We start from the raw sequence: 57051 nt of genomic DNA, 5'->3' as shown, positions 1-57051 counted from the left end.
ACGTTGTAGCGGATCACGCTGTTGGCCAGCACGGTTCCCCGGGAGTCCAGGATGCTGCCTCTCTCGGCAGGCAGGACGGTCCGCTTCATCCGGCTGTTCAGTGCTGCTTCGGCCATTCCACCGACGTCCAGCCCCTGGACCAGGAAGAGCTTGCCGCCCACCACCAGCAGGAGTGTCAGCATTATTCCCAGTCCCAGCCGGAGCCGCTTTTTGGCGCTGGGTACCTTGCCGCTGCTTGCTTTGCCGGTCCTCTGCGCCACCGTGATATTTCCTTGCTGCTCGACCTTGTTGCCTGTCAGACCTGCCGCGTTACTGTCCGGGGACCTTCTGCTCGGGTGCCGGTACTGACCCTCCGTGGAGCTCTGCCGGCGGCAGGGCCGGCGCCGACGACGGTGTCTGGGCAGGCGCGGACGACGGCGATGCCTGGCCAGGCGTGGCGCCGGCGGCGGGCTTGGCGTCTGTGGGGGCGGAAGCAGCCGCAGGTGCCTGGGCGGGCTTCCGGGCTTCCAGCGGATCCTGCTTGCTTGGCGGCGGAACCACGGTTACCTGGCCTGCGACAGCAGGCGCCGGGATAACGGCGCCGGCAGCACCGTCCTTCACAGCCGGCGTGGCCTTGCCGGTGACGGTGAGGGTGGACAGGTCAATCTGGCCTTTGACGGTGGAAGGAACCATGCCCAGCTTCGTCGCCTGCGCTGCAAGGTTTTGGGGTGCTTCGAAGTTCTGGACCTGCTGGGTGAGGTCCTGGTTCTGCTTGGTCAGGGTGCTCTGCCGGGCGCGCAGTTCCACCAATTGGTACTGCGCCGTGGATACGGAAATGTTCAGGACAAGAACAGCGATCAGGGCCACGGCAAGCATGGCGAAGCAGAGCACCACGAAGGGGGCGCGGCGTTTGCGGGGAACGGTCCGGACTACGGACAGCGGGGTGCGGTTCCGGCGGGGACCGGCCGGCGAACCCGCAGGAAGCTGCTTGGCCGCCGAACCGGAAACGACGGGAAAGTTCTTGACGGCAGCGGTGCTCACTAAGCTCTCCTGGTTCGGATACGTTCCACCGCGCGCAGCCTTGCTGAGGCAGCGCGGGGGTTTTCGGCGATTTCGACGGCGGTTGGCACCTCGGTGCCTTTGGTCAGGGTCTTCAGTTCGGGTTTGTGCTCTTCCAGCTCCACGGGAAAGCCGAGGGGAGCGGAGGATTTGGATCGGGCCTGGAAAACTCCCTTGACGATCTTGTCCTCCAGGGAGTGATAGGACATGACCACTATTCGGCCGCCCAGGGCCGTGGCGTCAACGGCCGCGGGGACCGCCCGCTCCAGCACGTCAAGCTCCTCGTTGACTTCGATCCGCAGGGCCTGGAACGTCCGTTTGGCAGGGTGGCCGCCGGACTTTGCCGCTCCGGCCGGGACGACTGCGCGGATCTGTTCCACGAGCTCGCCGGTAGTGGTGAAAGGTCGGGAGGCCCGGGAGGCAACGATCCTGTTTGCTATGCGTCCGGCGAACTTCTCCTCGCCCCATTTCCGGATGATCCGGACGAGTTCCTCTTCGCTGTAGTTGTTGACGACGTCGGCCGCAGTCTGTCCGCGGCTGGTATCCATCCGCATGTCCAGGGGTGCGTCGAATGAATACGCAAAACCCCGTTCGCGCTCATCCAGCTGGAGGGAGGAAACGCCCAGGTCCATGAGGATGCCGTGTACTTCGGTCACGCCAAGGTCAGCGATGACTTCTTCGATTTCGTCATAGACCGCGTGGACCAGGTCTGTCCGCGCCTGGAACGGAGCCAACCGCTCCCCTGCCAGGGCAAGGGCTTCTTCATCGCGGTCGATGCCGATCAGGTGGAGGTCCGGGAACCGCTGCAGCATGGCTTCGGAGTGGCCCCCCATGCCCAGCGTCGCGTCGATGGCCACCGGGGTTTCGCCGCGGCTCCTCGCCGCTTCAAAACCCGGCGCCAACAAATTGATGCACCGGTCGCGAAGGACCGGCACATGGCGTTCAGACGTTGGCTTCTGTTGATCGTGCATGCCCCGTCCTCTCTCGCCGTCGCTGTCACTGGTATGGTTCTTGGCCCAGATCCCCATCCGCGCCTATCGTCGTGCCCGCCTGGCTCCGGGGAAGTGAGCCAGGTTGGCCAGCCGATGGGCCGGCTGGAGATCTCAGCCAAGACATCTGCCCGCGGTCCTGTTCCGGTCAGAGAATGCCCGGAATGGGATCATCGGTTTCGGAGAAGGCGGTTTCCTTCTCCGCGAGGTATTCATTCCAGGCCTGGGCGTCCCAGATCTCGGCGCGGGTTCCGGCGCCGATGACGGCCAGTTCCCTCCCGAGCCCTGCGTACTCCCGGAGCGCCGGCGGAATAGTCACGCGCCCCTGCTTGTCAGGTACCTCGTCCGAGGCTCCAGAAAGAAAGACGCGGATGTAGTCCCGCGCCTGTTTTGAGGAGATTGGTGCCTCCCGCATTTGCTCGTGAACCCGGGCAAATTCCTTCTCGCTGAAGACGTAGATGCAACGCTCCTGGCCTCTGGTGAGTACCAGTCCGCTGGCAAGTTCCTCGCGGAACTTCGCGGGGAGAATGATCCGGCCCTTCTCATCCAGACGTGGCGAATGCGTGCCCAGAAACACTGGCCCACCGCCTGTCCGATGTCAGGAACTGCACATCCCCTATGTTGCAACCACCCTCTTATGTCCTCCACATTACTCCACTTTCCACCACAGTCAACGTGAAAAGCGCGGGGAAGCGCTCAATTCCTGGGAAAGGCACCCCTAAAACACGCGGAATTGCGTTGGTGGTGGGAAGTGGAGGACTTTCGGCAATTCCCGCAGTGCGGACGCGCAAGGCGCCTGTGCCCCCAACGTATCCGCGGACATCGCGAAAGATGGAGGCCGCTTAAATGCGAAAAGACCCGCCGAAGCGGGTCTTTTTGGCAATAACCCCACGTTGTGGAGCAAAGTGGTGCGTACTGCGCTTTTGGTGTCAGCGGACGCCGTAGCCTTTAGGGCTCTCCCCGGCGCCTCTCGTCCCAGCGCTCCTCAAGGTTGCTCATGAAGGAACTCCGTTGCTTGCCGCCCTTACCGGTGCCGGGCTTGGCGGTTTTCGTTGCTGACGAATTGCTGCGCATCGTGGCGAAATAGACGCCGCCGCCCATAACAACAAATCCCAGGACACCGACAAAAATGTTTTGGAGGGTGACTCCCACAAGCAGCAGGAAGACGCCGGCCAGCGCGCACAGGACGCCAATCACGACGTGTCTGGTAGACCACGAACGCCCGGGGTCCGATCCCATGGAATTCGCGAACTTTGGATCATCCTCGTGAAGCTGCTTCTCCAGCTGCTCAAGCAGCTTCTGTTCGTGCTCCGACAGCGGCATCACGACCTCCTTTGTAGGCCAACGTCCGGGCTGATCCCAGCCATTTCTTCTGCTCGGATAACGTCTGGTATGCCCTGGTGGTTCCCGTACCCGCCTGCTGTAGCGGTAAACGGCAACCCGGGCATGCAAACGGTGAGCGGAAGCATGTCCAGGAGAGCCAGGCAGTAAGTCCAGTCACTCCAAAACTTCGTATCTATAAGGATAGTTTGTTCAGGGCCGTTCTGAAAGACGGCAATGACTTTCCCGGCAGCCGCCAAACGGCTTATTTGCAGGCTTATTCGGAACCGCTGCCGGGCTCAAGCAGCCGGGCAGGAAGGACCGATTTTCCACCGAATTTGCGGGCTACCTGGTCTACGGCCTGCTCCGCGGCGCGCCAGTTTTCGTCCCTGCGGTCGATACTCAGCTGCAGCGAGGTCCGCGCGGCCTCTTCAAGCTGCTCAGCCCGCACTCCCACCAGCCTGACAGTCATGGGCCTGTCCACGGAGTCCAGGAGCTGAAGCGCCACGGCATAGATGAGCTGCGCGCTGTCCACGGGAGTCTGGACGGTACGGCTGCGGGTGATGGTGGAGAAGTCCGCGAACCTCAGCTTCAAGGCGACGGTCCGGGCCACCATCCCCGAACTGCGCAACCGCTCCGCCGTACGGTGCGAAAGCCGCAGCAGTTCCCGGTGGAGGAGGGCGTCGTCGGCGGTGTCCACAGCAAAGGTTTCTTCCGCGCCGATGCTCTTTTCGACACGGACGGGTGTGACGGGACGCGGGTCCAATCCCCAAGCGAGTTGGTGGACATGAACCCCGCCCGCGCCAAGCATCTTCTTGAGGGACGAGACCGGCGTGGCTGCCAGGTCTGCGACCGTTTTGATGCCCATCCTCGCCAGGACGTCGGTGGTCTTCGCGCCAACCCCCCACAATGCGCCGACGGGCAGACTGTGGAGGTACGGAACCGTCTCGTCAGGTCCGATCAGGAGCAACCCGTCCGGTTTGCAGCGGGTGGAGGCAATTTTTGCCACAAACTTTGTCTCAGCAACCCCCACCGAGGCGGTAATGCCGAGCTCCGCAGCCACCCTGCGCCGAATCAGTTCTCCGATGGTCCGGGGCGGACCCAGCCTGCGTATCGCACCGCTGACGTCCAGGAACGCCTCGTCCACGCTGAGCGGCTCCACGAGTTCGGTGACGGACTCGAAGATCGTCATCAGCTGGGCGGAAACCTCGTAATACTCCTTGTGCCGGGGCTCGATGACTACCGCCTGGGGGCACATGCGCATGGCCACTGCCATTGGCATCGCGGATTTGACGCCGAAGGCCCTGGCTTCGTAGGACGCGGAGAGGACTACTGAGCGCTCCGCCGGATAACCCACGATGACCGGCCTGCCACGCAGTTCGGGCCGCGTGCGCAGTTCCACGGAGACGAAAAAAGCATCCATATCCACGTGCATGATGCAGTTGCGCCTCCGGGGCAGGAGGCCTGCTCCGGCCGGCTCGATCGTCCCAACAGGTGCCACGGCTGCAATCCTATCGCCTTGTACTGACTAAACTGGTGGCTGAATCCGGCATCTACACCAGGAGGAATGTCCCTGTGACGGTCATTGGAAAACCTAAGCCAGCAGCCCTGGCCGCTTTTGCTGCCGGTGCAGCCTTGGCGCTCGCTGCCTGCAGCCCAACGCCCTCAGGAACACCGGACCCCACAGCCTCCGCCTCTGCACCGGAAACGGTGCAGTCCACTGTGACAGCCGCGGCCAGCCCCTCCGCCTCGCCCAACACCTCCGCTACCGTAGGGGCCGTCGTCGAAGGTTTCCCCCAGCAGCTCCTGCCGCTCATGCCGGGCGCGGGCGTGGTGTCCAGCAGCTTCGACAAGGCATCGACGCCGGCCACCGCAGCCTTGGTTGCCACCATCACTTCGCCCACTGCGGCCGTCCTGGACTTTTACACCAAAGAACTTGAGGCGCGCGGGTTCAAGGCAGTGCCGGGCGAGGCCGTGGGGGCGGTAGCTTCCAAGGACTTTGTCCGCGGAGACAGTGAGACCGTCAACATCTCCGCCGTGGAGGCCGGCGGCGTTGTCACCTTCACCATCGGTGCCAACGTGGCAGCTGAGTCAGCCAAGTGACGGCAACTGAGCAGATAAGGGATGAACAGGCCGCCTTCGTAGCGGCGGTCGCCGGTGAGCTGACCGACTTCCTCACATCCCGGCAATCCATCATGTCCGCCATCTCCCCTGACATCGAACCCCTCACGGGTTCCATCTCCAACCTGGTGACCGGGGGGAAACGGCTCCGGGCGCTGATGTGCTACTGGGGTTGGCGGGCCGCCGGCGGTGAACCGTCCGCCCGGCAGATCGTGACAGCCGGTGCCGCGCTGGAGCTGTTCCAGGCTGCCGCGCTAATCCACGATGACATCATCGACCGCTCGGACACCAGGCGGGGCGGACCCAGCGTCCACCGCCGGTTCAGCCAACTGCACGGAACCCAAGGCTGGGCCCTGGACAGCGAGCGGTTTGGGCAGGCAGCTGCAATCCTCACCGGCGACCTCTGCCTCTCGTTCAGCGAAGAAGCGTTTACGGACATCGGCGAGCGGGCTGCTGCCGGCAGCCGAGCCCGGCTGATCTTCAACCTCATGCGCGCAGAGGTCATGGCCGGCCAGTACCTGGACATCCTGGAGGAAGTAGCCGGACCCGTGCGGGACCGGGCGGGAGCCGTCAGCAGGGCCCAGTCCATCATCAGGTTCAAGTCGGCCAAGTATTCAACCGAGCACCCGCTCGCGCTGGGCGGCGCACTCGCCGGTGCTTCCAACGAACTTCTCCGCGGGTACTCTGCATTCGCGTTGCCCCTTGGCGAAGCCTTCCAGCTTCGTGACGACGTGCTGGGTGTCTTCGGCGATCCGCTCACCACCGGCAAGCCGGCCGGAGACGACCTGCGCGAAGGCAAGCGGACCGTGCTGGTAGCGCTTGCCCTGGACCAGGCATCGGAGTCCGAATCGGCGTATATCGACGCACGCCTGGGCAGCCCCGACCTCACGGAGGAGGACATTTTCGAAATCCGGCGGATCATCGAAGAATCGGGGGCTTTGCAGGCCACCGAAGTCCTCATCAACGAATTCGGCGCGGCAGCCTACGATGCTCTCGAGGCACTTCCCCTGGACCAACTGCCGAAAACCGCCCTGCAGAGGCTGGCCGAAGCAACCGTCAGCCGCGCCTCCTGATTCGATCGGCGGAAAAGCCGGCACCTACCAGGCCAAAGTCTGGGCCCTGCGCCTGATTTCTGTTTTCCTGCCCTCCCGCAAGGCGTCAATGGGACGTCCGCGCAGTGACTCATCAGGCCTGAACAGCCAGATGATGAGGTCCTCGTCCGAGTAACCTGCGTCCGCCAGCACAACAATGGTGCCTTTAAGGCTGTCCACCACCTGGCCGTCCTGAATGAATTCAGCCGGGACCGAACGGATTTTCCGTTCTCCCACCCGCAAAGCCGCCAAAGCATGCTCGTCAATAAGGCTGTGGACTTTGGTAATCGAGACATCCAACAATTGGGCGACGTCGGGCAGGGGCAACCATTCGCCCACGAGGTTTTCTACATTACTCACGGATCAAGGTTGCCACGGTGGATACCGTCGCGCCTAGTCGGTTCATCGCTTGCCCGCAGCTGACCTGCGGACACTCCACAAAGTCCTGCTTACGGCAAATGCCGAAATTCTTGTGCTACGGACAAATTCGTGAGAGATTCACATAGATCACATTCGTAACAGGAATAACACCTGTAACAGTAGTATCGGAATGACAGCGGCATCCCCGCCCGCGCCCGCAGTTGAGAAGAGGATTCTTTCCATGACGATGTCCCGCTCGCCCAAGCAGCCCCCAAAACCGAGCCTGCCCACAATCGCTGCCACTACGGCAGCGCTGCCTGCGGTCGTATTGTCATCCCTGGCCCTCGCCCAGCCCGCTGCCGCGGAGCCGCCCGCCCGCGTTGTTCCGGCCACCCTCGCCGCGGCCATGAAGGCCCAGGCAGCGCAGGCGGCACAGGCGACGGCGGCCGTCATCCCGGCGTCGTCCGTCTCCACCACCATCCCCTCGGCCTTCAAGCCGGCCCAGCCCTCCGTGCCGGCCGAGTACACCATCGCCCGGGGTGACACCATCAGCGCTGTCGCCGGCAGGTTCGGGCTGAACACGGGCGACATCCTGAAGCTCAACAACCTGCAGGCGAACACACTTATCTACCCGGGACAGAAGATCAAGCTTTCCGGTACCCCGGCGCCCGCAGCTCCCGCTCCGGCCCCTGCACCGGCTGCCGCACCGTCGACGGCCAGCGGCGGTGCCAGTTACACCGTGAAGCCGGGCGACACGCTGGGGGCCATCGCCGCCAAGCACAAGGTAAGCCTGTCGGACGTCTTTTCGTGGAACAACCTCAACATGCGCTCCATCATCTACCCGGGGCAAAAGATCAAGGTTGGCGGCGGCGGCTCAGCTCCCGCACCGGCGGCCCCCGCTCCTGCACCGGCGGCACCTGCCCCGGCTCTGGCAAACACCTCGGCTGCTGCCCCGGCATCCGGCTCGTACACCGTCAAGGCCGGTGACACGCTTTCTGCCATTGCCTCCCGCCACGGTGTCAAGCTTTCGGACCTCCTCTCCGCGAACCAGATGAACCTGCGTACGGTGATTTACCCGGGCAACAAGCTGGCCATCCCGGGGGCCGGCCAGCAGGCACCCCAGCCACCAGCCTCTGTTACGCCCCTCGTGCCCAGTTCCTTCCTTGGCTTTACCTACCCCGCCGCCGTGGTGAGCTCAGCGAACGAAAACAAGGCACTCCTGAACGCTTCGCCGGTGCCGTCACGCGATCAGATGCGCGGCATTGTCGCGAACACGGCGCGGGCCATGGGCGTGGAGCCGTCTCTCGCCCTCGCTTTCGCCCACCAGGAGTCCGGCTTCGACCAGCGTGCGGTATCCCCTGCGAATGCCATCGGAACCATGCAGGTCATCCCCAGCTCGGGCCAGTGGGCATCGGACCTGGTGGGCCGGAAGCTGAACCTTTTGGATCCCTACGACAATGCGACGGCAGGTGTGGCGATCATCCGCCAGCTCCTCGCCACCAGCAAGGACAGGGATTCAGCCATCGCCGGCTACTACCAGGGGCAGTATTCGGTGAGCAAATACGGCATGTACGAGGACACCAAGGCCTACGTCGCCGCCATTAAGGCACACCAGAAGAACTTCGGCTAGCAACCCCGGCTGCTCCCGCAACGCGGGGGCGGCCAGCGGAAGGCGGCACGGGTCCGGACCGATATCGGTTCGGACCCGTTTCATTGCTGGATTACGATCGTAGGGTGCAGGAACACGTGTCAGACCCTCTGGTAGGAACCCTGGTGGACAACCGGTACGCCGTCAGGTCCAGGCTGGCGCGGGGCGGCATGTCCACCGTTTATGTGGCCACCGACCAGCGGCTGGAACGGGACGTGGCCCTGAAGGTACTGCACCCCCACCTCTCCGCGGACGAAAACTTCCTTGACAGGCTCAGCCGGGAAGCCAAGGCCGCAGCCAGGCTTTCCCACCCGCACGTCGTGGGAGTTCTGGACCAAGGCACCGACGCCAACACCGCGTATCTGGTGATGGAGTACATCAAGGGTCATACACTGCGGGACGTCCTCAAGGCCAAGGGCGCGCTTCCGCCCCGGCTCGCGCTGGCGCTCATTGATCCGGTGGTGGAAGGCCTGGGCGCCGCCCACGCAGCCGGGTTCATCCACCGGGACGTGAAACCTGAAAACGTCCTGATAGCCGAAGACGGCAGGATCAAGATCGGGGATTTTGGCCTGGCCCGGGCAGTCACCACCTCCACCAGCACCGGAACGCTGCTCGGAACGGTGGCCTACCTCTCCCCCGAACTCGTTCTCGGCAAACCCGCCGATGCCCGGAGCGATGTGTACTCCGCGGGCATCATGCTCTACGAGATGCTCACGGGCCAGCAGCCGTTTACGGGCGAGGGCCCCATTCAGGTGGCCTACCAGCACGTCAACGGGACGGTGGGTCCACCCTCGGCACTGGTGCCGGGCCTGGCGGCCGAAGTGGATGAACTCGTTCAGTGGTGTACTGCCAACGATCCGGAGAACCGTCCCATCGACGGCAACGCCCTGTTACAGGAGCTGCGCCATATCAGGACCAACCTCAGTGACCGCGAACTGGACCTGCAGCCGCCTGGCGCCCTGGCTGCAGGCAGCCCGGGTCCCGCCGGGAACCACAACCACACCGAAGTTATAGCCCGTACCAACAATCCAACGAGCGTTATGCCCTTTGGCCGGCCGTCGTTACCGCCGTACCGCCCGTTGCAGCAAGTGGAGGAGCAGGGGCCGGGCCAGGTCACCGGTCAGGCAGCCAGCTCTCCTGCTCCCGGTCTTCGGCATGAACTCACTCCCCCTGGGACGGACGATGACGCACCATGGGCGGCGGCGCCTGCGGCGATCAGTAAGCGGGCCCAGCGCAAGGCTGATAAGGAAGAGGAAAAAGCCCGCGCACGGGCTGCGGCCACTCCGGCACGCAACCTGCGCGAGGGCAGCCCGCGCCGGCGGGGGGTCTTGTGGGTGGTTGTCCTGCTCATCGCCGCGCTGCTGGCAACAGGAGCAGGCTGGTTCTTCGGCATGGGGCCCGGTTCGGCTGCGGCCATTCCTGCCGTGGCGAACAAGACGGTGGCACAGGCCCAGGAACTCCTCAGCCAGGCGGGGTTCCGGTCCACCACCAGGGACGTTTTCGACGACGCCGTGCCGAGCGGGCTGGTGGTGGGCACCGAACCCCCGGCCGGGTCGGAAATCCGGAAGTTCCAGCCTGTTTCGGTCTTTGTCTCGAAGGGCCCGCAACTGTTTCCTCTGCCCGGGCTGACCGGGGCAACCATCGAGGAAGCAAAAACCGGGTTGAACAGTGCCGGGATGGCATTGGGAACGGTCACGGAGCAGTTTGACGAGGCTGCGCCGGCGGGAGTTGTCCTGTCCCAGGATCCGGCCGCCGGTACCCCGCTACGGCACGGCACTCCGGTCAACCTGGTGGTGTCCAAAGGTCCGGAGCCAATCCCGGTACCCAACGTTGTGGGCCTGGACGAGGATGATGCCAAGGACGCCATCGAGGCGGCCGGCCTGGAGGCGGAGGTAGCGCGGGAAGAGGTCTTCGACAGGAATATCCCGGAGGGCGCCGTTGTGAGCCAGTCTCCGGCAAACGGCACCCTCACCCGGGGCGGGACGGTGACCCTGACCATCTCAAAGGGACCGAGAATGGTGGAGGTGCCCAGCTACATCGGCCGGCAGGCGGCTGAAGCGAAGCGTGCCCTCGAAAGCCTGGGCTTCCAGGTTCAGGTAGATAATATCCTGGGCGGCTTCTTTGGCACTGTGCGGGACCAGGACCCCGTGGATACCGAAGTACCCGAAGGATCAGTCATCACACTGACTGTGGTGTAGGCGGATCCGCTCCGCCCACACCCGTCGTGCCGGTTCCCGATCGTGCCAGTCAGGACAAGCGCCTGCGCGCTTCAGGGATGGGCCCGGCTCAGCGCTTGGCCAGTGCCCCAGCCACCAGGAAGGCCATCTCCAGCGACTGCATGTGGTTCAGCCGCGGATCACATACTGACTCATAACGGTCCAGGAAGGCGTCCTGGTCGATGGGGTCCGCGCCGCCGAGGCACTCCGCGACGTCGTCGCCGGTCATTTCCACATGCAGGCCGCCAGGGACGGTCCCCAGGGCGTGGTGCACTTCGAAGAAGCCGCGTACTTCGTCAATGACGTCGTCGAAATTGCGGGTCTTGTACCCGTTGGGGGACGTAACCGTGTTCCCGTGCATGGGATCGGTGACCCAGAGCACCTGTGCGCCTGAGGCCGTGACCTTCTCGACGACGGCGGGCAGTTTCTCCCGGATGTTCCCGGCGCCCATGCGGGTGATGAAGGTCAGGCGGCCGGGCTCGCGCTCCGGGTCCAGCTTGTCGATCAGGCGGAGGGCGTCGTCGCCGGTGGTGGACGGGCCCAGCTTGACGCCGATGGGGTTCCGCACGCGGGACAGGAAGTCGACGTGTGCGTGGTCCAGTTCGCGGGTCCGTTCCCCGATCCAAAGGAAGTGCGCGGACGTGTCGTAGGGGAACCCGGTGCGGGAGTCGATGCGGGTGAGGGCACGCTCGTAGTCCAGGAGGAGAGCCTCGTGGCTGGCGAAGAACTCGACGCGCTTGAGCGCCTCGAAGTCCGCTCCGCAGGAATCCATGAACATGATGGCACGGTCGATGTCCCGCGCCAGGGACTCGTAGCGTGCGTGGGCCGGGTTCTCGGTGAAACCCTTGTTCCACTGGTGTACGGAGCGCAGGTCCGCGAATCCGCCCTGGGTGAAGGCGCGGATGAGGTTAAGCGTGGAGGCGGAGGTGTGGTAGGCGCGGAGCATGCGGGCGGCGTCGTGGCCGCGGGATTCCGGGGTGAAGTCGTAGCCGTTGACAATGTCGCCGCGGTAGGCGGGAAGTGTAACGCCGTCGCGGGTCTCATCGTTGGACGAACGGGGCTTGGCGAACTGGCCCGCCATGCGGCCCATCTTGATGACGGGCATTGCGGCGCCGTACGTCAGGACCACTGCCATCTGCAGGATGGTCTTGACCCTCGCGCTGATTTTGTCCGCTGTGGCGGCTTCGAACGTTTCGGCGCAGTCGCCGCCCTGGAGCAGGAATGCCTTGCCCTGGGCAGCAGCGGCCAGCCGCTCGCGGAGCACGTCCACCTCGCCGGCGAACACCAGCGGAGGAAGCACGGACAGTTCCTTGACGGAGGCATCGAAAACGTCCCGGTCCTGCCAGCTGGGCTGCTGGGAGATGGGAAGGTCCCGCCAGTCGTCGAGTCCGGGATAGTTGGCCGCGCCGCTCTGTGCGGTGCTGGACAGCGAAAAGGCAGGTTTTGCAGATAGCTCAGTCACCCTCTAAGACTAACGGTCCCGCAGGTGCTCCGAACACCGCCGCGTCACGCATCCCAGGCCCGGCGTCATAGACACCACCGGCCGCGGACGGGTGCCGGCCGCGGCCCCTGGCAGAAGGGCTCAGGCGCTGGCGGCAGCTCCGCCGTCGTCCTGCTGTTTCTCGCTGCCGGCGCCCGGCTGCCCGGCCTCGGCACTTGGACCGGCCGCGTCAGCATCGAAGCTGCCGCGGGCACTTTCGATGGGCGCCGGCGCGGCGGGGGGTGCTGCGGCAGCGACCGGGTCCAACGGCTTGCCGGCGAGCCGGAGCTTCACCACCGCCGCGTATTCATCCACGTATTCCTGTCCGGAGAGACGCATCAGCTCGAACATGATCTCGTCCGTAACCTGCCGCTGGATCAGCCGGTCCCCAGCCTGGTCGTGATACCTGCTGAAATCCAGCGGTTCACCAAAAATCATGCCGATCCGGCGGATGTTCGGCAGGCGTTTGCCGATGGGCTGGACCTTGTCCGTTCCAATCATTGCCACTGGAACCACCGGCACGCCCGCCTTGAGCGCAAGCCTGGCCACGCCCACCTTGCCCCGGTACAGCCGCGAATCAGGGCTGCGGGTGCCCTCCGGGTAGATACCGAGCAGCCCGCCATGCGAGAGGACGTCCATTCCGGCGCTCAGCGACGCCTCCGACGCCGCGCCGCCGGACCGGTCCATGGGGAGCTGGTTGGTGAGGCGGAAGAACATTGCCGTCAGCCTCCCCTTAACCCCCGTGCCGGTGAAGTACTCCGACTTGGCCAGGAACACCACGGGGCGGCGGACCATCAGCGGCATAAAGATCGAGTCGGAAAAGGAGAGGTGGTTGGACGCGATAATCGCCGGACCATCGGCCGGAATGTTATCCAGGCCCTTTACCCAGGGGCGGAAAAGCAGCTTCAGGACCGGACCCAGAAAGATCCTTTTCATCACCCAATAGAACACGTGCAAAACCTCTCCGAAAGGCAGCCGCCAAGCCCCGCGTCGGGCCTGACCGGCAGTTCAGTGCAACCATACTCTAGTGAGATTTGCCCGGAACAGTGACACGATGGAGTCATGAGCGAAAGCAGCATCCCGTCCCGTCCTGCCGCTTTCAGCTATCCGGGCCATGGGGAAAACGCCCGCGTCGGAGTGGCAATCTGCCACGGTTTCACCGGCAGCCCGCTGAGTGTTCTGCCTTGGGCGGAACACCTTGCCTCCCAGGGGTACGCAGTAACCGTTCCGCTTCTGCCCGGGCACGGGACGGACTGGCGCCAGCTTGCCCGGACACGCTGGAGCGAATGGTATGGCAGCTTTGAAACCGCCTACCTGGAGCTTGCGGAGCGGACTGAGACCTGCTTTGTGGCAGGGCTGTCCATGGGCGGAGCGATCGCGCTCCTGACTGCGTCCAGGCACCAGGTGGCGGGGGTCTCGGTAGTGAACCCGGGGCTGAGCTTCTATGACCGGCGGGTACGTGTCATTGGCGTGCTCAAATACTTCCAGAAGACCACCCTCCCCATCCAGGAGGAGCAAGCCACGGCGGTGGTCACCGAAGACGGCGACTATTCCCGCACTCCCCTCGCCGCCGTGCACGAGCTGAAAAAGCTCTTTGGAGCCGCCACACGGGGCCTGCCCCGGGTCACTGCCCCGGTGCAGGTGTTCAAGTCCAGCACCGACGCGGTAGTTCCGCCCACTTCGCTGGCAGTACTGCGGAAACGCCTCGGCACGCACCTGGTGGAGGTCGTCAGCCTTGCAAGCAGCGGCCATGTGGCTACGCTGGACGTGGACGCACCGGAGATCTTCGCCAAATCCAGTGCCTTCTTTTACGCCCACTCCAGCCAGAACACCTCAGTGGAGACCCCATGACCTCCAGTCCGGACCACAGCCCCTACAGCTGCGTATTTAACGGCGAGGGGCCCCGGATCGGCGTGGTCCTGTCCCACGGATTCACCGGAAGCCCCCATGGCCTGCGGACGTGGGCGCAGGCCTTCTCCGCTGCCGGTTTCGCTGTCCGCATGCCGCTGCTGCCGGGTCACGGAACCAGTTGGCAGGAGCTGGCCAGGACCACGTGGCAGCAGTGGCACGGCGCACTTGACGACGCCTACCTTGAACTCGACACGGACTGCGACTACGTTTTTTCCGCCGGCCTCAGCATGGGAGGGGCGCTGGCGCTGCGTATCGCAGCCACGCGGCCGGTGGCAGGAGTCGTGCTGGTGAACCCGGCACTGGTGATCGATGATCCCCGCGCGCCGCTCGCCGGAATCCTGAAACTGGTCATGAAGAGCACGCCGGCCATTGCCAACGACATCCTCAAGGAAGGCATGGACGAGGGCGCATACAACCGCACCCCGGTGGCCGCCGCCCATGAACTCAACAAAATGTTCAAGGACACCATCCGGATCCTGCCGAGGGTCACCGCACCTGTGCAGGTTTACCGTTCCACCATTGATCACGTGGTGTCCGACGCCAGCATCGTGGCACTTCGCCGCGGCCTCACCCACGCTCCCCTGGAGCTGGTCCGGCTGGAGAACAGCTACCACGTGGCTACCATGGACAACGACGCCGACCAGATCTTTGCGGGTTCGGTGGAGTTCATCCGCAGCGTTGTTCCCGCTGCCGGCCCTGCAGCCGCAGCTGGTGCACGCCCCAGCCAGGAGGCCCTCCGTGAACAGGCCTGACGCCGGCCCGCCGGACCAGGGGGCCAATCATGACGACGCCGTTTGGCGTGACCTCGTGGCCCGCCTTGAAGCTGACTCCCCCACCGGCCCTGCAGCCACCGAACCGGCCGGCACTCCGGAAGGGCAGGAGGGCACTCCCGCCGCAGCGGGCAGGTCCGCCACTTTCCGTGACTTTGACCCCTTGGGACTTGCCGGGGCAGCCCCCACCGAGCTGTCCGCCGCCGAGCGGCAGGACCCAGCCGGTGGCAGCGACGGCAACGGCGCTGCAGCTGCCGGCCCCCGCGATTATGACGTGGACGCGGACGACGGCGAGTTCATTCCCGAGGAACCGCCGAGCCTGGCCGGAACGGACCCGTTGACCATGCTGGCCTGGCTGGCTGCTGTGGGCGGGCCCATAGCCCTGCTGCTGTCAGTCATGTTCTGGCGGTCGGCGCCAGTGCTCGCCGTTCTAGGCATTGTGGCGGTGTTTGTGCTGGGTACGGTCTACCTGATCATGAAGCTTCCGCAGGAAAAAGACGAGAACGACGACGGCGCCCGCGTTTAGTGCCTGGCCGCTAATACCCTAAGCACGTAACCTGCTGCTCACGCGGGAGAGGTCCGCCGCCCCGATCAGCCCTGCATTCGGTCCCAGTGCCGCCAACTGAATGCCGGCGGCAGGGCGGAAGCCACGGCCGGTGAGGTTGCGGGAAAATGCTTTGCGGGCGGGTTCCACCAGCAGGTCCCCGGCGGAACAAAGGCCGCCGCCAATAACGAACAGGCCGGGATCCAGTGCGGCCGCCAGGTTGGCCAGGCCGAGACCCAGCCACCCACCTACTTCATCGATCAGTTCACGGGAAGCGGCATCACCTGCCAGGGCGAGCTCTGTGACGACTGCCCCGGTGATGATGTCGGGATTGCCACCCATGGCTGCCAGCAGGTCCTGGGCCACCGGGGAGTTCGCCCGCGCCAGGATGCGGGCTTCGCGCCCCAGCGCATTTCCGGATGCATACTGCTCCCAGCACCCCCGGTTGCCGCACTCGCAGCGGTGCCCGCCCGGCATGATGATCTGATGGCCGAACTCGCCGGCCACGCCGAACCTGCCCCGTTCCACCCGCCCGTCCATCACCATGGCGCCGCCGATTCCCGTGCCCAGGGTGATGCACACCAGCCGGTCCTCGCCCTGGCCGGCGCCAAAGCGCCACTCCGCCCAGGCAGCGGCATCGGCGTCGTTCGTGAGCAGGACGGGACGGCGCAGGAGGCGCTGCAGGTTTTCCCGCAGAGGTTCGTTCCGCCAGGCGAGGTGCGGGCTGAAGAGCACAGTGCCGCCGTCGAGGTCCATCCATCCCGCAGCGCCGATCCCCACGGACCAGATCCGGTGCCCCCGGCCAAGTTCCGCCACGAGTTCAACGATGACCTGTTCCACTGCCCGCGGGTCCGTGCCCGGCGTTGAGCGGCGCGCCTCGTTGAGAATCCTGCCCTCGGCATCCACGACGCCGGCAGCCACCTTGGTTCCGCCGATGTCGATGCCGATGGCCAGGCCTTTTCGCCCAAGGCGCAGGTGTTCCCGGAAGCCTTCACCGTGACGCAGCCTGGTCGGGCCGGTAGCCGGGCGCCGCCTCCAGGGAACTGGTCGTCGGAGCGGTCCGGCCTGTTCGCCGGGTGGCGGTACATACATAGTCAACAATTCTAGGCTTGCGGTTGCGGAGACAGAGGAGGCAGCCCCGCATGTCCCGCCGGCACCATTGACGCCCAAGTTACTGGTCAGTAGTTTTGTTTACTGCACGGCCCGTTACAGGCGTACTAGTCTTTAGGCATACCCTGCGCGGGTCTTCGGATATCAAAGGAGCTATAGTGCGCGAATTCAGTGTTCCGCCTCTTGTTGTTGTCCCACGGGAAACCAACATCACTGACCTGGTGTTGCGGCAGGCCGCAAAGCCCAGCAACCCTGCACTGTTTTCGCGGCTCGACTCCGCCGGCGCCTGGCAGGACATCTCAGCTACGGACTTCCTGGCCGACGTCTCGGCCCTGGCCAAGGGGCTGATGGCAAGCGGCGTGGCGCCGGGTGACCGGGTAGGAATCATGTCCCGCACCCGCTACGAGTGGGCCCTGGTGGATTTTGCCATCTGGTTTGCGGGAGCAGTATCCGTTCCAATCTATGAAACTTCATCCCCCTCCCAGGTGGCCTGGAACCTCGGGGATTCCGGTGCGGTGGCAGCCTTCGGCGAGGCGGCGCACCATGAGGACGTGATCCGCCAGGCCGTGACCGCCGAAGGGCTCACAACACTCCAGCACGTGTGGCAACTGGAAGGCCAGGGCCTGGATGCCCTGCGCGAAGCCGGCCGCGGGGTCAGCGACGCAGACCTTGAGGCACGGCGCGCTACCGCCAGCCTGGACGACGTCGCCACGATCATCTACACCTCCGGCACCACTGGCCGTCCCAAAGGCTGCGAGCTCACGCACGGAAACTTCGTTGAACTCTCGGACAACGCCCTTGCAATCATCGGCGAAATCGTCCATGAAAACGCGAAGACCATTATGTTCCTGCCGCTGGCCCATGTTTTCGCACGCTTTATCTCCGTCCTGGCGATGGCTGCCGGAACAACAGTGGCCCACACGCCCGACATCAAGAACCTGCTCGCGGACCTGCAAAGCTACGAGCCCACCTTCATCCTTGCCGTGCCGCGCGTCTTCGAAAAGGTCTACAACTCGGCATTGACCAAGGCAGAGGACGGCGGCAAGGGCGCCATATTCCATAGGGCCGCGGACACCGCCATCGCCTTCTCCAAAGCGCGCCAGAGCGGGCGGGTGGGCCTTGGCCTCAAGCTCCGCCACGCCCTTTTCGACAAACTGGTGTACAGCAAGCTGCGCGCGGCCATGGGCGGGCACGTTGCGCACGCCGTCTCCGGAGGCGGCCCCCTGGGTGAACGCCTGGGCCACTTCTTCCAGGGCATCGGCCTGCAGGTCCTCGAGGGCTACGGCCTGACCGAAACCACGGCCCCCATTTCCGTCAACACCCCGTCCCTGATCAAGATCGGATCCGTCGGCAAGCCACTGCCCGGAAATGCCGTCAGGATTGCCGAGGACGGGGAAATCCTCGCCAAGGGCGTCTGCGTGATGCGCGGCTACTACAAGCGGGAGGACCTGACCTCGGAGACCTTCGCCGACGGATGGTTCCGCACCGGGGACATCGGCCGCCTCGACGACGACGGCTTCGTGTGGATCACCGGCCGCAAGAAGGAAATCATCGTCACCGCCGGCGGCAAGAACGTCATCCCGGCACTGCTGGAGGACCAGATCCGCGCCGATGCCCTGGTGTCCCAGGTGCTGGTGGTCGGCGACAACAGGCCCTTCATCGGAGCCCTTGTCACCCTGGACCAGGAAGCCCTGCCCGGCTGGCTGCAGCGCCACAACCTTCCGGCCAACACCTCCCTCGAGGAGGCGGCCAACAACTCCGTCGTGAAGGCCGCCGTCCAGGACCTGATCACCGCAGCAAACGCCTCGGTGTCCCAGGCCGAGGCCATCAAGTCCTTCCGGATCGTTCCCGCCGACTTCACCGAAGCCTCCGGACACCTGACACCCTCAATGAAGGTCAAGCGCGCCCAGGTGATGAAGGACTTCGAAACGGTCATCGAAGAGATGTACGCGGCCCCACGCCAATAACTCCCACGTGCTGGGCCGGCAGGCCGCAATCCTCTGCGTGCTATTCCCCGCGCCCGGCTGAGGCCGCTTCGCGGCGAGCCTGGGCGCGGGGCCCCTTTTACGCACGCTGCCGGACCGTGGCCCGCCTGCATGCGGGCCCCCGGTCCAGCGGCGGCCGGCTTCGCTGGAAAGAGAAGAGAGGGTCCCCGCCCGGGGACCCTCTCCTTTTCAATCAGTTACCCGGTTACTGCTCAATCACCAGCAGCAGGTCTCCGCCCTGGACCTGCTCAACCGAGGAAATGGCGAGCCGCCCAACCTTGCCGGCTACCGGCGTCGTGATGGACGCTTCCATCTTCATGGCTTCGATGGTGGCTACGGTGTCGCCCACGTTCACGGCGTCGCCGGGCTTGACCGTCACCGTGACGGCACCGGCGAAGGGGGCCGCGACGTGGCCGGGCTGGGCGGGGTCGGCTTTCTCGGCGGCCTTGACGTTGCTGACCACCGAACGGTCCCGGACCACTACAGGCCGGGACTGGCCGTTTAGGGTGCACATCACTGTGCGCATGCCCTTTTCGTCAGGCTCGGATACAGCTTCGAGGGACGCGATCAGCCGCACACCCTTTTCCAGCTGGATCTCGTGCTCCTGGCCGCGCTGGAGCCCGTAGAGGTAATCGCGCGTGTCCAGAACCGAGATGTTGCCGTAGGTCTCCACACTCTTCAGGTAATCCTTGGTGGGCCCGTCGAAGAGCAGCCGGTTCAGCGTGTGCTGCCGGGTCTTCGAATCGGACTTCAGGGCGGCGCTGTCTTCGGCGCTGAGCTCCACGTCGCGGACCTTCACGCTCCGGCCCTGGAGGGCCTTGGTGCGGAACGGCTCAGGCCAGCCACCGGGAGGGTCACCCAGTTCACCGGAGAGGAATCCGATCACGGAATCCGGGATGTCGTAGTTCTGCGGGTTTTCGTTGAAGTCCGCAGGATCGGCGTTCAGGCCTACGAGGTGCAGGGCGAGGTCGCCCACCACCTTGGATGACGGCGTGACCTTGACCAGGTGGCCGAGGATGCGGTCAGCGGCGGTGTACATGTCCTCGATCGCTTCGAAGCGCTCCCCCAGCCCCAGGGCCATGGCCTGCTGGCGGAGGTTTGAAAGCTGCCCGCCGGGAATCTCGTGCTGGTACACACGCCCGGTGGGGCCCGGAAGGCCGGACTCGAACGGGGCGTAGACGCGGCGGACCGCTTCCCAGTACGGCTCCAGCGAGCTGACGGCGGCGAGGCTGAGGCCAGTGTCCCGCGGAGTGTGCGCCAGTGCTGCAACCAGGGCGGAGGCCGAGGGCTGGCTGGTGGTTCCGGCCAGCGATGCGGAGGCCACGTCCACTGCGTCCACACCGGCATCCACGGCGGCCAGCAGGGTGGCCAACTGGCCGCCTGCGGTGTCGTGCGTGTGCAGGTGCACCGGCAGGTCGAAACGCTCCCGCAGGGCCGAAACCAGTTTCGCCGCGGCCGCGGGTCGGAGCAGGCCCGCCATGTCCTTGATCGCCAGGATGTGGGCTCCCGCGTCCACGATCTTTTGCGCGAGCTCCAGGTAGTAGTCCAGCGTGTAGAGCTTCTCTTCAGGGTCCAGCATGTCTCCGGTGTAGCACAGCGCCACTTCGGCGACGGCGGTGCCTGTTGCCCGGACAGCGCGGATGGCCGGTGCCATCTGGCTGACATCATTCAGCGCATCGAAGATACGGAAGATGTCGATGCCCGTTGCCGCAGCCTCGTTGACGAACGCTTCTGTGACCTCTTCCGGGTAGGGCGTGTAGCCCACGGTGTTGCGTCCGCGCAGGAGCATCTGGATGCACACGTTCGGAAGCGCCTGGCGCAGCGCGGCGAGCCGGTCCCAAGGGTCTTCGCCGAGGAACCGGAGGGCGACGTCATAGGTGGCACCGCCCCAGGCCTCTACGGAAAGCAGCTCCGGCATAAGTGCGGTGACCGCGGGACCGGCGGCCACCAGGTCACGGGTACGGACGCGGGTGGCCAGGAGTGACTGGTGGGCATCCCGGAAGGTGGTGTCCGTGACGGCTACGGCGTTCTGTTCGCGCAGAGCCTTGGCGAAGCCCTCAGGGCCCAGCTCAAGAAGCTTCTGCCGTGAGCCGGCTGCCGGCTGCTTGTCCTTCACGGACGGCAGCTTGCTGGCAGGATTCGAGTGCACGGTCAGCTCGCCGTTCGGCTTGTTGACTGTTACTTCAGCCAGCCACGTGAGGAGTTTGGTTCCGCGGTCAGCCGAGACCCGTGCCTTAAGCAGCTGCGGGCGCTCGTCGATGAAGTTCGTAGCGACGTCGCCGGCGATGAAGTCGGCGTCGTCAAGCACCGCCTGCAGGAACGAGATGTTCGTGGAGACACCGCGGATGCGGAATTCGGCAAGGGCACGGCGGGCACGGGCGACGGCTGACGGGTAGTCCCTGCCGCGGCAGGTGAGCTTAACAAGCATGGAGTCGAAGTGGGGGCTGATCTCGGCACCGGAGTAGACAGTGCCGCCGTCGAGCCGTACACCGGCCCCACCGGCGGAACGGTAGCCGGTGATCTTTCCGACGTCGGGGCGGAAGCCGTTCGCCGGGTCCTCGGTGGTGATGCGGCTCTGCAGTGCCGCGCCCCGCAGCTTTACGGCGTCCTGGGAAAGCCCGAGGTCCGCAAGCGTTTCGCCGGCGGCAATGCGCATCTGTGCCTGCACGAGGTCGACGTCGGTGACTTCTTCGGTGACAGTGTGCTCCACCTGGATGCGCGGGTTCATCTCAATGAAGACGTGCTGGCCGGCGCGCTCACCCACGGTGTCAACGAGGAACTCCACGGTGCCGGCGTTGACGTAGTTCAAGGCCTTGGCAAACTTGACGGCGTCGCGGTATAGGGCCTGCCGGATGCCTTCGTCCAGGTTTGGGGCCGGGGCGATTTCAATGACTTTCTGGTGGCGGCGCTGAATGGAGCAGTCACGCTCGAAGAGGTGCATCACGTTGCCCTCGGCGTCAGCCAGGATCTGCACTTCGATGTGCCGCGGCCGCAGTACGGCCTGCTCGAGGAACATGGTGGGATCGCCGAAGGCCGCATCGGCCTCACGCATGGCGGACTGCAACGCCTCCGGCAGTGCCTCGCGGGTGTCCACCCGGCGCATGCCGCGTCCGCCGCCGCCGGCCACGGCTTTGGCGAAGATGGGGAAGCCGATTTCATCGGCAGCCGCAATGAGCTCGTCCAGGTCCTTGGAGGGGGCGCTGGACTTCAGCACGGGGACACCGGCGTCGCGGGCTGCCTTCAGTGCCGCCACCTTGTTACCCGCAAGTTCCAGAACCTCGGCCGGCGGGCCTACAAAGGTGATGCCTGCCTCCTTGGCCGCGCGCGCCAGGTCCGGATTTTCCGAAAGGAAACCATAGCCGGGGTAAATGGCGTCCGCGCCGGACTCCTTTGCCACCCGCACCACCTCAGCGACGTCAAGGTAAGCCCGGACAGGATGTCCCTCTTCGCCAATCAGGTAGGCCTCGTCCGCTTTCTGGCGGTGGATCGAGTTCCTGTCCTCATTGGGGAACACAGCAACGGTCTTAGCGCCCAGCTCGTAGCCGGCGCGGAAGGCCCTGATCGCGATTTCGCCGCGGTTGGCCACCAGAACTTTGGAAAACATACTTCTCCTGCATCATTGCGGGTGGATCGGTGAGTGGTCACAGTGTCTAGGACCCGCAAGGACAAACACAAATCTTTGTGGCCACCATCACAGATTTCCCCGTCATGTCCCGTGCCCTTCTGTCGGGCCGGGCAGAAACCGCCCTGGCAGCATAGTCGGTGCCATGCCAACGCCTGATAAAGCAGGATTCGCCGACGCATCCACATATGATGTGTAGGGCGGCAGGACCGTCCGGCTTCGGCACTGCCGGAGCAAACATTACTCCCAACACGGCATCCGGCGTTAGGTTTTGGTCTCTCAAGTGCAAGTAGTCAGCATCAGCAGCCTCAAGGGTGGAGTCGGCAAGACTTCAGTCACCACCGGATTGGCATCTGCAGCCCTTGCCGCGGGCGTCCGTACGCTGGTGGTGGATCTTGATCCCCACGCAGACGCGACCACCGCCCTGGGCGTGCAGCCCGGTGACCAGCTGGACATCGGCAGGATGCTCAAGAGCCCCCGCCGCGCCAAGCTCACTGAGAACGTTGTTGGCAGCAGCTGGACGGCTAAGGCCGGTTCCAACGGTTCCGGTCCGGCGGTCCTGGACGTCGCCGTCGGCTCTGCCTACACGGGCATCTACGACCGCCCCGATCTCAGCCGCCGCGATCTGCGCCGGCTTTCCACGGTGCTGGGCTCCGCGGAGAACTACGGGCTGGTCCTGATCGACTGCCCGCCATCCCTCAACGGCCTGACCCGGATGGCATGGTCAGCCAGCGACAAGGTGGCCCTTGTTGCCGAGCCCGGACTGTTTTCCGTTGCCGGGACCGAGCGCACCATGAGGGCCATCCAGCTTTTCCGGCAGGAATTCGCGCCCAACCTGTCCCCCGCCGGCATCATCGCCAACCGGGTGCGCTCGGGATCCTCCGAGCACAGCTACCGGCTGGCCGAAATGGAGTCTATGTTCGGCGAGCTCCTCCTCAGCCCCCGGATACCGGAGCAGGCGAACTGGCAGCAGATCCAGGGTGCTGCCCATCCGGTGCACCACTGGCCCGGTGAGTCCGCCAAGGCCGCCGCAGCCCTGTTCGATGACCTGCTGGCCAACGTGATGGCGGTCGGAAGCGGCTTGCGCAGCCGGGTACGCTAAGAAACGCAGCAGAGGCCGCCCTCCCCTCGGGAGAGCGGCCTCTGCAGTACACAAAAGGGTGCGGGGCAGGCCTCAGCTGATCTTGCGGGCAGCCCGTCGCTTGCTCAGTTCGTCGTCGGGAAAGGACTGCTCAGCGTGCTCGCTCGGTAGCGATGCGAGGCTGCCTTCCACCTCCCGCCAGACTCGTCCGACGGCGATGCCGAAAACACCCTGGCCGCCCTGCACAAGGTCAATGACTTCGTCCGCAGACGTACATTCGTAGACGCTGGCGCCGTCGCTCATCAGCGTGATCTGTGCCAGGTCCTCCACGCCGCGTTCACGCAGGTGCTCCACGGCCGTGCGGATCTGCTGCAGGGATACCCCCGTATCCAGCAGGCGCTTGACGACCTTGAGGACCAGGATGTCGCGGAAGCCGTACAGCCTCTGGGATCCCGAGCCGGCGGCGCCGCGGACCGCGGGTTCCACCAGTCCCGTGCGCGCCCAGTAGTCCAGCTGGCGGTAGGTGATACCGGCTGCCTTACAGGCGGTGGGGCCCCGGTATCCTGCGTCCTCGTCCAGGACAGGGAGGTCTTCGGTGAACAGGAGGCCCTGGGCACCGCTTGCGGGCACAGCAACACCGGCCGTGGGCTGTTTAAGCCCGCCTGCTTCGCCTTTGGGACTCACCTGGATCCTCCTTGTCATAAGCTCCGCGGGAAGAACTGCAGCAGTCTCAACAGGTATGAAATTCATGCCTGTAATTCCGCGGGGCGCACCTTCCAGTGTGACTTGCGCGGCTGCCGTAAGCAATGGGAACTCGATACTTAGACGTTAGGCCCGCGGGGACCCGAGGTCAAAGACGTTGGGCCTTTGAAAGAGGCGTGTCGAAACTCTAAGGCTGAACTTTAAACTTAACGTGACCTTAACCGTCGAAGTCCTCCGGTTCCACGTCGTCCAGGAACTCACGGAAGCGGCGCATCTCACGCTCTTCATCCACGGTGGGGCCGGGCTCTGCGTCCTCACCCTCATCGTGTTCGGTAATCCGGACGCCGGCTTCGTCCATCACTGAATCGGCACACCATATCCGGCATTTTGCACGGAGGGCGACGGCGAGGGCGTCGGAGGCGCGGGAACTGACGGTGGTGCCGTTCTCGAACTGGAGCTGGCCGTAGAAAATGTTGTCCTCCACGGCCACGATGTTCACACTGACCACGGAGTGGCCGAGCGACTCGACCACGTCCACCAGGAGGTCGTGTGTCATTGGCCTCGGCGGAACCACACCCTGTTGGGCGAGTGCGATGGCGCTGGCCTCAGGGGTGCCGATCCAGATGGGCACGTGGCGTTCCCCGTGCATCTCCCGCAGGAGGACCAGCGGCTGGTTGGAAGGCAGTTCGATCCGAACGCCTACGATCTCAACTTCAATCATCAGATGTCCATGCGTGAGATGTGGTCCTGCACCAGAGCACGGTGCAGGGTGAGGCAGAGGTCGCTGATTTCGCGGGCTGCCTCCGCTGCCCGCGCCTGTGAGGAAGCGTCCTTGCGTGAAGCAAGGGGCGCAACGGCGCGCTCCACCAGGCCGAACTCCCTTTCGGCAGCAGCCTGGAAGGGCCGGAGGTGCCGCGGCTCAAGCCCGTGGCTTTCCAGCTGCACGCAGGCCTTGGCGACTTGGAGGGCGTGTTCGTCGAACTGCCCGTTGGAGTGGCTGATCAGGCCGAAGCTCAGGAGGGCCTGGAGCAGCGGAACGCTGGCGCCGGACTCCGTGCGGAGCTGCTCTTCGGTGAGCTTCCGCCCCCGGTTCTGCAGTTCTGCCGCCAGTTCATCCGAAACGATGCGCGGGGACACCACGACGCCGGGCGGCAGGTTTTCCGGGCGCTCTCCCCTGTCGATGGCATCAAGGTAGTCCTTGATGACCTTCAGGGGCAGGTACTGGTCCCGCTGCAGAGCCAGGACAAAGCGCAGGCGTTCCACGTCGCCGTCGGAATACTGGCGGTAGCCCGCCGGGGTGCGGCGGGGATTGATCAGGCCTTTTTCCTCCAGGAACCGGATTTTTGACGCTGTCATGCCAGGGAAGTCCCCGCTGAGCTGAGCGAGGACTTCGCCGATGTTCAGGACCTGGGGTCCGCGGCGTTCCGGTTGTGCCATTGCCACAGGCAGCGGTCCCCGGATCAGGCGCGGCCTGCAGCGCTGGCAGGGCTCAGGTAGAAGGTGAGGCGGAACTTGCCGATCTGGACTTCACTGCCGGACTTGAGTTCAACGCTGTCCACGCGGTCGTGGTTTACGTAGGTTCCGTTCAGGCTGTTCTTGTCCACTACTTCAAAGCTGCGGGCGGTGCGGCGGAATTCGACGTGCCTGCGGGACACCGTGACGTCATCCAGGAAGATATCAGCGTCGGGGTGCCGGCCGGCGGTGGTGACGTCCGAGTCCAGCAGGAAGCGGGCGCCGGCGTTGGGTCCGCTGTGCGCAACGAGGAGGGCGGACCCGGCGGGCAGTGCCTCAACAGAGCTGCGCTCGTCGGATGAGAGTTTGGGGGTGATGGTGGGTTCATCGCGCACCGGGGTGAGATGGATTGAGGTGGTCTCCGACGCCCTGGCCGCACCATTGCCGTATTCCCCATCGGCAGGGTTGTTTGTGTGGCCAGCCATGGATTCCTCCTCTTCCGCTGCAGCTCTCACGCCTGCAAGTGTCGTTTGCCGTCCGGGCCTGCCTTGCAGGTCCGGCACCGGCTCCCGATCCGGCCGCTGACGTGCGAAGACGTGCCGTCTGCTCAGCTGGCCGAACCGGATTTACCGGATAGCTTTTAGCCTACCTGTTGTTCGTACTCGGATGCACTGAGCAGCGACTCAACGGCGTCCGCTTCGGCGAGTTTTACTTCAATGAGCCAGCCGTCGCCGTAGGGATCGGTGTTGATCAGCGCTGAATCAGTGTCGAGGGACTCGTTCCGGGCCACCACTTCGCCGCTGACGGGCGCGTAGATGTCACTGACGCTTTTGGTGGATTCGACTTCACCAACAACTTCGTTTGCCGTAATCTTGGTGCCCACTTCCGGCATCTGGGCGTAAACGACGTCACCCAGTGCGTCCTGGGCGAAGTCGGTGATGCCCACCCGGACCACACCGTCGCCATTGGGAGCAGATACCCACTCATGTTCGGCGGTGTAGGACAGGTCTTCGGGAATGTTGCTCATCAGGGGCCTTTCATGGGTGGAACACCAATGTCAAAGGGGCCCGAACGGGCCGCCGCTGAAAGTATAGGCACAACTGCCGGAGCGTTCGCCGGGGATTCTGACAAGATGGGACGCATGAGCGCACGCACCCTTCCGGGACGCCGGGAAGCAGCGGGGTAGGCCATGCCGGAACTTCCCGAGGTGGCCGGCCTGGCTGAATTTCTCGACGATCATCTAAGGGGAACCTCGGTGACCAAAGTGCAGATCGTGTCCTTCGCTGTCCTCAAAACGGCAGATCCGCCGTTCACCGCCCTGGAAGGCAGGACGGTGACGGGCGTACGCCGCTTCGGCAAGTTTGTCAGCATCGACACCGGCAGCATCTCTCTGGTTTTCCATCTGGCCAGGGCCGGCTGGGTGCGTTTTACCGACTCTCCCACCGACGCCCAGCTGCGGATGGGTAAGGGGCACATCGCGGCGCGCTTTACCTTCGGGGGCCCGGATGGGCCGCGCGGCATCGACCTTACGGAGGCCGGTACGAAAAAGAGCCTGGCCGTCTACGTGGTGCGGGATCCCCAGGAGGTGCCGGGGATCGCAACGCTCGGGCCGGATCCGTTCACCGAGGCGTTCGACGCCGACATGCTGGCCGAAATCCTTGCAGCCAGCTCACAGCAAATCAAGGGCCTCCTGAGGAGCCAGAGTGTGATCGCCGGCATCGGCAACGCCTACAGTGACGAGATACTTCACGCTGCCCGGATCTCCCCTTTCGCCACCGCTAAATCTCTGGACCGTGAGACGGTACAGGTTCTTTATGATTCCATCCACGGTGTGCTGGGAACCGCCCTTGCCGAGGCCCGGGGGAAACCACCGAAGGACCTAAAGGACGTCAAGCGCAGCCACATGCGGGTCCATGCCCGGACCGGCGAGCCGTGTCCCGTGTGCGGCGACACCGTGCGGGAAGTTTCCTTCGCCGATACCGCCCTGCAGTACTGCCCCACGTGCCAGACCAAGGGCAAAATCCTCGCCGACCGCAGGACGTCAAAGTTCCTGAAGTAAACGCGCTTCGCGCGCTTCAGCCAATTTGTAGTTTCTGCTAATTCCCTTGCGCCTGGAACCAAAGCGTGTTTCAACAGGGTCCAGGGAGCAAGTATGTGCCACGCAGCCGAAACTGGCCGGGCAGGCCCCAACTGGGCAGAAGGCTTCCAGCGGCGCCGCAATCAACGGGGCGGAATAAGTATTCGCAGAAACTTTTGCGTAATGGAACACCGAGCCTTCACAGCGTGCGCCCAGCGACTTATCATTGTTTGCACGTCCCCCCGCATACAAACCCGGCGGACGGCATCTGATTACATGAGGGTCCAGAAACCGGCGCTCAATACGAACATAAAGTGCCTCTCTGGGCCTTTACCGTGTGTTCAGTCATCACCCACGGCGCCCCTCAACAGATAAACCGGGGGAAGTAGCAGGTTTAACATTGGTACGGGCGCTCGCATCCTCAAGCTTGGTGCTTCCTGCACATCGATCGGGCTTGAGACAAAACCGTAGACAGGCGAGTCAACAACGGAGTGGACCGCGCCCAATGACGGCCGTGCCCACGCTGCCGGCTCTCCCGTTCCTGCGGTATCGATCATGCGATCACGTAAGGAAAGTGCAATGAACAAAGTATCCCGCCTCCTCGGCTCCACCGTCCTGGCCACCGGCCTGATTCTCGGTGGGACGGCTGGCGCCGCTTCTGCCGGCGATTACAAGGACGACGACCGTAAGTCGTCGTATCACAAGCACCACAACGACAGGGACCGGGACAGGCACGAACATGCCCGCCACCACCATGGCCACGACTACAACGGCCACAAGCATGATCGCGCCTGGGACGGCAACTATAAGTATGTTTACGTCCACAACCACTACGACAAGGACTGCCACGGCAAGTACCACCGCGCCTGGTACAAGAATTACAAGGGAGAGTGGAAGTTCGTCATCTACATCTACTTGGTGAGGTACTGACAACCGAAGCGTGGGGTGCTCTCGCGACGCCTCCACATAAGGGCTGAAAAGGCCCTCTTGGCAGCGCCCAGGAATACTGTCGGCTGGGCGCTGCCAAGCCTTGAGTGAATGTCCCGATGCTGGACAGTGGCTACAAAAAAGGCCGGAACCACGCGTTTCCGCGTGGTTCCGGCCTTTGTGGTCGGGCTGACAGGATTTGAACCTGCGACCCCTTGACCCCCAGTCAAGTGCGCTACCAAGCTGCGCTACAGCCCGCTGGTTCCGCCGTTCTCCGCTGTGCATAATCCAGGATTTCCCCGAGGATTCTCACCAGCAGTCCGGCCGAACCACCTAGAAGAGCTTACACGATTCCGGAGGGTGCCAGTGACACTTTCCGGCCTTCCAGGTCTCCCGTGTCGCAAAGATCACCGGAATCAGCGCTTCTTGCCGCGCTTTTCCCGCACCCGCATGTTGACCTCGATGGGAGTGCCCTCGAAACCGAAGGTTTCCCGCAGCCTGCGGGTGATGAAGCGGCGGTAGCCGGGGTCCAGGAATCCGGTTGTGAACAGCACGAATTTTGGCGGCCTGCTTGAGGCTTGGGTGCCGAAAAGGATGCGCGGCTGCTTGCCGCCGCGGACAGGGTGCGGGTGCGCGGCCACGAGTTCGCCGAGGAAGGCATTAAGGCGGCCTGTGGCGATGCGCTTGTCCCAGTTTTCCAGCGCCAGGTCCAGTGCCGGAACCAGGCGGTCCTTGTGCCAGCCGGTCTTGGCCGAGATATTGACGCGGGGCGCCCACTCAACATGGGCCAGGTCCTGCTCAATTTCACGTTCGAGGTAACGCCGGCGTTCGTCGTCGAGCAGGTCCCACTTGTTGAAGGCGAGCACCATGGCGCGGCCCGATTCGATGGCGAGCTGGAGGATCCGGACGTCCTGCTCGCTGAGGACTTCGTCCACGGCGAGGAGCACGACGGCGACCTCGGCCTTCTCGAGCGCGGCCTGCGTGCGCAGGGAGGCGTAGTAGTCCGCGCCCTGGGCCATGTGCTGGCGGCGGCGGATGCCTGCAGTGTCCACGAACCGCCAGGTGCGGCCGCCAAGTTCGATAAATTCGTCCACGGGATCACGGGTTGTGCCGGCGGTGTTGTCCACCACCACTCGCTCGGTGCCGGCCAGCTTATTCAGCAGTGAAGACTTGCCCACGTTGGGGCGCCCGATCAGCGCAATCCTGCGGGGGCCGCCGGAGCGTTCCAATCCTTCGATCGTGGAGAACTCGGGGAGGACGTCCATGACATGGTCCAAAAGGTCGGCCACGCCACGGCCATGCAGCGCAGAGACCGGATACGGCTCGCCGAAGCCGAGGCCCCACAACGTGGCGGAGTCGGCTTCCTGGGCGAAGTCGTCAACCTTGTTGGCCACCATGATGACCGGCTTCTTGCTGCGGCGCAGCATCCTCATCACACCTTCGTCGGTGGCGGTGGCACCCACAGCGGAATCAACCACGAAGAGGACTGCGTCTGCAAGTTCCACGGCCATTTCCGCCTGGTCGGCCACCCGCGCGTGAATGCCCCGCGCGTCGTGCTCCCAGCCGCCGGTGTCCACCAGGGTGAAGTTGCGGCCGTTCCAGTTGGCGGAGTACATCACGCGGTCGCGGGTAACGCCGGGGGTGTCCTCCACTACGGCTTCGCGGCGGCCCAGGATGCGGTTGACCAAGGTGGACTTGCCGACGTTGGGGCGCCCGATGATGGCCAGGACGGGATCGAGCTTGACCGGGCCTTCATAGTCCTCGTCGTCGTATTCGCCGCTGAGCAGCGCGGCGTCGTCCTCGTCAAGGTCGTAGTCCTCCAGGCCCGCCCGGAGCGAGGCAGCACGGAGCTCGGCCTCGTCGTCGTCTATCGCGGCCAGCCGTTCGGCCACCTGGTCCGCGCCGGAGGGGATGTATTCGTCGTCGCCGGCGCCGGTGTGGCCGGAATTCTGGGTTGTGTCGCTCATTGCATCGTCCTTAGTGGTCATCTGCCGGCGTCCCGGCTACTGCTGTGAAATCTTTAGAAAAGTGTGCATCCGGCAGGGGCTGGCCTGTGAGCTGGATGGAGTCCTGCACGTGCCCCGATAATGCCGCCCGGATCTCCAGGGCCGCCCGGTCCAGGGAAGCCCGGCCGCTTTCACCGGCCCTTCGTGTCAGCGTCAGCGCATTTCCGAAGCTGACATGGAACCGCCTGCCCGGCCGCGGAACCGAATCCAGGTGCTCGTCCCCCTTGCGGGTGCCCAGGATGGCCACCGGCACTACCGGAGCGCCGGAGTTCAACGCAAGCCAGGCCACGCCGCCATTGATGTCAGCGGCTGCCCCGCTCCCCCGCGTACCTTCGGGAAGGATCCCGACGCAACGGCCGGAGTCCAGCACGTCCCTGCAGCGTTGCAGTGCCGCACGGTCACCTGACCGGTCCACGGGCAACTGGCCGGATGCGGTCAGCACCCCGCCAAGAAAGCCCTTGAACATCTCCTGTTTCACCAGGATGTGCATGGGGCGCGGCGACGCCCCGAACATCACCGGTCCGTCCAGGAAGCTGATGTGGTTGCCTGCGAAAATGACGGGACCGCCGGTGGGAACGTTGTCCCGGCCAGTGACCGACGTCCGGTAGACCAGGTGGTCCAGGATCCAGCCGACGGGCCTGCTCCAGGCCATGGTCCAGGCGGATGGGATGTCCGGCCTGGGCTTGGCCGCGGTGGTATCAGTCACGGTTCAAAACCTTGGTCACAATCACGAGGGCCGCGGCAACTGTTTGGTCGAAGTCCAGATCGGAAGAATCGAGGGTCACTACGCCGGAAGCGGCCTGCGTGAAGTTGACCACCGTGGAGTCCTTGGCGTCACGGTGCGTTACCTGTGCGGCCAGCTGCTCGGCGTTTTGTGTACCGCCTAGCTGGATTCCGCGCCGGCGCAGCCGTGCTTCTTCGCTGGCCGTCAGCAGCATGCGCACCTCAGCACCGGGGGCGACGACGGTGGTGATGTCCCTGCCCTCCACCACCATTCGGCGGTGGTGCTTGTCGATCAGTTCGCGCTGGCGACGGATGAGCTCCGTCCGCGCCCCCAGGGTGGTGGCAACGGCACTGACTGCCGAGGAGATGGCAGGTTCACGGATGGCATCCGTAACGTCAACCCCGCCCACGCGGACGTACTCCTCCTGCGGGCTGGTGCTCAGGGCCAGGACCAGGTCCCTGGACGCCTGCTCCACCGCCGCGCCGTCGTCAAGGTCGATGCCCTGGTTAACGCAGTACCAGGTAAGAGCCCGGTACATTGCGCCGGTGTCCAGGTAGGCAAGCCGGAGCCTGCGGGCCACTTCCTTGCTGACGCTGGACTTGCCGGAACCCGACGGCCCGTCGATGGCAACCACCAACGGCCTGCCGACGCGAAGCGCAGGCACGGTGTCAAGGAGTTCTTGTGTCATTACTGGAGTACCCGCCATCCGCGGTCGTTGAGTGCTTCGATCAGGTGGTCATGCTTGTTCGGCAACACGGAGATTTCCACCATACCCACGTTTTGGCCTGACGAGTGGTCCAGGCGCAGGTCCTCGAGGTTCACGCCGATCTCGCCGATCTCGGTGAGGAGCCGGGCAATTTGACCCGGCTTGTCGTCCACCAGGACGGTGAGCCACGAATACGCCTGGGGAGGCCCGCCGTGCTTGCCCGGAATCCGCGCCTGTCCCGCGTTGCCTTCACTCATCAGCTGTGCCAGGTCAAGCCGGGCGCCCGGGGCTGTTGGCTCTTCCAGCGTGCTGATAAGGCGGTTGAGGTCCTCCCGAACACCGTAGAGGATTTCGACCACCTTGGCCGCGTTGCCGCCCAGGATCTGGACCCAGAGGGAAGGATCACTCGCGGCGATCCGGGTGACATCCCGCAGTCCGTTGCCTGCAAGGGACAATGCGTGCATCGGGGTTCCCTGCAGCCGGCTGGCCAAAAGCGATGACATGACCTGCGGCAAATGCGATACCAGGGCCACGGCTTCATCGTGTTCGTCAGCAGTGAACTGGGAAACAACCGCCCCCAGGTCCGTAGCCAGTGAGCGGGCGGTCTGAAGGGCAGCGCCGGACGTTTCCTCCGAGGGGCACACTACCCATGGCATCGAGGTGAATAGCTCTCCGCGGGCTGCAACGGGGCCGGACTTTTCCCGCCCGGCCATAGGATGCGTGCCAACGTAGCGGGAAAGATCCACGCCGCGGCTGCGCAGCGCAGCGAGGATTTCCGCCTTGACACTTGCGATGTCCACAACCACGGAGTGCGGGTAATCAGCCAGCGCCTTTGCCACAACATCGGCCGTGACGTCCGGCGGTGCTGCGACAACCACCAGCTGCGGGCTGGGGCCGGCAAGCCCGGCCAAGGGCTGGCCCGCGCCAATGTCCACGGCAACAGCCTGGTTGGTAGGCGAAGGGTCGGAAAGGAAAACCGGCACACCCCGGCCGCGCAGGCCCAACCCGATGCTGGTGCCCAGCAGCCCCGTGCCGAGGACCACCACGGGACCGTCCAGGTGCCCGCGGCCCTGGCTGTGGAAAGCGGACATGCCCTAGAGCCCTACGGACGCCAGCAGATGGCCGACTTCCTGCTTGCCAAGGTTGCGGATGCTTCCCTGGCGCTGGTCACCCAGGCCGATGGGACCTACCTTGACGCGGACCAGCCGCAGTACCGGGAATCCGACGGCGTCGAACAGGCGGCGGACAATGCGGTTCTTGCCGGAGTGCAGCACTACTTCGATCAGGACGTGGCCGGGAGTGGAATCCACGAGCCGGAAGGAATCCACTGACGCGAAACCGTCCTCAAGTTCCACACCTTCCTTGAGCTTGGCACCAATGCCCTGCGGGAAGGGGCCCCGGACCTGGACCAGGTACGTCTTGGGCACCTCGTAGGAGGGGTGCGTCAGGCGGTTGGCGAGTTCGCCGTCGTTGGTCAGCAGCAGCAGGCCCTCGGTAGCGACGTCGAGCCGGCCCACGTGGAACAGGCGTTCGCCCTGCTGGTGGCGGAGGAAGTCGCTGATGCAGGGGCGGCCCTCGGGATCCTCCATGGTGGAAACAACGCCCTTGGGCTTGTTGAACACCATGTACACCAGGTTCTCGTCGAGCTGGATCCGGAGTCCATCAACGTGGATGACAGCGGTTTTGGGGTCGATGCGGACGCCGAGCTCGGTGACTACCTGGCCGTCCACCTCCACCCGGCCCTCGGCAATCATTTCCTCGCAGACACGGCGTGACGCGACGCCGGCGGAGGCCATGACTTTCTGCAGGCGGACGCCGTCGGCATCATGGAGTTCGGACTGGGGAACCTCGCCCCGCGGGGCTTTCCTGCGGGAGGGCCGGCGGACCGGACCCAGGTTCTGGCCGAAGCGTTCGCTGCCGAAAGCACGGGAAGCTGCTGCTCCCGGCGCGCCAGTGCGCGGTTTTGGCTTGAGGGCTCCCGGGGTCCCTGGTGCTTTCTTCGCGCCGGGCTTGCGGGCGGCAGGCTTCCGTGAAGAGGGTTTGGCGGATTTTGGATCCGTTGCTCCACGGCCCGGCTGGGCACCGGCAGCAGCCTCGTCCGGATCGATGAAGCGCTCCTCGCGGGGCTTGGGTGCGCGGTGCGGGCGGTCGCTGCCGAATCCGGCACCGCGCTTTGGGGCCCCGCCGCGGAAACCGCCGCCCGGCTTGCCGCCCTGGGAGGTGCTGCGCTGTGATGAGTTTCGTTCCGAACCGTTGCGTCCCGAACCGTTACGTGGTGAACCCTGGCGTCCCGCCTGTGTCATGACCCGTCCTTCGATATGTTGACCGGCTGGGTGTCCATGGACAACCCTAGCCAGCCCTGCAGAAATAATCTGCCCTTGTGAGTACTCTTGCGTGCAGCCCGGGGTTACGCCCTGGCTACGTTCCTTCGGTGTCGTAGAACTCTGCGATGCCGTCCAGCCCCGGCAGATGCGGGGACAGCTGCGGCAGCTCAGCCACCGAGCCGATCCCCATCCGTTCCAGGAAATATGAAGTGGTCCGGTAGAGGATGGCGCCGGACTCTGGATCCGTTCCCGAGTCCTCGATCAGTCCGCGCTGGGCAAGCGTCCGTACGACAGAGTCAACATTGACTCCCCTGATTGCGGACACCCTGGCCCTGGATACCGGCTGGCGGTATGCAATGACCGCCAGCGTTTCCAAGGCGGCCTGGGTAAGCCTGGCCGTCTGGCCCTCCAGCACATATTTGCCCACGATGTGCGCAAACTCCGTACGGGAGTAGATCCGCCAGCCACCGGCGACTTTCCGCAATTCAAAACCCCGGGGGCTGGAGCCTAGACCAGTTCCACTGGCTTGATCCAAATCCGGGGCTTTAACAGTATAGCCGCTATACTCCCGCTGAAGTTCTGCGAGCAGGGCAGCGACGGTGGCAAGGGGAAGGTCAAGTCCTGCCGCCAGTTCTTCCTCCGAGGCCGGCTGGTCGATGACCATAAGTACCGCCTCAAGGGCGGCCTTGGCCCCGCCGGGAAGACTTTCAATGTCCGGCCCCGCAGCGGGGGCCGCTTTTGTTCGCTGCTCAGTCACAGCTGCTCCTCAAATTCTTCGCTCAGGTTTTCGGCAGACCATTCCGCCTTTCTGGCAGTCCAATAAACAGCCAGGTCCCCGAGCGGGGACAGTTGGTCGAAGGAAACAGCCTTGTCCCGGAACAGTTCCAGGAGGGCAAGGAACCTCGCAACAACCACCAGGGTGGATTCGGCATCGGCGATCAGGGCGCGAAAGGTCAGCGGTGATTCAAGCTGAAGCCGCAGGCCCATCGCTTCTGCCTGCTCCTTTACGCTGACATTGCCCCCATGAAGGTGTGACAGGCCGACTTCTGTTGGCTTTGGGGCCTTCGGCAGCAGGGCGGCCTCAGCCATGCGGGCAAACTGTTGAGGAGTGTGCTTCCAGACGAGCTCGGGAAGCATGGCGGCGAAGTGTCCCTCCAGTGCCACCTGCCGGGGAAAGCGCTCGGCCTCCTGCTGCAGGGTTTCGCCCAAAAGGCCCGCGACGTGCTTGAAGGCCTTGTACTGGAGCAACCGGGCGAAGAGCAGGTCCCTGGCTTCCAGCAGCGCGATGTCTTCATCGTTCTCGACCTCCCCGGCAGGGAGCAGCCGGGCGGCTTTGAGGTCCAGCAGCGTGGCCGCGATGACCAGAAACTCACTGGCCTCGTCCAGGGCCCACTCTTCGCCCAGTTTCTGCAGGTTCCGGATGTACTTGATGAACTCGTCGGTCACCGTGGCAATGGCTACCTCGGTGATGTCCAGCTGGTGCTTTGCAATCAGTCCCAGCAGGAGGTCGAAGGGTCCTGTGAAGTTGGCAAGCCGTACCTCGAAGCCGGGTTTTGATTCGGCCACCGGGTGGCTACGGTGCGCCGCCGCGCGAAATCAGCTCCTTGGCCAGCCTGCGGTAGGCGTCGGCACCCACGTGGTTGCCCGCGTAGCTGGTGATCGGTTCTGCTGCGACAGTAGCGTCCGCGAACTTGATGGAGCGCTTGATGACGGTTTCGAAAACCTTGTCCCCGAAGGCCTCCACCAGGCGGGTGATGACCTCGCGGCTGTGCAGCGTCCGGGCGTCGTACATGGTGGCCAGAACACCGTCCACCTGCAGGCGCGGGTTAAGCCTGTCCTGGACCTTGTCGATGGTCTCCACCAGTAGCGCAACGGCGCGCAGGGCGAAGAACTCGCAGATGAGCGGAATGATGACGCCGTGCGCGGCGGTGAGGGCGTTGACGGTCAGGAGGCCAAGGGACGGCTGGCAGTCGATGAGGACGACATCGTAATCGTCCTCCACTTTTTTGAGGGCACGGTCGAGGACCTGCTCGCGGGCCACCTCGTTGACCAACTGGACTTCCGCCGCGGAAAGGTCGATGTTTGCGGGCAGGAGGTCCACGTTTTCCACGCCTGTCTGGTGGATGGCGTCACGGATGTCCACCTTGCGGTCCATCAGCACGTTATAGACGGTGAGGTCGAGTTCATGCGGATTAACGCCCAGGCCGGCAGACAGTGCGCCCTGGGGATCAAAGTCGACCAGGAGCACACGGCGGCCGTACTCGGCCAGTGCTGCCGCGAGGTTGATGGTGGAGGTGGTCTTCCCTACGCCGCCCTTTTGGTTGACCATGGCAATGACGCGGGCCGGACCGTGGGAGGCCAGGGGCGCTGGTTCCGGGAACTCACGGTAGGGGCGCCCGGTGGGTCCCATCACCGCATCTTCCAGGTCGAATTGCGTGCCCTCCAGAGTTGCTGAACCCTGTTCGCTGCTCACGTATCTATCCACACTTTCGATGACGTTGATTTCCTGCCGCTGGCTGGCCAGCAACGCTCCTTCTTCTTCCCAAGGTTACAGCGCCCGACACGGTATTCGAGGCAACTTGACTTTCTGCGGATGTTGAGCCTTGACCCTCTAGCTGAGGTCGAAGGTTGGCCCGCAACAAGACAAAACCGCCCCCGCAGCGAAGGCTGCGGGGGCAATTTTGTCTTGTCGGCAGAGCTTCCGCCGTAAGGAGGATCAGGCGCTGGCGGGAACCGTCCGGGCTCCTTCTTCCTTGTGCGCCACCTCGCCGTGGTGGTGCGCCATCATGGTTGCCTCGTCGAACGGTTCGCGGCCGGAGAGGACGTCGTCCACCTGGGCGCCGTCGATTTCCTTGACCCAGGTGCCGATCAGGATGGTGGCCACAGCGTTGCCGGTGAAGTTGGTGAGGGCACGGGCCTCGGACATGAACCGGTCGATGCCGACAATCATGCCCACGCCGCCCAGCAGTTCCGGCTTGTGTGCCTGCAGGCCGGCGGCAAGGGTGGCCAGGCCGGCGCCGGTGACGCCGGCGGCGCCCTTGGAAGCGATGATCATAAAGACCAGCAGGGAGATCTGTGCGCCGAGGTCCAGCGGGGTTCCCATGGCGTTGGCAACGAAGAGAGAGGCCATGGTCAGGTAGATGGCCGTGCCGTCCAGGTTAAAGGAGTAGCCGGTGGGTACCGTGACGCCGACGACAGGCTTGGAGACGCCGAGGTGTTCCATCTTGGCGATCAGGCGGGGCAGGGCAGCTTCGGAGGAGGACGTGGAGAAGATGAGCAGGTACTCCCGGCCCAGGTACTTCATCAGCTTGAAGATGTTGACCCCGGTAACCACCTTGAGCAGGCCGCCCAGGATAATGACGATGAACAGGGCGCAGGTGATGTAGAAGGCGGCCATCAGGGTGAACATGCTGACGATGGCCTGGAAGCCGGTGGCGCCAACTACGGCGGCGATGGCACCGAAGGCGCCGACGGGGGCGAGCCACATGATCATGATCAGGATGCGGAAGACCAGTACCTGGCCGTGGCCGATGGCCTTGAGGATCGGCGCGCCCTGCGGGCCCATCTTCTGAAGCGCGAAGCCAACGAGGATGGCGGCGAACAGCGTCGGCAGGACCGGAATATCGCCCGGGATGATGTTGAGCAGGAAGGCGACGGTGCTGTCGACCTCTGCCTTTTTGTTGGGATCGTACGGCGCCAGCTTCAGGCCCTCGCCCGGGTGGATCAGGTTGCCCACCACCAGGCCGATCGCGAGCGCGAACGTCGACATCGCGACGAAGTAACCGAGCGCCAGGCCGCCCACTTTGCCCACCGTGGCCGCCTTGGCGATGGAGCCGATGCCCAGGACGATGGTGCAGAAGATCACCGGAGCGATCATCATCTTAATGAGCTTGATGAACCCGTCGCCGAGCGGCTTGAGGGATTTGCCAACCTCAGGGAACATCAGGCCGACCAGTGCGCCGAGGATGACGGCGGCGATAACGGCGATGTAGAGGTAATGCGATTTGTCGATGCCCTTGCGCCGCGTCCCCACGGTGTCAAGCGACTCTCCTCGTTGAGAAGCCATGATGTGTCTCCTTTGGATAATCTGATAGACGCTGCGGCACAATCTCTGGGCTCTACGCGTCCTCCGGTGTGATATCCATCATTGGGCACGTGGTGATCCAGCTCACCGTTGCGTTCATATTGGTCGTGGGAGGTACAGATGATCCACCGCTGGAGTATCGCCCGACGGCTCTTCGTGGCGAACCTGCTGATTGTGGCGGCGTTCATCGCCGTGGTTGGCACGGCCACGTATGTGGACGCCCGCGACCGCACCTATGACGAAGCGGGGCAGCGGATGGCGGGAATAGCAGCTGCCATCGCAGCCAGTCCGCTGGTGTTGGAAGCGGCCGCTTCCCCAAACCCGTCCCCCACCCTCCAGCCGTTTGCCAATAACGTCATGGCGGCAACCGGCGTGGACTTCATCACCATCATGGCGCCGGACCGGACGCGGTGGACGCATCCCCGGAACCAGGAAATCGGACGGCCCTACATTGGTTCCATCGAGGCCGCGCTTCGCGGCGAGGCCTTCACTGAGGTGGTGGCCGGAACCCTTGGGCCATCAGTCCGCTCCATCGTTCCAGTCAAGGACGGCACGGGAGCGGTGAAGGCTATGGTGTCTGTCGGCGTGACTGTGCGGACCATCGATGTGGCCCTCGCCGGGCGCCTGCCCGCCCTCCTGGCCATCGGCCTGGCCCTGCTGGTTGGGGGCTCCCTCGCGTCGTGGCTGCTGGGCCGCTACCTCCGCCGGGTCACCCGCGGCTGGGGGCCGGAGCAGCTTGCCCAACTGTTTGCATACTACGAATCGGTGCTGCATTCCGTACGGGAGGGACTGATCCTCATCGACACAAAGGGCCAGGTGGTGATGTACAACGACCAGGCGGCGGAACTGCTGGGCCTGGAAGGACCCGCCAGCAAAGACCCTGCCCGTCCGCCCTCGCTGGCCGACTTGCCGCTCGAGGAGGGGCTCCGGACGCTCTTCGAGTCCGGGCGAAGCGCCAAGGACGAGATCATCCTGACCGGTTCGCGCATCCTGGTGGTCAACCAGGGTCCCGCCAAGGGGCCCGGATCCCCGGGCAGCCGCGGCAGAACGCCCGTGTACGGCACCGTGGCAACATTGCGGGACCGCACAGAAATAGAAGCCCTTGGCAGCGAGCTGGAAACAATGCGCACCCTCTCCGATGCCCTCCGGGCCCAGACGCACGAACACGCCAACCGGCTGCACACCATGGTTTCCCTGCTGGAACTGGGCCGCACCCAGGAGGCCCTGGCCTTCGCCACCAAGGACCTGGAGCTTAGCCAGCAGCTGACCGATGACATGCTCAGCTCCGTGGATGAGCCCGTTGTTGGCGCCCTGGTGATGGGCAAGGTGGCTGAAGCCCACGAACGCGGGGTGCAGCTGGATGTGGCAACCCTCGGCTCAGCCAGCGTTGCCGGAATCGCCGTCCAGGACCTGGTGACCATCCTTGGTAACCTGCTGGACAACGCCATGGACGCGGCGGCGGACGGCCCGCCGCCGCGCCGGGTGGAGCTCACGGTGGAGTCCGACGAGGAAGGACTGGACATCACAGTCCATGATTCCGGCCCCGCCATCGATCAGGCCGCAGCGGAGAACATTTTGCGGCACGGGTACAGCACCAAACCGGCAGGCCCCGGCGGCCGGGGCATTGGGCTCGCCCTGGTACGGCAGGCGGTCCAGCGCCTGGGAGGCAGCCTTGCCATTAATGGACGGCGGGGCGCCAAGTTCGAGGTGTTCCTCCCCGCAGCAATGCCGGCACAGAAGGAGCACCAACAATGAGCATCATCCGGGTCCTCGTTGTGGAGGACGAGGCCATCGCAGCCGCCGCGCACGCAGCCTACGTGGGGCGGCTGCCAGGCTTCGAACTCGCCGGCACCGCCCCCGACGGCCAGTCAGCCCTGCGGTTGCTGAACGAATTCGCCGCCGCGGGAAACCCGGTGGAACTTGTTTTGCTGGACATGAACCTGCCCGACCTCCATGGCCTGGACATTGCCCGCCGGATGAGGGCAGCAGGAATACTTGCAGACATCATCGCCATTACAGCAGTCCGGGAGCTGGCCATCGTCCGCAGCGCCGTTGCCATCGGTGTTGTCCAGTACCTGATCAAGCCGTTCACCTACGCAACCTTTGCGGACAAACTGGCAAGCTACCAGCAGTTCCGGCAGCAACTGGCCGGACCGCAAGGCGGGTACGGGAAGTCAGGGGCCTCCCAAACGGACGTGGACCAGGCGTTTGCCAGCCTGCGGGCACCCTCCGAACTGCCCCTGCCGAAGGGCCTCTCGGTGTCCACCCTGGCTTCGGTCCAGGAGTTCATAAAGCAGCAGCACGGCGCCGTCTCCGCCACCGAGGTCATGGACGCGCTGGGCATGTCCCGCGTCACCGCGCGCCGCTACCTGGAGTACCTCGCCGACGCCGGAACGGTATCCAGGACAGCCCGCTACGGCACGCCGGGCCGGCCGGAGAACGAATACCGGTGGAGCGGCCGTTAACCCGGCCTGTACATTGGCTGGATCGAGCACCTGCAGAGCCGCTGTATACACACGGCGGGAGTTGAGGGTCTTTTTTCGGGGAACGGTGCAAAAGGCAGGCCCTCCTGTATACACTGGCCTTCCACCAGCGAAGGGAAACCAGTGCGAGCAAGCGACCGCGCCTACGCCGCGCTGCGGGATGACATCGTCCAGTGGCGCCTCCAGCCAGGCGCCCTGCTTGCCGAAGTGGAGCAGGCAGAACGCCTGGGCGTCTCACGCACGCCACTCCGGGAGGCGCTGGGGCGCCTGACCGCAGAAGGACTGACGACGGCGGCGGGCGGCCGCGGCGTCGTCGTCACAGATATTTCGCTGGAGGATATTGACGAACTGTTCGAACTCCGGGAGACGCTGGAAGGCAAGGCAGCCGCCCTCGCCGCCGAACGGGGCGATCCGGAAACGTTCCGGGAGCTCGAAGCCGGCTTCCGGGCAGCACCGTCGCTCCTTACCGGGGCTGCCCCCGCCCTGGAGGACTATTACCTGCTGGTGGGCCGGCTGGACACCGCCGTTGATTCCGCAATCTCCAATTCCTACCTTGCCCAGGCCATGCGCAGCCTTCGGGTCCATCTGGTCCGCATCCGACGCCTTGCTGCCGATGACGCTTCCCGGCTCACAGCAGCAGCGGCGGAGCATGCCACCATCGCCGAGGCCATTGCGGCCCGGGACCCGCGCCTGGCCCAGGCAGCCACCACCCTCCACCTCCACCGCAGCCTGTGCCACATCAAAGCCACCCACCCATCCCGCTAAGGAGCACCATGGTCAAGGAACACCACGTCCGCGTTTACAAAAGCGAAGAAAACCTGCCGCGCGAGGACCAGCTTGCGTACAAAATCGCGAAGGTTGCAGCCGATCCCGTAAAGGTGCCCGCCGACGTCACGGACATGGTGATCAACCGCGTTATTGACAATGCTTCGGTGGCAGTCGCCTCGCTCAACCGGGCACCGATCATTGCAGCCCGGGCGCAGGCACTCACCCACGGCCCCAGCTCCGGCGGAAAGGGCTCACATGTCTTTGGGATCGGCGAGCGCGTCTCCCCTGAGTGGGCGGCGTGGGCCAATGGGGTGGCGGTGCGTGAGCTGGACTACCATGACACGTTCCTGGCGGCGGATTACTCCCACCCCGGGGACAACATTCCGCCGATCCTCGCCGTGGGCCAGCATGTAGGGTCCAGCGGCCGGGACCTGGTGCGTGCCATCGCCACAGGATATGAAATCCAGGTGAACCTGGTGAAGGCAATCTGCCTGCACAAGCACAAGATCGACCATGTTGCCCATTTGGGCCCTTCCGCCGCGGCGGGGATCGGAACATTGCTGGGGCTCGACGTCGAAACCATCTTCCAGTCCGTGGGACAGGCCCTGCACACCACCACCGCCACGCGGCAGTCCCGCAAGGGTGAGATCTCCACGTGGAAGGCCCACGCCCCGGCCTTCGCCGGCAAGATGGCAGTGGAAGCGGCAGACCGGGCGATGCGCGGACAGACTTCCCCGGTTCCCATTTACGAAGGCGAGGACGGGGTGATCGCCTGGCTGCTGGACGGCCCCGACGCCTCCTACCAGGTACCACTGCCCGAAGCCGGCGAGGCCAAGCGGGCCATCCTGGACACCTACACCAAAGAACACTCCGCTGAGTACCAGGCGCAGGCCTGGATTGACCTGGCGCGGAAGCTGAACCGGAAGCACCCTGAGGCTACGGATCCCGCCAACGTGAAGTCGGTGCTGATCCGCACCAGCCACCACACCCACAACGTCATCGGGTCCGGGGCCAACGATCCGCAGAAGTACAGCCCCACCGCTTCACGGGAAACCCTTGACCACTCCATCCCCTACATCTTCACTGTCGCCCTGCAGGACGGCGCCTGGCACCACCTGGACTCCTACTCCCCCGCCCGTGCTGCCCGCCCGGACACTGTAGACCTGTGGCAAAAGGTCAGCACCGAGGAAGACCCCGAGTGGACCCGCCGGTACCACTCACTGGACATCTCAGAGAAGGCCTTCGGCGGCTCCGTGGAAATCACCCTCGCAGACGGGACCGTCCTCAAGGATGAGATCGCCGTTGCCGACGCCCACCCGCTCGGCGCCCGTCCCTTCGACCGTTCTCAGTACGTCAACAAGTTCCGCACCCTCGCCGCCGGCCTCGTGGAGGAAGCGGAGATCGATCGGTTCCTTGCCGCCGTCGAACGCCTGCCGGAGCTCGCTGCCGGCGAGCTGGACCAGCTGAACATCACCGCGGCGCCCGGCGTCATCGATCCCGCCGCCTCCCCCAAAGGACTCTTCTGATGCTGTACTCCAAGGTCACCCCCGAGCAGAAGCGGCTCCGGTTCCGCGAACTCCTGGCCGCCGGGACCATCGCCCAGTTCCCCGGGGCATTCAACCCGCTGTCAGCCCGGTTGATCGAGGAAAAGGGCTTTGACGGCGTCTACATCTCCGGGGCCGTCCTGGCCAATGATTTGGGCCTGCCCGACATCGGCCTGACCACCCTCACGGAAGTGGCCACCCGCGCCGGGCAAATCGCCCGCATGACGGACCTGCCCGCAATCGTGGACGCCGACACCGGCTTTGGTGAACCAATAAACGTGGCACGGACGGTGCAGGAACTTGAGAACGCAGGTTTGGCCGGGCTTCACATCGAGGACCAGTTCAACCCCAAGCGCTGCGGCCACCTGGACGGCAAAAACGTTGTGGACCTGGAGACGGCAACCAAACGCATCCGCGCCGCCGCGGACGCCCGCCGCGACCCGAACTTCCTCATCATGGCGCGAACCGACATCCGCGCCGTGGACGGGCTCGAGGCCGCGCAGGACCGCGCCCGGGCCCTCGTGGAAGCGGGAGCGGACGCCATCTTCCCCGAGGCCATGAAGGACCTTGGCGAGTTCCGGGCCATCCGGGAAGCCGTGAACGTGCCGATCCTTGCCAACATGACCGAGTTCGGCAAAAGCGACCTGTTCACCACGGAGCAGCTTCAACGTGCCGGCGTGAACATGGTCATCTATCCGGTAACGCTTCTCCGTAGTGCCATGGGCGCCGCCGAGCGTACGCTGGAATCGATCAAGGCTGAGGGCACGCAGGAAGCGCAGGTGGGCAGCATGCTGACCCGCGCACGCTTATACGATCTCGTTGACTACGAAGGCTATAACCGCTTCGACAGCGGAGTATTCAATTTCCGGGTCCCCGGGGAGTAGGGAAAGCCACGCCGGCCCGGTCCGGCACAACAGGCGACAGGAACGAAGGAGTTTCAGCATGGCTGAAGAGGACATCAAAAAAGGTCTTGCCGGCGTCGTGGTGGATTACACGTCCGTCTCAAAGGTCAACCCGGACACCAATTCCCTGCTCTACAGGGGGTACCCGGTCCAGGAGCTTGCCGCAAGGTGCAGCTTCGAGGAAGTGGCCTACCTGCTGTGGAATGGTGAGCTGCCCGACCGGCAGCATCTGGCAGAGTTCACTGCCCGGGAGCGGGCGGGCCGCGACCTGGACCCGGTGGTCAAGCAGGTTATCGACGCGCTGCCAGAGAGCTCCCATCCGATGGATGTCTGCCGGACCGCCGCCTCGGTGATGGGGGCCCGGCATCCCCTCGCTGAGGACTCCTCCCGCGAGGCCAACATGGCCAAAGCCATCGACCTGTTCTCGGCCATGCCGGCGGTGGTGGCCTACGACCAGCGCCGCCGCCACGGGCACGGTCTCATCGAACCCCGTGAAGACCTCGGCTATTCGGCGAATTTCCTGTGGATGACCTTCGGCGAGGAACAGGTGCCGGAGGTGGTGGAGGCCTTCAACGTCTCAATGATCCTCTACGCCGAGCACTCCTTCAATGCCTCGACCTTCACAGCCAGGGTGATCACCTCCACGCTCGCGGATCTGCACTCGGCGGTGACGGGAGCCATCGGTGCTTTAAAGGGGCCATTGCACGGCGGCGCCAACGAGGCCGTGATGCACACCTTCGACGAGATCGGCATCCGGCCGCAGGAATCCCTGGAGGAAGCGGCGGCCCGCGCCAAGGCATGGATGGAAGACGCGCTGGCCCAGAAAAAGAAAGTCATGGGCTTCGGTCACCGCGTCTACAAGCATGGTGACTCACGGGTTCCCACCATGAAGGCCGCCCTGGACAAAATGATCGCCCACTACGGCCGCCCTGAGCTGCTGGGGCTCTACAACGGGCTGGAGTCAGCCATGGACGAGGCGAAGGGCATCAAGCCAAATCTCGATTATCCGGCCGGCCCCACCTACCACCTCATGGGCTTCGATACCCCCACCTTCACTCCCCTGTTTGTGGCCAGCCGCATTACCGGGTGGACCGCGCACATCATGGAGCAGCTGGAGGCCAACTCCCTGATCCGGCCGCTGAGCGAATACGTGGGGCCCGAGGAGCGGCACCTGCCTTAGGCGCCTCATCGGCCAAGGTACGACGGCGGCCCGGTCACCTCCCGGTGGCCGGGCCGCGGTATGTTGCTCATTGCCTTAAAAGAGGAGGCTTTCCGAGGAGGCGACGGCTTCGTTGTCGTTGTCCATGGTGACCACGATGTTCACCCTGCCGCCTTCGAGAACCACCGGCAGCCAGTGGCCGGCGTCCTGCCACATCCGGTCCACCGGCAGGGCAGCGGTGTCGAACCAGGCCGGAGCAATCTCATCGCTCTCGGTGGGCTCGCCTTCCCAGCGGACGGAGGTGAACAGCCGCGTGTCCATGTCCCACTCGGGTTTGGCAGGAAACACGAAGCGCACGATGCCGGCGTCCCTCAGGTCACCGGGAAGGATTCCCACGTCGGCTTCCTCCCGAACCTCCCGGATGGCTGCTTCCGCATCAGTTTCCCCCGCTTCCACATGGCCGCCGATGCCGACGATCTTTCCACGCCCGAAGCCGGTCTTTTTCATCCCCAGCAGGACTTGGGAGGCGCCGTCCACCTCGCGGAGCAGGAAACACAGTGCTACTGCGGCAGCAGCCACGATCAGCCCAGTGCCCGCGGGTGTGCTGCGGCGTAAATCTCACGCAGGGTGTCCGCGGTGACCAGTGTGTAGACCTGGGTTGTGGTCACGGACGCGTGCCCCAGCAGCTCCTGGACCACGCGCACGTCCGCGCCGCCTTCGAGCAGGTGTGTGGCGAAGGAGTGCCGGAGGGTGTGCGGTGAGACGTCCCTGGTGATGTTGGCCTTCTCCGCGGCAGCCTTCAGGATGGTCCAGGCACTCTGGCGGCTGATGCGGCCGCCGCGGGCGTTAAGGAACAACGCCGGCGTTCCCTTTCCCTTCGCGGCCAGCAGCGGGCGGCCGCGGACCAGGTAGGAATCGAGGGCACGGGCGCCGTAGGAACCCAGCGGTACCAGCCGTTCCTTGGAGCCTTTTCCGAACAGCCGTACGATGGCCGGCCCCGTCTCCGGCTCCTGCAGGGAGATGTCATCCACGTCCAGCCCCACCGCCTCGCTGATGCGGGCGCCGGTGGAGTACAGGAATTCCAAGAGTGCGCGGTCGCGGAGCCCGGTGGCAGTGTCGGTTCCGGCCGCCTCCAGGATCCTGGTGACCTCGTCCACGCTGATGGCTTTTGGCAAGCGCTTCCCGGGCATAGGCGGGTGTACATCACTGGCGGGGTCCGTGGTGGTGAACCCTTCCAGGGCCCAATACTTGTGCAGCCCCCTGACGGCCACCACTGTCCTGGCGGCGGAGCGCACGCCGAGGGCGGACCCGCCGTCGGACCCGTCCGTGAGGGCGCGCACGAAGCCTGTCACATGGTGGCGGGTGATGTCGTCGGGGCGGCTGCAGCCGGCTGCGGCCAGGTGCCGGGAGTACCGGGCCAAGTCCCTGCGGTAGGCCGCCAGCGTGTTGGCTGCAACGCCCCGTTCAACGCCCATGTGCTGCAGGTAGTCCGTGATGCCGCGGTCAATGGCCGATGGCGGGGCAACTGGCCGCGCGGCGTCACTGACGTGTCCGGGAGCTTCCTGAACCGGTGCAGCAGGAGCCAGCTCAGCAGAGGGACCAGGGACCATCAGCGCTGGCTGGGGTGCGCGGGCCAGGGCGCGTCCGCGGGGCGGAGAGTGGCATATCCCTCAGCGCGGGCCGCTGCAGCGGCGAGAATCCCGACGACGGCGGACGGGTTGTGGAGCCGGCCGGCCAGAACGGACTGCACGGCGTCGTCAAGGGCGATCCAGTGAAACTCGATCTCGGCTTCCTCGTCCGTACGCAAATGGCGCTCATGGTCCGGGACGTAGGTGAGGTTTCGGGCCAGGTAAATTCGAATGGCCTCGCTCGAGGAACCGGGTGAGTTGAAGAAGTCGGCCAGGACATTCCAGGTGCCGGCAGCGAGATCTGCCTCTTCGGCGAGCTCGCGGGCGGCGCCCACCACGAAGTCCTCACCTTCGATGTCAAGCAGCCCGGCGGGAATCTCCCAGAGGTCCATACCCACCGGGTGCCGGTACTGCTTCAGAAGGAGGATCTCGCCGTCGTCGTTCATGGGCAGGACGGCCACGGCGCCGGGGTGTTCAATGTAGTCCCGGGTGAGGGCCTCACCCGTTTCCTGCAGCAGGAAGGTGTCACTGACCACGTCCCAGATCCGGCCTTCGTAAACCTTTTCCGTAGACAAAAGACGGCGCGGGCTCGGTGCATCCGAAACCTGGACTACATGGGTGGCTTCAGGTGTACCGGGCATCGCGCCGTCCTTTTGTCGTGCGGGAACTACTTAGCGGCTACCGTACCGGACTGCTCGGCCTCCGGAGCAACAGCACCAAGGCCGGCGGCCGTGTCGGCGCCCTCCTGGTGGTCCAGGGCTGCCTTCACAAGCCCGGCAAACAGCGGGTGCGGACGCGTGGGGCGCGAGCTCAGCTCAGGGTGCGCCTGGGTGGCCACGTAGTACGGGTGGACGTCGGCGGGGAGCTCGACGAACTCCACCAGCTTGCCGTCCGGCGACGTGCCGGAGAAGACGAGCCCCTCGGCTGCGATCTGCTCACGGTACTTGTTGTTCACCTCGTAGCGGTGGCGGTGGCGTTCGCTGACGGTGGTCTTGCCGTATGTCCCGGCGATCACCGAGCCGGCATCAAGCTTGGCTTCGTAGAGGCCCAGGCGCATGGTGCCGCCGAGGTCGCCGCCGCCTTCAACAAACTCCAGCTGCTCTTCCATCGTGGCGATGACGGGGTACTTGGAGTCCGGCTCGAACTCGCTGGAGGAAGCCCCCTCCAGCCCCACAACGTTGCGGGCGTACTCGATGACCATGCACTGCAGGCCCAGGCAGAGTCCCAGCACGGGAAGCTTGGTTTCGCGGGCAAACTTGAGGGCGCCGAGCTTGCCCTCCAGGCCGCGGATGCCGAAGCCGCCAGGGACGCAGATGGCGTTGACCCCGTCCAGGGCCTGGATGGCACCTTCACGGGTTTCACACTCGTCGGAGGGGACCCAGCGGATCTTGACCTTGGCATCATTGGCGAAGCCGCCGGCGCGCAGTGCCTCAGTGACGGACAGGTAGGCGTCCGGGAGGTCGATGTACTTGCCCACCAGTGCGATTTCAACGTGGTGCTTGGGGTTGTGGACGGCCTCAAGCAGCTTGTCCCAACTGGTCCAGTCGACGTCCTTGAACGGCAGGTCCAGGGCACGCACAATGTACGAATCCAGGCCCTGGCTGTGCAGGGTCTTGGGGATGTCGTAGATGCTGGGGGCATCTGCGGCGTTCACCACGGCGTCGATGTCGACGTCGCACATCCGGCCGATTTTTTCGCGCATGGCGTCCGGCACTTCGCGGTCTGAGCGGATAACGATCGCTTCGGGCTGAATGCCGATGGAGCGCAGCGCCGCCACGGAATGCTGGGTGGGCTTGGTCTTCAGTTCCTGGGAGGGCCCAATGTACGGCACCAGGGACACGTGCAGGAAGAAAACGTTGGTGCGGCCGATGTCCTGGCGGACCTGGCGGGCCGATTCGAGGAACGGCTGGGACTCGATGTCGCCAACGGTCCCGCCGATTTCGGTGATAATGACGTCCGGGGCGTTCTTGCCTTCGGCGGGAAGGCGCATGCGGCGCTTGATCTCATCGGTGATGTGCGGAATGACCTGTACGGTGTCGCCGAGGTACTCACCGCGGCGTTCCTTCGCGATGACGGTGGAGTACACCTGACCGGTGGTTACGTTGGCCGAGCCCTCGAGGTTTTCGTCGAGGAAGCGCTCGTAGTGTCCGATGTCCAGGTCGGTCTCGGCGCCGTCGTCAGTGACGAAGACTTCGCCGTGCTGGAAGGGGTTCATCGTGCCCGGATCCACGTTCAGGTAGGGATCGAGCTTCTGCATAGTTACAGACAGGCCGCGTGCCCGCAGCAGATGACCGAGGCTTGATGCCGTCAGTCCCTTACCGAGCGAGGACGCCACACCACCGGTTACGAAGATGTGTTTGGTCGTCTTGGACGAGCCCGGGAACCGGGAATTTACACGGGAATTTGATCGCTGCACCACGGAATTCGAGCCTATCATCAAATGAGCCTTCCACGGGTCCGGTAATTGTTCCCCAAATGATCCATGCTGCGGCTCCCGAGTTACGGCAGGCAAGGGGCCCACCGGGCCGGCCGTCCGTGGCCGGCGACGGGTCAGGCCTGCTGTGGCAGCAGTTTGGCGTCGTCCAGCAGCTCCTGCGCATGTGCCTGCGCTGACTCCGAGTCCTCCTGGCCGGCCAGCATCCGGGCCAGTTCGCGCACCCGTTCCGGGCCGTCGAGGAGTCGGACATCACTTGAGGTGAAACCGGTGGCTGTCTTGCCGTCCGCTCCCCTCACGGAGGTTTTGGTGACGGTAATGTGCTGATCCGCGAAGGCGGCCACCTGCGGCAGGTGGGTGACCACCAGCACCTGCACGTGGCGTGCCAGCATGGCCAGACGGCGGCCGATCTCGACGGCGGCCCGTCCGCCCACTCCGGCGTCCACTTCGTCGAAGACAAACGTGGGAACCGGGTCGACGGCGGCCAGCACCACCTCGATGGCCAGCATGACGCGCGACAGCTCACCGCCGGACGCCCCCTTGCCCAGCGGCCTGGCGGGAGCTCCAGAGTGCGGCTGCAGCAGGAAACTGATTTCGTCCGCGCCATGCGGTCCCGGCTGGCCGGTGCCCTCAAGGTTGATCACCAATGTGGCATCGGCCATGGCCAGGGCCTTCAGTTCAGCGCTGACGAGGGATGAAAGCTCCTTGGCCGCTTTGGTCCTGATTTTAGTGATGGCCGCCGCCTGCTTCTGCAGGTCCGCCCCGGCCCTGGTTACCTCGGCGTCCAAAGATTCGATCCGGGTTGAATCGTCCTGCAGCTCTTCGAAGCGCACCCGGGCATTGTTAGCCCATTTGAGGACTTCGTCGACGGAGGGCGCGTACTTGCGGATCAGCTTGGCCAGGACGGCGCGCCGGTCCTCGATCTCGGCGAGCCGTTCAGGTCCTTCGCTGTCCAGCCCGGCTTGGTAGCTGGCCAGTTCGGTGGCGATATCGTTCAGCAGGAACCCCACCTCAGCCAGCCGGGCTGCTGCGGAACCGAGCTCGGCATCGTGCTCAGCCACGTGCTCCAGGGTGCGTTTGGCGGCATCCACCAAGGTTGTTGCGTCGCCTGCTTCGCCAAAGTCCTCGGCGATCAGGGCCTGGTGGGCGGTGCTCGCCGCAATCCGCAGTTCCTCGACGTTGGCGAGCTTGACTGCCTCTGCTTTGAGGAGTTCGTCCTCCCCCGGCTGCGGGTCCACGTCGTCAATCTCAGCCAGTGCCGCCTCCAGGGACTCGGCTTCCCGGAGCCGGTCCCGGGCGGCGCTGCGGAGCGAGTCCAGCTCTGCCTGGATTGACTTCCAGTGGCTGTAAAGGTCCTGGTAGGCGCCCAGCGGACCGGCCAACGATTCGCCCGCGAACTTATCCAGCGCCCCGCGCTGCGCTGCCGCGCCTTTGAGCCGGATCTGGTCCGACTGGCCGTGGACCACAACAAGCGTTTCGCCGATCTCGGCGAGGACACCCACCGGTGCGGCACGCCCGCCCAGGAAAGCACGGCTGCGGCCATCTGAGCCAAGCCGGCGCGCGAGGATCAGCTCAGCGCCGCCGTCGAACTCTTCCGCTTCGGCACCTGCGTCGAGGGCGCGCGCAATGGCGGGGTGGCCGGAATCGAGCTTAATCACGGCCTCTGCAGTTGCGCTCTTGGCACCGCTGCGGACGGCGCCGGCGTCCGCTCGGGCTCCCAGGAGAAGGCCGACGGCGGTGACCACCATGGTTTTTCCGGCACCGGTTTCGCCGGTGACCACGCTGAGCCCGGGGCCCAGCGGCAGAGTTGCGTCAGTAATGACGCCCAGATCGCGGATTCTCAGTTCTTCAAGCATGGTTCACTTTGCGGTTGAGGGATCGGGATCGGCGTCCGGCTGCCCGCTGCCGGCCACCTGGAGCGGCGGCATGGGCCGGGGTGTCCGGACGATGGGAATGGGGCCCGTGTGGATGGATTCGGCTTTGGGAACAGGTCCCCGCCAGCCGTGGATGGGCAGTTCGAACTTCCGCACCAGCCGCGCCGAGAACGGGGTCTGATGGGTCCGCGCCAGCCGCACAGGAGTTGCTGACTTCGTCACTTCCACCCGGGCGCCCGGCGGCAGATCCACGGAGCGCCGGCCGTCACACCAGAGGACGCCCTGGGCATCTGTGCGGCCGAGGACTTCGACAGCGAGGCGTGAGCGGGGCGAGACCACCAGCGGCTTGGCAAAGAGTGCGTGCGCGCTGATGGGGACAATGACGAGTGCCTCCACCTCCGGCCACACCACAGGACCGCCCGCTGAAAATGCGTAGGCCGTTGATCCCGTGGGAGTGGCCACAACGATGCCGTCACAGCCGAAGGAGGTGAGCGGACGCTGGTCCACCTCGGTAACCACCTCGAGCATGCGTTCGCGGTTGGCCTTCTCGATTGCGGCCTCATTCAAGGCCCAGGTGTGCCAGATCTTCTGTCCCCGGACCCACACCTGGACGTCAATGGTCATGCGCTCTTCCACCGTGTATTCGCGGCTGGCGATCCATTCGACGGTTTGGGCCAGGTCCGCCCGTTCGCTTTCGGCGAGGAAGCCCACGTGGCCGAGGTTGACGCCGAGCAGCGGCACGTCCACTTCCCGGACCAGTTCGGCCGCGCGCAGGATCGTTCCGTCCCCGCCGAGGACCATCACCAGTTCAACGTCGGGGAGCTGGACGTGGTCGTGGAGCACCTCCACGGGCTGGGCGAGGTGTCCGAAGAACCTTTCCATGTCATCCAGCTCTGATTCCTGCATGACCGGGACTATGCCCGAGGCGTGAAGCTGGGCGCAGGCCTCCCAGGCGGCCTTCAAAGATTCCTCACGGCCGGTGTGGGCGAGGACCAGTACACGCCTGCTCATCAGGTTCCGCTTTCTAGTGGTTGTGCCAGATACGTCCGAGCAAGGCAGCGGTGGCTGCGTCTCGCTCTTCGATCTTAGGCAACTCTTGGTTGATCCTGCGCTTTATCCACAGGAAGTATTCAACGTTTCCGTCCTGGCCGGGCAGCGGGCTCTGGGCAAGGCCGGCGAGCTCCAGTCCCGCCTCCTGCGCTGCCCGGGCCACTTTCCCCACCGCCATCCGGCGTTCCCGTTCAGAGGTGACTACCCCGGTGCGGCCCAGGCGGTCCTTGCCGATCTCGAATTGCGGCTTCACCATCAGCACCAGGTCACCGCCCGGCTCGGTGCAATCCGCCAGCGGCTGCACTACCAGGGTCAGGGAAATAAAGGACAGGTCAGCCACGGTCAGCGAAGCCGCGCCGCCTATGTCCTGCGGCTTCATGTAGCGGACGTTGAGTCCCTCGTGGACTTCCACGCGCGGATCGTCCCGCAGCTGAGGGACCAGCTGGCCATGCCCGACGTCGACCGCCACCACCCGCGAGGCGCCGCGCCGGAGCAGCACATCAGTGAAGCCGCCGGTGGAGGCGCCGGCGTCAAGGCACCTTTTCCCGGCGGGAGAAACTTCGGGAAAGGCATCGAGGGCCCCTGCCAGTTTGTGCCCGGCGCGGCTCACGTAGCTGTCCTGCCCGTCGTGCCGGACCACGAGGTCTTTGTCCTCGGGAACCTGGAGTGATGCCTTGCCGAGCACTTGGCCCGACGAGCTTACTTTTCCTTCAGCTATCAGCATGGCGGCATGGGTGCGGGACCGGGCAAGGCCGCGCGCAACCAACGCCTGGTCAAGGCGCAGCGGCATCAGGCGCCGTCCGAATTCCTGATCCGGGCGCGGTGGTGCTCCGCCGGATCGGCGTCCAGGGCGGCGCGCAGTTCATCATGGAGTTCGCTGTAAACCGCTTCATGCTCCGCCACCGGTGTCCGGCGCAGAGCGTATAGGCGGCCGAGGGACTGTTGGACCAGAGGGTCCGCCACCTCGGCCTGGCCGGCTTGCGGCCAGTCCGGGGAGGGCTGGGCTGCTGTTGGATGGTCGGGTTGGCTCAGCACAGTCATGCAACCAGCCTAGTGATCCATCCACACAAGCTTCGGCGCCTGGGGCGTCGAAGCGTCCGGTGTCGCTGCCCACCACGCGGCGCACGCCGCACGCCACGAATCGAGGTTGTCCTGGGCGCCAATGATGCCGACGGCGCCGTTTGCCACACGTGCGGATGTCCCGCCACAGGTGTAGGTACCGTCGGCTTCCGTGACTGCCGGGTACGGGCGGTGCAGGCCGGCCAGGGAACTGATGATGTATTTAGGGCGTTCAGCAGAGCGGGCGGCCAGGATGGTCTGCCGGGTGTCGACGCCGGTAAGGACCGCCACGGTGGCGAAACCTGCGTTGTTGCCGCCCAGGATATCGGTGTCCAGCCTGTCGCCGACCACCAGGGGACGCTCAGCGGCAAGCCGCTTTGCGGCGGAGTGGAAAAGCGGCGCCTCAGGTTTGCCGGCGACGCGGGGTGTTTGGCCTGTGGCAGCGGTGACAGCAGCGACAAGGGTGCCGTTTCCGGGTGCGATGCCGCGGGCCTGCGGCACGGTCATGTCAGTGTTGGTGGCCACCCAGATCGCGCCGGCAGATACCACGTAGGCTGCCTCAGCGAGTTCCTTCCAGCCGATGGCCGGGTTGAAGCCCTGGACCACCGCCACAGGGTCCTCCTCCTGGCCATACACGGGAACCAGGCCAACCAGGTCGATTTCGTGTGCCAGGGCAGGGCTTCCCGTGATAAGCACCTTGGAACCTGGGGGCAGCTCAGAGGCCAGCAACTCGGCAGCAGCCTGGGATGAGCTCACCACCTGGTCGTCATCAGCGGGCGCACCGAGCTCCCGGAGATGCGCTGCGACATCGGCAGGACGGCGCGAGGCGTTGTTCGTCACATAGCCCAGGCTTACTCCCAAGCCCGCCAGCTGCTGGAGAGATTCCACCGCATCCGGGATGGCGTGCGGTCCTGCATAGACCACGCCGTCCAGGTCTGCGAGCAGTGCATCGAACCGGGAAATCAGAGTCGCTTCTGTCATTGGCCTTTAGTCTTCCCGGCGATCCTGGTGATCCTGCTGATCTTCAGGAGCGTTGCCGGCGGGCAGTTCCTCTCCGTCGTGGTCCAGTTCATCGGTTTCGACCGAGTCCTCGTCAGATTCGGCGTCGTCGGAAACGAAGTAGTCCGGTTCCTCGTCATCGATGCTGGCGTCGACGGCGTGGCCTGCTCCGGATGCCTCTTCTGGGACGGCTTCAGATATTGCGGCTGCGCCGGTTGTTGCACGCGTGTCAGCGGGAGCAGCTGAAGCCGAAGCGGAAGAGGCGCGGTCCAGCAAGCGCCGGCGTTCTGCTTCCTCGCGGGCTTCCTCCTGCTCGTCCCAGCCCAGGTCGATAATGTCGGGTTCTTCGTCAACGCCCAGGCCGAGGGCGTTCTCCGCCACCACCGCCTGCTTCTGCCACTTCTCCGCCTCGGCGGTACGGCCCACTGCGGCGAGTGCGTCCGCGTAAGCGCGGAAGAGGCGGGGGCTGTAGGAGAACGCACGGTTGATGTCCAGCTGCGGGATCTCCAGTTCGGCCACGGCGGCGTCGAGCTGGCCGAGGTCGGTACGCGCGCCGGCAGCCACGATGGCGAGCTCGGCCTTGCCGGGAGCGTCGAGGTCCTGGGCTTCCTCGGACCGTACTACGTCCAGCGCACGGTCCGGACGCCCGAGGCCGCGTTCGCAGTCAGCCATCACCGGCAGATGTACGTTGGAGCCGCTGATCCGGCGGTAGGTCCGGAATTCCCGAAGCGCCTCGCCGTAGTGGCCGGCAGCATAGGCCGTAAGTCCAACAGCTTCGCGGACAGCAGCGAGCCTTCCACCGCGCCGGCTGGCAGCAAGGGCGTGCTGGAACGCCAGTTCCGGCTCGTCGTCAATCAAGCGGCCGGCCATCACCAGGTGGCGGGCAACCCACTCCGCGCTGGCGGCCTCGAGAGTCTTGATCTGGTGCTGCGTGGCCCGGTCCAGCTCTTTCCCGGTAACATCGTCGTCAATCTGGGGAGACCGTTCGCGATCCGGACGGTTGGCGCTTCGGAGGTCGCGCAGGTTGGGAACGCGGGCAGGACGCTCTTCCTGGCGGTCCCGGCCAAAGGTGCGGGGTCCGGCGTCGCGGTCAAAGCTCCGGGGTCCGGCGTCGCGGTCAAAGCTCCGGGGCGCACGGTCCTGGCGGTCGCCGCGGCCCGGACGGTCACTCCGGTCGCCGAAAGGCTTCCGGTTCTCTCCCCCGCCAAAACTCCGGCGGTCGCCCTCACCGTCACGGCGCGGACGGTCACCAAAGGAGCGGTTTTCGCGATCACCAAAGGGTTTGCGGTCGCGGTCACCGTAAGGCTTGCGGTCACGGTCACCGGCTCCAAAGCTACGGCGCTCACCCTCACCCTCACGACGCGGACGGTCACCAAAAGGCTTCTTGTCCCGGTCACCGTAAGGCTTGCGGTCACGGTCACCGAACGGTTTGCGCTCACCACCGGAGAAACCCCGGCGTTCTCCCTCGCCATCGCGGCGCGGACGGTCCCCGGAGGGTTTGCGGTCACGGTCACCGGCTCCAAAGCTACGGCGCTCGCCCTCACCCTCACGACGCGGACGGTCACCAAAAGGCTTCTTGTCCCGGTCACCGTAAGGCTTGCGCTCTCCGCCGCCAAAACTGCGACGGTCGCCCTCGCCGTCACGGCGCGGACGGTCACCAAAAGGCTTCTTGTCCCGGTCACCGTAAGGCTTGCGCTCTCCGCCGCCGGCTGGCCGGCCCGGGGAATCGTTGTTGTCCCGGGTGGTCCGGGAACGGAATCCGCGGGGGTCACCGCCGGAATTGTTGTTGCCGCGGAACCCGCCGCGGTCCTGTCCGCCGCGGTTGCCGCCGTTGTGCTCAGCCATGTGGATTCCTCCTGTTGTGAGCCGACCACTGGCGCAACTGCAGCCGCTCGTATCCGTGTTTCGTTTTCCTACGCAACCCGAAATCAAGCGCTTCGAAGTCCGTACATCTGCATCAATTCTAGTGGAATCGCCCCGCCGGACAGGACAGAGCTCTCGCCTGGAAGCGCATCGTGGCAATGTTCACACCCTCTCCCACTTAACGCAGCTCCCAGCCCAACGCTCTCGCAGTTAAGGCAGCTCCCAGCCCAACGCTCTCGCACATTCTGCGGCGCGGAAGGTGGCCGGTCGGCAGCTGGGGCAACCTGGGCGGAAGGCAATTCCGACGCTGAGGGTGAAGGAGCGTCCGCCAGAAACGTGCAGAAAGTGAGAGAGGGTTTCGGCCGGGGGCTGGCATGAGGTGTGGTGCCGGCTTTGCTGGTGCTCGCCGGGGGTGGTGGTGTGGTTAAAGCAGTAGGGCCCTGACGTCGTTTGTCAGGGCCCTACTGGTAATTTATGTCCGGCGGTGACCTACTCTCCCACACCCTCCCGGGTGCAGTACCATCGGCGCTGTGGGTCTTAGCTTCCGGGTTCGGAATGGGACCGGGCGTTTCCCCCACGCTATGACCGCCGTAACCCTTGCCCCACCCGGTTAGGGGGTGGGAAATCTGTGGTTACAACTTGTGGTGTTGTTATTCAGTTGTGTTGTTCCCTGCAACAACGAACCGGTTTGGTTTGTTGTTCGGGAACCACATAGTGGACGCAAGCAGTCTTGTTATCTTTTTACCACCGCGGGGTGTGAACGTCTTTTGAATGCCGTTCACGCGGTGGTGTGTGGTGTAAGTTATCGGCCTATTAGTACCGGTCAGCTTCACGAGTCGTTAGTCCTCGCTTCCACATCCGGCCTATCAACCCAGTGGTCTGGCTGGGGGCCTCTCACACGCAATGGTGTATGGAAATCTCATCTTGAAGCGAGCTTCCCGCTTAGATGCTTTCAGCGGTTATCCCATCCGAACGTAGCTAATCAGCGGTGCACTTGGCA

Annotated in this window: 51 protein-coding genes, 1 tRNA gene, 2 rRNA genes and 1 pseudogene (1 of these 55 only partly in view); 17 read left to right on the top strand and 38 right to left on the bottom strand. The window is 64.8% G+C overall.

Annotation, left to right across the window (positions count from 1 at the left end; genetic code table 11):
* The 6 genes from AC5RTE_RS00275 to dinB form a co-directional block, all read right to left on the bottom strand.
* Positions 1–260, bottom strand: the start of a protein-coding gene (locus tag AC5RTE_RS00275; protein WP_494039423.1) for a peptidoglycan D,D-transpeptidase FtsI family protein. Its footprint begins 1543 nt before the window's first position; 260 of the gene's 1803 nt are visible here — the first part of the coding sequence; it begins with the start codon at positions 258–260; its stop codon lies beyond the left edge, outside the window.
* Between the two features lie 49 nt (positions 261–309).
* A complete protein-coding gene (ftsL, locus tag AC5RTE_RS00270) occupies positions 310–1020 on the bottom strand; it encodes a cell division protein FtsL (RefSeq protein WP_494039422.1) in 711 nt (236 codons plus the stop codon).
* On the bottom strand, positions 1020–2009 hold the full coding sequence (gene rsmH, locus AC5RTE_RS00265) for a 16S rRNA (cytosine(1402)-N(4))-methyltransferase RsmH (protein WP_494039421.1): 990 nt from the start codon (positions 2007–2009) through the stop codon (positions 1020–1022). The genes ftsL and rsmH overlap by 1 nt, the downstream gene beginning before the upstream one ends.
* Before the next feature lie 166 nt (positions 2010–2175).
* Positions 2176–2604, bottom strand: coding sequence for a division/cell wall cluster transcriptional repressor MraZ (gene mraZ, locus AC5RTE_RS00260; RefSeq protein WP_018763545.1), 429 nt, complete (start codon positions 2602–2604; stop codon positions 2176–2178).
* Positions 2605–2975: 371 nt separating this feature from the next.
* The gene (locus AC5RTE_RS00255) at positions 2976–3350 is read right to left on the bottom strand and encodes an SCO2097 family morphological protein (protein ID WP_494039420.1); all 375 of its coding nucleotides are present in this window, start codon (positions 3348–3350) and stop codon (positions 2976–2978) included.
* A gap of 274 nt (positions 3351–3624) precedes the next feature.
* Positions 3625–4782 carry a DNA polymerase IV gene (dinB, locus tag AC5RTE_RS00250; RefSeq protein WP_494040121.1) on the bottom strand — a complete coding sequence of 386 codons (1158 nt, stop codon included), beginning with the start codon at positions 4780–4782 and terminating at the stop codon, positions 3625–3627.
* A 140-nt stretch (positions 4783–4922) separates the two neighbouring features.
* On the opposite strand from dinB, the gene AC5RTE_RS00245 reads away from it, so the two are divergent.
* Positions 4923–5450 (top strand): hypothetical protein, encoded by a 528-nt coding sequence (locus AC5RTE_RS00245; RefSeq protein ID WP_494040120.1) that lies wholly within the window; start codon positions 4923–4925, stop codon positions 5448–5450.
* On the top strand, positions 5447–6541 hold the full coding sequence (locus tag AC5RTE_RS00240) for a polyprenyl synthetase family protein (RefSeq protein WP_494039419.1): 1095 nt from the start codon (positions 5447–5449) through the stop codon (positions 6539–6541). The genes AC5RTE_RS00245 and AC5RTE_RS00240 overlap by 4 nt, the downstream gene beginning before the upstream one ends.
* Before the next feature lie 24 nt (positions 6542–6565).
* On the opposite strand, the gene AC5RTE_RS00235 is transcribed toward AC5RTE_RS00240, so the two are convergent.
* Entirely contained in the window at positions 6566–6919 is a 354-nt protein-coding gene (locus tag AC5RTE_RS00235) for an Rv2175c family DNA-binding protein (protein WP_494039418.1), read from the bottom strand.
* A gap of 241 nt (positions 6920–7160) precedes the next feature.
* On the opposite strand from AC5RTE_RS00235, the gene AC5RTE_RS00230 reads away from it, so the two are divergent.
* Positions 7161–8549, top strand: coding sequence for a lytic transglycosylase (locus tag AC5RTE_RS00230; protein ID WP_494039417.1), 1389 nt, complete (start codon positions 7161–7163; stop codon positions 8547–8549).
* A 104-nt stretch (positions 8550–8653) separates the two neighbouring features.
* Positions 8654–10765: a Stk1 family PASTA domain-containing Ser/Thr kinase gene (locus tag AC5RTE_RS00225; RefSeq protein WP_494039416.1), complete on the top strand. Its 2112-nt coding sequence runs from the start codon at positions 8654–8656 to the stop codon at positions 10763–10765.
* A gap of 88 nt (positions 10766–10853) precedes the next feature.
* Here AC5RTE_RS00225 and AC5RTE_RS00220 read toward each other — a convergent pair whose 3' ends face one another.
* Together AC5RTE_RS00220 and AC5RTE_RS00215 are read right to left on the bottom strand one after the other, a co-directional pair.
* Entirely contained in the window at positions 10854–12245 is a 1392-nt protein-coding gene (locus AC5RTE_RS00220; protein ID WP_494039415.1) for a class II 3-deoxy-7-phosphoheptulonate synthase, read from the bottom strand.
* A 120-nt stretch (positions 12246–12365) separates the two neighbouring features.
* Complete coding sequence (locus AC5RTE_RS00215; RefSeq protein WP_494040119.1) at positions 12366–13214, bottom strand: lysophospholipid acyltransferase family protein; 849 nt, start codon at positions 13212–13214, stop codon at positions 12366–12368.
* Positions 13215–13325: 111 nt separating this feature from the next.
* Here AC5RTE_RS00215 and AC5RTE_RS00210 point away from each other — a divergent pair, with 111 nt between their 5' ends.
* The 3 genes from AC5RTE_RS00210 to AC5RTE_RS00200 are packed head-to-tail and all read left to right on the top strand — an operon-like array spanning position 13326 to position 15470.
* Positions 13326–14114, top strand: coding sequence for an alpha/beta hydrolase (locus AC5RTE_RS00210; RefSeq protein ID WP_494039414.1), 789 nt, complete (start codon positions 13326–13328; stop codon positions 14112–14114).
* Positions 14111–14926: an alpha/beta hydrolase gene (locus AC5RTE_RS00205; RefSeq protein WP_494039413.1), complete on the top strand. Its 816-nt coding sequence runs from the start codon at positions 14111–14113 to the stop codon at positions 14924–14926. Before AC5RTE_RS00210 ends, AC5RTE_RS00205 begins: the two co-directional genes overlap by 4 nt.
* The gene (locus tag AC5RTE_RS00200) at positions 14913–15470 is read left to right on the top strand and encodes a hypothetical protein (RefSeq protein WP_494039412.1); all 558 of its coding nucleotides are present in this window, start codon (positions 14913–14915) and stop codon (positions 15468–15470) included. Before AC5RTE_RS00205 ends, AC5RTE_RS00200 begins: the two co-directional genes overlap by 14 nt.
* Positions 15471–15488: 18 nt before the next feature.
* Here AC5RTE_RS00200 and AC5RTE_RS00195 read toward each other — a convergent pair whose 3' ends face one another.
* A complete protein-coding gene (locus AC5RTE_RS00195) occupies positions 15489–16580 on the bottom strand; it encodes an ROK family glucokinase (RefSeq protein WP_494039411.1) in 1092 nt (363 codons plus the stop codon).
* A gap of 176 nt (positions 16581–16756) precedes the next feature.
* Here AC5RTE_RS00195 and AC5RTE_RS00190 point away from each other — a divergent pair, with 176 nt between their 5' ends.
* Positions 16757–18565 (top strand): AMP-dependent synthetase/ligase, encoded by a 1809-nt coding sequence (locus AC5RTE_RS00190; protein ID WP_494039410.1) that lies wholly within the window; start codon positions 16757–16759, stop codon positions 18563–18565.
* A 223-nt stretch (positions 18566–18788) separates the two neighbouring features.
* On the opposite strand, the gene AC5RTE_RS00185 is transcribed toward AC5RTE_RS00190, so the two are convergent.
* Entirely contained in the window at positions 18789–22187 is a 3399-nt protein-coding gene (locus AC5RTE_RS00185; RefSeq protein WP_494039409.1) for a pyruvate carboxylase, read from the bottom strand.
* A gap of 301 nt (positions 22188–22488) precedes the next feature.
* Between AC5RTE_RS00185 and AC5RTE_RS00180 the strand changes: the two genes are divergently transcribed.
* Positions 22489–23307, top strand: coding sequence for a ParA family protein (locus AC5RTE_RS00180; protein WP_494039408.1), 819 nt, complete (start codon positions 22489–22491; stop codon positions 23305–23307).
* Between the two features lie 72 nt (positions 23308–23379).
* Here AC5RTE_RS00180 and AC5RTE_RS00175 read toward each other — a convergent pair whose 3' ends face one another.
* From AC5RTE_RS00175 to gcvH, 5 genes are all read right to left on the bottom strand, one after another.
* Positions 23380–23970: a MerR family transcriptional regulator gene (locus AC5RTE_RS00175; RefSeq protein ID WP_494039407.1), complete on the bottom strand. Its 591-nt coding sequence runs from the start codon at positions 23968–23970 to the stop codon at positions 23380–23382.
* Between the two features lie 235 nt (positions 23971–24205).
* The gene (locus AC5RTE_RS00170) at positions 24206–24709 is read right to left on the bottom strand and encodes a bifunctional nuclease family protein (protein ID WP_494039406.1); all 504 of its coding nucleotides are present in this window, start codon (positions 24707–24709) and stop codon (positions 24206–24208) included.
* Positions 24709–25425 (bottom strand): transcriptional regulator FtsR, encoded by a 717-nt coding sequence (gene ftsR / locus AC5RTE_RS00165; RefSeq protein WP_494039405.1) that lies wholly within the window; start codon positions 25423–25425, stop codon positions 24709–24711. Before ftsR ends, AC5RTE_RS00170 begins: the two co-directional genes overlap by 1 nt.
* 23 nt (positions 25426–25448) lie before the next feature.
* Positions 25449–25925: an FHA domain-containing protein gene (locus AC5RTE_RS00160; protein ID WP_494039404.1), complete on the bottom strand. Its 477-nt coding sequence runs from the start codon at positions 25923–25925 to the stop codon at positions 25449–25451.
* Between the two features lie 155 nt (positions 25926–26080).
* Positions 26081–26467 carry a glycine cleavage system protein GcvH gene (gene gcvH, locus AC5RTE_RS00155; RefSeq protein WP_494039403.1) on the bottom strand — a complete coding sequence of 129 codons (387 nt, stop codon included), beginning with the start codon at positions 26465–26467 and terminating at the stop codon, positions 26081–26083.
* A gap of 162 nt (positions 26468–26629) precedes the next feature.
* On the opposite strand from gcvH, the gene AC5RTE_RS00150 reads away from it, so the two are divergent.
* Positions 26630–27499, top strand: a complete 870-nt coding sequence (locus AC5RTE_RS00150) for an Fpg/Nei family DNA glycosylase (protein ID WP_494039402.1) — start codon at positions 26630–26632, stop codon at positions 27497–27499.
* A 597-nt stretch (positions 27500–28096) separates the two neighbouring features.
* A complete protein-coding gene (locus AC5RTE_RS00145; RefSeq protein WP_494039401.1) occupies positions 28097–28447 on the top strand; it encodes a hypothetical protein in 351 nt (116 codons plus the stop codon).
* 178 nt (positions 28448–28625) lie between these two features.
* Here the strand turns inward: AC5RTE_RS00145 and AC5RTE_RS00140 are convergent.
* From AC5RTE_RS00140 to AC5RTE_RS00095, 10 genes are all read right to left on the bottom strand, one after another.
* Positions 28626–28702: transfer RNA gene (locus AC5RTE_RS00140), tRNA-Pro, on the bottom strand.
* 158 nt (positions 28703–28860) lie between these two features.
* Positions 28861–30411 carry a ribosome biogenesis GTPase Der gene (der, locus tag AC5RTE_RS00135; RefSeq protein WP_494039400.1) on the bottom strand — a complete coding sequence of 517 codons (1551 nt, stop codon included), beginning with the start codon at positions 30409–30411 and terminating at the stop codon, positions 28861–28863.
* Between the two features lie 10 nt (positions 30412–30421).
* Positions 30422–31102: a lysophospholipid acyltransferase family protein gene (locus AC5RTE_RS00130; RefSeq protein ID WP_494040118.1), complete on the bottom strand. Its 681-nt coding sequence runs from the start codon at positions 31100–31102 to the stop codon at positions 30422–30424.
* 46 nt (positions 31103–31148) lie between these two features.
* A complete protein-coding gene (cmk, locus tag AC5RTE_RS00125; RefSeq protein WP_494039399.1) occupies positions 31149–31862 on the bottom strand; it encodes a (d)CMP kinase in 714 nt (237 codons plus the stop codon).
* Positions 31862–32971, bottom strand: a complete 1110-nt coding sequence (locus AC5RTE_RS00120) for a prephenate dehydrogenase (RefSeq protein ID WP_494039398.1) — start codon at positions 32969–32971, stop codon at positions 31862–31864. Before AC5RTE_RS00120 ends, cmk begins: the two co-directional genes overlap by 1 nt.
* A 3-nt stretch (positions 32972–32974) precedes the next feature.
* Positions 32975–34183 carry a pseudouridine synthase gene (locus AC5RTE_RS00115; RefSeq protein WP_494039397.1) on the bottom strand — a complete coding sequence of 403 codons (1209 nt, stop codon included), beginning with the start codon at positions 34181–34183 and terminating at the stop codon, positions 32975–32977.
* Between the two features lie 115 nt (positions 34184–34298).
* On the bottom strand, positions 34299–34961 hold the full coding sequence (gene scpB, locus AC5RTE_RS00110; RefSeq protein ID WP_494039396.1) for an SMC-Scp complex subunit ScpB: 663 nt from the start codon (positions 34959–34961) through the stop codon (positions 34299–34301).
* Positions 34958–35770, bottom strand: coding sequence for a segregation and condensation protein A (locus tag AC5RTE_RS00105; RefSeq protein WP_494039395.1), 813 nt, complete (start codon positions 35768–35770; stop codon positions 34958–34960). Before AC5RTE_RS00105 ends, scpB begins: the two co-directional genes overlap by 4 nt.
* 7 nt (positions 35771–35777) lie before the next feature.
* A complete protein-coding gene (locus tag AC5RTE_RS00100) occupies positions 35778–36677 on the bottom strand; it encodes a ParA family protein (RefSeq protein WP_104045332.1) in 900 nt (299 codons plus the stop codon).
* 243 nt (positions 36678–36920) lie between these two features.
* Positions 36921–38270: a cation:dicarboxylate symporter family transporter gene (locus tag AC5RTE_RS00095; RefSeq protein WP_494039394.1), complete on the bottom strand. Its 1350-nt coding sequence runs from the start codon at positions 38268–38270 to the stop codon at positions 36921–36923.
* Between the two features lie 138 nt (positions 38271–38408).
* On the opposite strand from AC5RTE_RS00095, the gene AC5RTE_RS00090 reads away from it, so the two are divergent.
* The 6 genes and pseudogenes from AC5RTE_RS00090 to AC5RTE_RS00065 all read left to right on the top strand — a co-directional run bounded on the left by AC5RTE_RS00090 (position 38409) and on the right by AC5RTE_RS00065 (position 45165).
* Positions 38409–40043 carry a sensor histidine kinase gene (locus tag AC5RTE_RS00090; RefSeq protein ID WP_494039393.1) on the top strand — a complete coding sequence of 545 codons (1635 nt, stop codon included), beginning with the start codon at positions 38409–38411 and terminating at the stop codon, positions 40041–40043.
* Positions 40040–40753, top strand: a complete 714-nt coding sequence (locus AC5RTE_RS00085; RefSeq protein ID WP_494039392.1) for a response regulator — start codon at positions 40040–40042, stop codon at positions 40751–40753. The genes AC5RTE_RS00090 and AC5RTE_RS00085 overlap by 4 nt, the downstream gene beginning before the upstream one ends.
* Before the next feature lie 141 nt (positions 40754–40894).
* Positions 40895–41549, top strand: a pseudogene (locus AC5RTE_RS00080) (GntR family transcriptional regulator); the annotation flags it as partial.
* Positions 41545–43065, top strand: coding sequence for an MmgE/PrpD family protein (locus AC5RTE_RS00075; RefSeq protein ID WP_494039391.1), 1521 nt, complete (start codon positions 41545–41547; stop codon positions 43063–43065). The pseudogene AC5RTE_RS00080 and the gene AC5RTE_RS00075, both read left to right, overlap by 5 nt.
* Positions 43065–43967: a methylisocitrate lyase gene (prpB, locus tag AC5RTE_RS00070; RefSeq protein ID WP_494039390.1), complete on the top strand. Its 903-nt coding sequence runs from the start codon at positions 43065–43067 to the stop codon at positions 43965–43967. Before AC5RTE_RS00075 ends, prpB begins: the two co-directional genes overlap by 1 nt.
* A 58-nt stretch (positions 43968–44025) precedes the next feature.
* On the top strand, positions 44026–45165 hold the full coding sequence (locus AC5RTE_RS00065; protein ID WP_494039389.1) for a bifunctional 2-methylcitrate synthase/citrate synthase: 1140 nt from the start codon (positions 44026–44028) through the stop codon (positions 45163–45165).
* Positions 45166–45240: 75 nt separating this feature from the next.
* Here AC5RTE_RS00065 and AC5RTE_RS00060 read toward each other — a convergent pair whose 3' ends face one another.
* The 12 genes from AC5RTE_RS00060 to AC5RTE_RS00005 form a co-directional block, all read right to left on the bottom strand.
* The gene (locus AC5RTE_RS00060) at positions 45241–45723 is read right to left on the bottom strand and encodes an 8-oxo-dGTP diphosphatase (RefSeq protein ID WP_494039388.1); all 483 of its coding nucleotides are present in this window, start codon (positions 45721–45723) and stop codon (positions 45241–45243) included.
* A 2-nt stretch (positions 45724–45725) separates the two neighbouring features.
* Positions 45726–46754 carry a site-specific tyrosine recombinase XerD gene (gene xerD, locus AC5RTE_RS00055; RefSeq protein ID WP_494039387.1) on the bottom strand — a complete coding sequence of 343 codons (1029 nt, stop codon included), beginning with the start codon at positions 46752–46754 and terminating at the stop codon, positions 45726–45728.
* Positions 46754–47413 carry an NUDIX domain-containing protein gene (locus AC5RTE_RS00050; RefSeq protein WP_494039386.1) on the bottom strand — a complete coding sequence of 220 codons (660 nt, stop codon included), beginning with the start codon at positions 47411–47413 and terminating at the stop codon, positions 46754–46756. Before AC5RTE_RS00050 ends, xerD begins: the two co-directional genes overlap by 1 nt.
* 26 nt (positions 47414–47439) lie before the next feature.
* On the bottom strand, positions 47440–49209 hold the full coding sequence (gene pyrG / locus AC5RTE_RS00045; RefSeq protein WP_494039385.1) for a CTP synthase: 1770 nt from the start codon (positions 49207–49209) through the stop codon (positions 47440–47442).
* A gap of 113 nt (positions 49210–49322) precedes the next feature.
* A complete protein-coding gene (gene recN / locus AC5RTE_RS00040; RefSeq protein WP_494039384.1) occupies positions 49323–51062 on the bottom strand; it encodes a DNA repair protein RecN in 1740 nt (579 codons plus the stop codon).
* Between the two features lie 3 nt (positions 51063–51065).
* Complete coding sequence (locus AC5RTE_RS00035) at positions 51066–52091, bottom strand: NAD kinase (RefSeq protein ID WP_494039383.1); 1026 nt, start codon at positions 52089–52091, stop codon at positions 51066–51068.
* A gap of 13 nt (positions 52092–52104) precedes the next feature.
* The gene (locus AC5RTE_RS00030) at positions 52105–52920 is read right to left on the bottom strand and encodes a TlyA family RNA methyltransferase (RefSeq protein ID WP_494039382.1); all 816 of its coding nucleotides are present in this window, start codon (positions 52918–52920) and stop codon (positions 52105–52107) included.
* Complete coding sequence (locus AC5RTE_RS00025; RefSeq protein WP_494039381.1) at positions 52920–53171, bottom strand: hypothetical protein; 252 nt, start codon at positions 53169–53171, stop codon at positions 52920–52922. The genes AC5RTE_RS00030 and AC5RTE_RS00025 overlap by 1 nt, the downstream gene beginning before the upstream one ends.
* A gap of 9 nt (positions 53172–53180) precedes the next feature.
* On the bottom strand, positions 53181–54170 hold the full coding sequence (locus AC5RTE_RS00020) for an HAD-IIA family hydrolase (RefSeq protein ID WP_494039380.1): 990 nt from the start codon (positions 54168–54170) through the stop codon (positions 53181–53183).
* Positions 54171–54176: 6 nt separating this feature from the next.
* The gene (locus AC5RTE_RS00015) at positions 54177–56033 is read right to left on the bottom strand and encodes a tetratricopeptide repeat protein (protein ID WP_494039379.1); all 1857 of its coding nucleotides are present in this window, start codon (positions 56031–56033) and stop codon (positions 54177–54179) included.
* Between the two features lie 494 nt (positions 56034–56527).
* Positions 56528–56644, bottom strand: a 5S ribosomal RNA gene (gene rrf, locus AC5RTE_RS00010).
* A 199-nt stretch (positions 56645–56843) separates the two neighbouring features.
* Positions 56844–57051, bottom strand: a 23S ribosomal RNA gene (locus tag AC5RTE_RS00005); the annotation flags it as partial.

The organism is Arthrobacter sp. K41, assembly GCF_059089645.1.
This window is presented reverse-complemented; position numbering and strand designations above follow the sequence as displayed.

What these genes read in the sequence shown, in the direction of transcription:
- AC5RTE_RS00145 (WP_494039401.1), top strand. Translation starts at nt 28,097, where the DNA reads ATGAACAAAGTATCCCGCCTCCTCGGCTCCACCGTCCTGGCCACCGGC.
- AC5RTE_RS00085 (WP_494039392.1), top strand. Translation starts at nt 40,040, where the DNA reads ATGAGCATCATCCGGGTCCTCGTTGTGGAGGACGAGGCCATCGCAGCC.
- AC5RTE_RS00195 (WP_494039411.1), bottom strand. Translation starts at nt 16,580, where the DNA reads ATGTATGTACCGCCACCCGGCGAACAGGCCGGACCGCTCCGACGACCA.
- AC5RTE_RS00095 (WP_494039394.1), bottom strand. Translation starts at nt 38,270, where the DNA reads ATGGCTTCTCAACGAGGAGAGTCGCTTGACACCGTGGGGACGCGGCGC.
- AC5RTE_RS00075 (WP_494039391.1), top strand. Translation starts at nt 41,545, where the DNA reads ATGGTCAAGGAACACCACGTCCGCGTTTACAAAAGCGAAGAAAACCTG.
- pyrG (WP_494039385.1), bottom strand. Translation starts at nt 49,209, where the DNA reads ATGATAGGCTCGAATTCCGTGGTGCAGCGATCAAATTCCCGTGTAAAT.
- xerD (WP_494039387.1), bottom strand. Translation starts at nt 46,754, where the DNA reads ATGGTCCCTGGTCCCTCTGCTGAGCTGGCTCCTGCTGCACCGGTTCAG.
- AC5RTE_RS00015 (WP_494039379.1), bottom strand. Translation starts at nt 56,033, where the DNA reads ATGGCTGAGCACAACGGCGGCAACCGCGGCGGACAGGACCGCGGCGGG.
- der (WP_494039400.1), bottom strand. Translation starts at nt 30,411, where the DNA reads ATGAGCGACACAACCCAGAATTCCGGCCACACCGGCGCCGGCGACGAC.
- AC5RTE_RS00035 (WP_494039383.1), bottom strand. Translation starts at nt 52,091, where the DNA reads ATGAGCAGGCGTGTACTGGTCCTCGCCCACACCGGCCGTGAGGAATCT.
- AC5RTE_RS00185 (WP_494039409.1), bottom strand. Translation starts at nt 22,187, where the DNA reads ATGTTTTCCAAAGTTCTGGTGGCCAACCGCGGCGAAATCGCGATCAGG.
- AC5RTE_RS00160 (WP_494039404.1), bottom strand. Translation starts at nt 25,925, where the DNA reads ATGGCTGGCCACACAAACAACCCTGCCGATGGGGAATACGGCAATGGT.
- recN (WP_494039384.1), bottom strand. Translation starts at nt 51,062, where the DNA reads ATGCTTGAAGAACTGAGAATCCGCGATCTGGGCGTCATTACTGACGCA.
- AC5RTE_RS00030 (WP_494039382.1), bottom strand. Translation starts at nt 52,920, where the DNA reads ATGCCGCTGCGCCTTGACCAGGCGTTGGTTGCGCGCGGCCTTGCCCGG.
- prpB (WP_494039390.1), top strand. Translation starts at nt 43,065, where the DNA reads ATGCTGTACTCCAAGGTCACCCCCGAGCAGAAGCGGCTCCGGTTCCGC.
- ftsR (WP_494039405.1), bottom strand. Translation starts at nt 25,425, where the DNA reads ATGGCACAACCGGAACGCCGCGGACCCCAGGTCCTGAACATCGGCGAA.
- AC5RTE_RS00065 (WP_494039389.1), top strand. Translation starts at nt 44,026, where the DNA reads ATGGCTGAAGAGGACATCAAAAAAGGTCTTGCCGGCGTCGTGGTGGAT.
- AC5RTE_RS00090 (WP_494039393.1), top strand. Translation starts at nt 38,409, where the DNA reads ATGATCCACCGCTGGAGTATCGCCCGACGGCTCTTCGTGGCGAACCTG.
- AC5RTE_RS00025 (WP_494039381.1), bottom strand. Translation starts at nt 53,171, where the DNA reads ATGACTGTGCTGAGCCAACCCGACCATCCAACAGCAGCCCAGCCCTCC.
- dinB (WP_494040121.1), bottom strand. Translation starts at nt 4,782, where the DNA reads ATGCACGTGGATATGGATGCTTTTTTCGTCTCCGTGGAACTGCGCACG.
- AC5RTE_RS00210 (WP_494039414.1), top strand. Translation starts at nt 13,326, where the DNA reads ATGAGCGAAAGCAGCATCCCGTCCCGTCCTGCCGCTTTCAGCTATCCG.
- AC5RTE_RS00120 (WP_494039398.1), bottom strand. Translation starts at nt 32,971, where the DNA reads ATGTCCGCTTTCCACAGCCAGGGCCGCGGGCACCTGGACGGTCCCGTG.
- AC5RTE_RS00150 (WP_494039402.1), top strand. Translation starts at nt 26,630, where the DNA reads ATGCCGGAACTTCCCGAGGTGGCCGGCCTGGCTGAATTTCTCGACGAT.
- AC5RTE_RS00205 (WP_494039413.1), top strand. Translation starts at nt 14,111, where the DNA reads ATGACCTCCAGTCCGGACCACAGCCCCTACAGCTGCGTATTTAACGGC.
- AC5RTE_RS00230 (WP_494039417.1), top strand. Translation starts at nt 7,161, where the DNA reads ATGACGATGTCCCGCTCGCCCAAGCAGCCCCCAAAACCGAGCCTGCCC.
- cmk (WP_494039399.1), bottom strand. Translation starts at nt 31,862, where the DNA reads ATGACACAAGAACTCCTTGACACCGTGCCTGCGCTTCGCGTCGGCAGG.
- AC5RTE_RS00115 (WP_494039397.1), bottom strand. Translation starts at nt 34,183, where the DNA reads ATGACACAGGCGGGACGCCAGGGTTCACCACGTAACGGTTCGGGACGC.
- rsmH (WP_494039421.1), bottom strand. Translation starts at nt 2,009, where the DNA reads ATGCACGATCAACAGAAGCCAACGTCTGAACGCCATGTGCCGGTCCTT.
- AC5RTE_RS00255 (WP_494039420.1), bottom strand. Translation starts at nt 3,350, where the DNA reads ATGCCGCTGTCGGAGCACGAACAGAAGCTGCTTGAGCAGCTGGAGAAG.
- AC5RTE_RS00130 (WP_494040118.1), bottom strand. Translation starts at nt 31,102, where the DNA reads ATGGCCTGGAGCAGGCCCGTCGGCTGGATCCTGGACCACCTGGTCTAC.
- gcvH (WP_494039403.1), bottom strand. Translation starts at nt 26,467, where the DNA reads ATGAGCAACATTCCCGAAGACCTGTCCTACACCGCCGAACATGAGTGG.
- AC5RTE_RS00050 (WP_494039386.1), bottom strand. Translation starts at nt 47,413, where the DNA reads ATGCCCGGTACACCTGAAGCCACCCATGTAGTCCAGGTTTCGGATGCA.
- AC5RTE_RS00020 (WP_494039380.1), bottom strand. Translation starts at nt 54,170, where the DNA reads ATGACAGAAGCGACTCTGATTTCCCGGTTCGATGCACTGCTCGCAGAC.
- AC5RTE_RS00170 (WP_494039406.1), bottom strand. Translation starts at nt 24,709, where the DNA reads ATGATTGAAGTTGAGATCGTAGGCGTTCGGATCGAACTGCCTTCCAAC.